The sequence below is a fragment of the Nonomuraea sp. NPDC000554 genome, from assembly GCF_040300065.1.
Classification (GTDB): domain Bacteria; phylum Actinomycetota; class Actinomycetes; order Streptosporangiales; family Streptosporangiaceae; genus Nonomuraea.
In genome coordinates, this window is record NZ_JBEPDC010000007.1 from 1 (window position 1) to 56321 (window position 56321).

Genomic DNA, 56321 nt, shown 5'->3' on the forward strand with positions numbered 1-56321 from the left:
CGGCGGGGTGGCGTCGGCGGCGGCTGCCGCCGCGGCGGCGCGGGCCTGCGCCAGGCCGCTGAACGACCAGGGGACGGCGAGCCAGCCCGCCCACGCCAGCATGACCACGACCGGGACGTCCCCAAGCCGGGCCAGGCGCGACAGCGTGGCGAGCGGCCCGCGCAGGCGGCCGCTCCTGTGCGTGTGCTCGGTCACCATCCTCCAACCAGCCGCTGCTGCTCATCGGCCCGCGGTGCGAGGGTGCGGCGGCTCCGGGCCGCCAGCGGCCCGGAGCCAGGCACGTGTAGCCCTGATCCTAGCCAGTTTCAGACCTTGCGGTTCGAGCCCGGCTCTCCCAGGCCTCAAGAGATGATCTTCCGTGGCGTGATCCGGTGAAACCGGGGAAGGGCGGCTCCTGGCCGGTGAGGGCGTCAGCGGTGCCGCGGATCTCGACGCCCCGGACGGTCCACGGGTTGGTGGACGCCGGCTCGTCCACCGCGAACGCCACCGTGCTGCCCGCCGCGATGTTCCGGAACTTCTCGGACGCGCCGATGTCGATCGTTCCGGCCTCGGCGTCGACGAAGAAGCCGACAGGGCTGCTCTGCGCCTGGCCCTCGGGCGAGATCGTCGCGAGGCAGTCGAGCTCTGCTCGGGTGAAGGTCACGGGGCAGAGCAGGCAACCTCGCGCCCGGTTGAGGTCAACCGGCTCCGCCGGTGAGCCAGCGCAGCGGGTTGTCGTGGGTGATGACGCGGATGGTGTCCTCGTCGACGCCCACCTCCCGCAGGCGCGGCAGCAGCGCGTGGAAGAGCTGGGCGTATCCGGCTCCGCCGTACTTCTGGAGGTGTGCCACCCGGCAGACGCCGGTGCTCAGCAGCAGGCGGTCGGCGTGGCCGTCGTCGATGAGGCCGAGTGCGGTCCTGGCCGCCTGGTCGGGGCCGTGGGTGAGCGCGCCGAGGCTGACGTAGGCGCCCGCTTCGGCGATCTTGCGGGCGATGACGGGGTCGGTGCCGGCGTAGCCGACGGCGACCTTGGAGCCCGGCAGGCCCTGGGTGAGGAGGATCTCCAGCAGGCCGAGCCCGTCCTGGCCGTACGTGGCGACCGGCAGGTGGGTCGCCAGGGAGGCGTGCGCGGCGGCGATCAGGGCGCGCTCCTCGGCGGGGGTGGGCTCGGCGCCCCAGGCTCCGACCTCGCCGATGACGCCGGGGAACACACCGCTGCTGTCGAGGCCGTCGGTGATCTCGCTCATCAGGCGCCGGGTGAGTGTGCTGACGTCCGCGTCGGCCAGGTCGGCGAACGGCTGCGTCGCCAGGCCGGTCGAGGCCACCACGGGGACCCGGCTGCCCGCGGCGACGCGCGCCAGGGTGGCGGCGTCGCGTCCCATCCCCATGCAGGTCAGCTCGACCACGAGGTTGAGCTGGTCGGACTGCCGCAGGTCGAGGAGTTCGGCGGTGACCGTCTGCTCCTCGTCCAGCCAGCGGTGCGGGTCGGAGTCGATGCCGACCGCCCAGCGCATGTCGGTGCGCAGGTGCTCATGGGGGAGAACGGCACCGTTGACGGCGGCCGCGCGGATCGGGCCGGTGACGGTGCGTAGCATGACCTCGGGCATAGTGGACCTTAACCGATGCTTGCCGGATCTCGCCGGTAGAGGCACGAAATTTTACTGTCTGGGTAGTTTCGTCGTTGAGTGCGACAGTCAAGTGTTGCGTGCCGCTTCTCCCGGCCGCCGCCCGTATCCTGGAGGGCACATCTACGTCCGGGGGGAGACGTGCCCATCCAGAACTTCGAAGCCGGCGACGCCGACGCCATGAAGGACGAGGCGGCCGCCCGTTCCGCCATGCCCGCCCGCACCGGCCTGCAGGGCTGGCTCGACGGCATCAGGGCCACCCGCACGGGGGCGCTCACCCTGAAGATCGTGATCGGCGTGATCGGCGCGGTCATGGTGGTCGGCGGGCTGATCATGGTGCCGTTCCCCGGGCCCGGGTGGCTGGTCGTGTTCGCCGGGCTGGCCGTGCTCGCCACCGAGTTCCACTGGGCGCACAAGGTGCTGGAGTTCGGCAAGCGCACACTGCACGCCTGGACCGAGTGGTACAAGCGGCAGGGCTGGACCGTCCGCATCCTGGTGCTGCTCGTGACCGTCGCCGCCGCCGCGGTGATCGTCTACTTCGGTATGCGGACCGTCGGCATCGATCTCCTTGAGTGGGGCCGGAAACTGCTCTGAGACCCGCTCGCTATCGATCGGCGACTGGCGCGGTCCGGCTGTCTATTCTGCGGGCGTGCTCGCCGAACTCGCCCTCGCGCTGTCGTTGACCATGCCGCTCCCCGGAACCGGGGTGACATATCTCGATAAGACCGGCGACCCCGTCCGGGTCGTCGCGTACGGACTCGGCACCAAGAGCGTCTACCTGCGCAACCGCGACGGCACCGCGTTCGCCCAGCAGAAGGGCGTCGAGGAGGTCGCGCTCTCGCCCGACGGCCGCACCGTCGCCGCGGTCCCCGGAAGCTACCGCTCGGGCTACGACGAGCTCCTTCTCACCGACCGGGGCACCGGCGCGGTCCGCCGGATCCGCACGGTCAAGCAGCCGCTCACCGCCTCCTACGCGTCCTGGTCCCGCGACAGTGCCAAGGTCGCCCTCACCGTCGAGCGCAAGGACGGCGGCAAGTGGCGCACCACCGGCTTCGCCGTCGTCGACGCGAAGACCGGCTCCACCAGCACGGTCACCTTGACGGGCGTCGACAGCGGCACCACCTTCTGGTGGAACCCCGACGGCAACCTCGTCGCCAGGTACGGCACCGGCCTGCGCGTCTACCGCCCCAGCGACGGCGCGGTGGTGAGCACCCAGCCGGGCCTCGGCCGGCCGGCCGGGCCGGAGCGGTCGTACTCGCCGTCGGGCAAACGGCTGGCCACGTGGTGCCCGTCGCGGTTCAAGGAGCAGCTCTGCGTGGTCGACCCGGCCACGGGCACGATCGCCAAGCGCGTGGCGACGCAGCCGGTGGCGCTGTTCGGCTGGTGGGACGAGGACCACGTGATCGCCGCCACGGCGTACCGGGGCGCGTACCGGCTGTCGGTGCTGGACCTGAACGGGAAGACGACCCGCGTGCTCGCCGCCGTCACGCGCAGGACGTGGGACGGCGGCTTCTGGGTGGCCTTCGCCAGGAACTAGAGGTACAGCCCGGTGCCGTGGTCGGTCTCCTGGGTGGCCACCGCGTGCAGGTCGCGCTCGCGCATGACCAGGTACACCTGCGCGTGCAGCTCCACCTCGAACTGGTCTTCGGGGTTGAGCAGGACCTTGTCGCCCACCTTGACCGAGCGCACGTTCGACCCGACGCCGCAGACCTCGCCCCAGGCCAGGCGGTTGGCCAGCTTCACGGTCGCCGGGATGACGATCCCGGAACCGCTCCGGCGCTCCTCGGCCTCGTGCTCCAACCGGATCATGACCCGGTCGTGCAGCATCTGGATCTCGAACTTAGGCTCTACCACAACGGGAAGTTTACGTGCCCGCCCGAAAACTCGTACGTCCCCGCCGCGCGCATACGGGCGGAGCCGGGGTGTGGGGCGACGGCGCCTTCCGCCTCAGCACGGTCCTCACCCGCGGGCAAGGGCTTCCCGGTGCGGTTCACCGAGGCGGGCGTCAGGAAAGCCTGAGGACGGCGAACACCGGCCGGTGGTCGGTGCCCGCCAGCGGGTGGACGCCGTAGGAGGTCACCGCCGTCCGGGCGTCCGCCAGCACGTGGTCGATGACCACCCCCGGATACCGGCTGTAGCCGGGCTGCGGCCAGGTCGCCGTGAAGCCCTGCCCTGTCGCGTCGCCCGCGTCCCGGTAGCCCGCCGCCAGCAGGGCGCGTAGCGGCTGGTGGTCGAGGGTGGCGTTGAAGTCGCCGGCCAGCACGCGCGGCTGCCCGCCCCCGCGGGGCAGCGCGTCCAGTCCGGCCCGCCAGCACGTCAGGCTCTCGCGGTGCTTGGGAGGGCACGGGTGGACGGAGACGATCTCCACCCGCACCCCGCCCGGCTCCGTGAGCACCGCCCTGGCCTGCGTGAACCGGATCGTGATCGGCTCGGCCGCGGTCAGCGGGTACCGGGAGTAGACGCCCGACCCGCTCGCCCCCGGACCGGGCAGCTCGACCGCGTGCGGAAGCGCCCTGCGGATCTCGCCCAGCCGCTCGGCGGCCTCGGGGGTGAGCTCCTGCAGGGTCAGCACGTCCGGTCTGAGCCGGGTGACCAGCGCCGCCAGCTCCGCCAGGTCGGCCGAGCCCACCATCAGGTTCGCCGCCAGCACCCGCAGTTCCCGCCCCCGAGGGGGAACCGCGCCATCGGACACGCCTCTGGGCAGCACGGCGGCGGCCAGCGCCACGGCGACGGCCAGCGCGACCGCGCCCGCCGCCCATCTCCTGAGCGCCGCGGCCGCGACCAGGACGAGCAGGGACGCCGCCGCGGCGTACGGCGTGTACGCCGCCACCGGCACCCACGGCCACAGATCCCCGAACCCGCCGACCCTCAGCACCGCCCATGCCGCGAACGGCGTCACCGCGAGCCAGACCAGCCCGCTCACCAGAATGCGCACACGCACCTCCGACCCTGTATCGCCACGAACCCCCACGAAGGTTCATGAGAAGGTGTGCACCATGCGCGACGTGGAAGCCAGGGTGCTGACCGCCATCGACGAGGCCGAGACCGTCAACCTGCTGGCCGAGACCGTCAGGGTGCCCAGCGTCACGGGCACGGACGCCGAGTCTGACCTGCAGCACCGTTTCGCCGGGATGCTCGCCGAGGCGGGCATGGACGTGGACGTCTGGAAGCTCGACCTCGACGACCTCAGGCGGCGCGCGGGCTTCCCCGGCACCGAGGCCCCGAGGACGGAGGGGTACGGCGTGGCGGCCGTCACCGGAGGTGAGGGCGTCCCGGCGCTCGCCCTGCAGGGCCACGTGGACGTCGTCCCGACCGGTGACCTGGCCAAGTGGGAGGGCAGCGACCCGTTCGCCGCCCGCATCGCCGGAGGCGTCCTGCACGGCAGGGGCGCCTGCGACATGAAGGCGGGGCTCGTCGCCAACCTGGCCGTGGTCCGCGCGCTGAAGCGGGCGGGCGTCAGCCTGGGCCGGCCGCTCGCCGTGCACTGCGTGATCAGCGAGGAGGACGGCGGCCTCGGCGCGTTCGCGACCCTGGCCAGGGGCCACACCGCGGAGGCGGCCGTCATCACCGAGCCGACGAGCGGCGCCGTGATCACCGCGAGCGCGGGCGCGCTGACGTTCCGGCTGGAGGTCGCCGGACGGGCCGCGCACGGCGCCACCCGGTACGAGGGGGTCAACGCGGTCGAGGTGTTCTGGCCGGTGTTCGAGGCGATCAGGCGGCTGGAGGCCGAGCGCAACCGCGACCTGCCGGGCGTCTTCGACGGCAACGCGATGCCGTACCCGATCGAGATCGGCACCGTGCGGGCGGGCGACTGGGCGAGCAGCGTCCCCGACCTGCTCGTCGCCGAGGGGCGCCTCGGGGTCCGCCTGGACGAGGACCCCGCCGAGGCGCGGGCCGCGTTCGAGGAGGCCGTGCTGGGCACCGGGCACCCGTGGCTGCGCGCCAACCCGCCCGCGGTGACCTGGCCCGGCGGGCAGTTCGCCAGCGGGCGGCTGCCCGCCGGGCATCCGCTGCTCGACGAGGTGCGCAGGGCCGTCGCCGACACGGCGGGCCGGACGATCGCCGAGTCCGCCGCGCCTTACGGGAGCGACCTGCGGCTGTACGCGGCGGGCGGCGTCCCGTCGCTGCACTTCGGCCCGGGGGACGTGCGGTTCGCGCACGCTCCCAGGGAGCAGGTGGAGCTGAGCGAGCTGCTGGAGGTGACCAGGGCGCTGGCGCTGCTCGCGGTGCGGCGCTGCGGTGCCCACTGACCCGGCGGTGCTCGCGCGCCGCGTTTGCAGCTCCGCGATGAATGGGACTACAGTCCGATTCGTGGAGTCCTTGGAGCTGCTGCGGTCCCGTCCGGTGCGGGAGCGGGCGGACGCGGCGCGCAACAGGGAGAAGGTGCTCGCCGCCGCGGCCAAGCTGTTCGCCGAGAAGGGCGTCGAGGCGGTCTCGATGGACGCGATCGCCGCCGAAGCCGGAGTCGGCAAAGGCACCCTTTTCCGCAGATTTGGCGACAAATCCGGGCTTGCGGTGGCGCTGCTGGACGCACGGGAGCACGAGCTTCAGGAGCGCATCCTCTCGGGCCCGCCCCCACTCGGCCCCGGCGCCGCGGCCCCCGACCGCTTGGTGGCCTTCTTCACCGCCTACCTCGACTACCTGCTCGCCCACCTGGACCTGGTGCGGATGTCCGAGACGGCCAGCCAGGGCGCGCGCTACCGGATCGGCGCCTACCGCTTCTGGCACCGCCACGTCGCCATCCTGCTCGCCGAGGCCGGCCCGGGCCGCGACGCCGACGCGCTCTCGCACACCCTGCTCGCCGCTGTCGCCGCCGAGGTCGTGGAGGTCCTGCGCGACGAGCTCGGCGAGGCGCGCGCGAGAGCGGGCGTCACCGAACTGGCCCGCGCGGTGTGCTCAACGGCGTGACCGCCCGGCGGCGCGACTCCGGCACGATCAGGGGAGTGCCCGACTGCGGGTCCTCGATGATCTCGCACCGCAGGTCGAAGACCCGTTCCACCAGCTCCGGCGTGATGACCTCCGACGGGTCTCCCTCGGCGACGACGCCGCCGTCCCGCATCACGATCAGGTGCGTGGCGTAGCGGCACGCCTGGTTGAGGTCGTGCAGCACCGCCACCAGCGTCCGTCCGGCCTCGTGCAGGTCGGCGCAGAGGTCGAGCACCTCGATCTGGTGGGAGATGTCGAGGAACGTCGTCGGCTCGTCCAGCAGCAGGATCGGCGTCTCCTGCGCCAGCGCCATCGCCAGCCACACCCGCTGCCGCTGCCCGCCGGAGAGCTCGTCCACGATCCTGCCGGACAGCCCGGCCACGTCGGTGGCGCGCATCGCCTCGGCGACCGCGGCCTCGTCCGCCTTCGACCACTGGCGCATCAGCCGCTGGTGCGGGTACCGGCCGCGGGCCACCAGGTCGGCGACGGTGATCCCGTCGGGCACGATCGAGGTCTGCGGCAGCAGGCCGAGCCGCCGCGCCACCTCCTTCGACGGCAGCGCCGTGATCACGCTGCCGTCCAGGTGCACCGCGCCCCGCCGGGGCTTGAGCATCCTGGCCAGCGCGCGCAGGAGCGTGGACTTGCCGCACGCGTTCGGGCCGATGATCACGGTGAACGAGCTGTCGGGGATGGTCACGTCCAGGCCGGTCGCGACGATCCGCTGGTCGTAGGCGAGCGTCAGCCCGCTGCCGGACAGGCGGCTGGCGGGGGAGGGCATCAGCGGTCCTTTCGCAGGAGGAAGGCGAGGTAACCGCCGCCGATCGCGGCGGTGAGCACGCCGACGGGAAGCTGCGTGGGGGCGAGCAGGCGCTGCGCGGCGAGGTCGGCGCCGGTCAGCAGTACGGCTCCCATCAGCGCGGACGCCGTCAACGTCACGCCCGCGGCGCGCGTCAGCCGCCTGGCCAGCTGCGGCGCGGCCAGCGCCACGAAGACGACCGGCCCGGCGGCGGCCGTGGCGACCCCGCACAGCAGCACCCCCGCCGCGATGGCCACCGCGCGCACCGCCTCGACCCTGATCCCCACGGACCTGGCGGCGTCGTCGCCCATCTCGATCATCCGCATCGGCCGGGACACGGCCGCGGCCACGGGCAGCAGCACCGCCAGCGCCACGGCCACCGGGATCGCGTGATCCCAGCCGCGCCCGCTCAGGCTGCCGGTCAGCCACGCGCCCGCCGTCGCCGCGTCGTTGATGTTGGCCCTGGTCAGCAGGTAGGAGTTGACGGCGACGAGCAGCGCGTTGGCGCCGATCCCGACGAGCACCAGCCGGTAGCCGCGCACGCCCCGGCGGAACGCCAGTGCGTAGACGAGCACGGCCGTGACGACGCAGCCCGCCAGCGAGCCGCCCGCGATCTGCAGGGCGGTGCCGCCGGTCACCACGGCGAGGATGCCGCCGGTGGAGGCGCCCGCGGTGAAACCGATGAAGTCGGGGCTGCCGAGCGGGTTGCGGGTGAGGCTCTGGAAGATCGCTCCGCTCACGCCGAACGCCGCCCCCACCAGCAGCCCGGTGACGACGCGGGGCGCGCGCAGCCTGTTCACGATCAGTTCGGCGACCGGGCTGCCCTGGCCGAAGAGCGCGCCGAGCACGTCGGGCACGGGCACGGTGAACTCGCCGACGGAGATCGCCACGACCGTCACGGCGCAGGCGGCCACCACCAGGACGAGCCCGATGAGCAGGGCACGCGGCGCGAGCCGCACGGACCACGGGCCGAGCCGTGCCGAGTCGAGCCGCCTCACAGCGCCGCCAGCCTCTTGCGCCGGGCCATCAGGATGAAGACGGGCGCGCCGATCACCGCGCTCACGATGCCCACCTGCACCTCTCCCGGCCGGGCGACGAGCCGTCCCGCGACGTCGGCGACGAGCAGCAGCACCGGCGCGGCCAGCGCCGAGTACGGCAGCACCCACCGCTGGTCGTGCCCCACGACGCCCCTGACGAGGTGCGGCACGGCCAGCCCGACGAACCAGAGCGGCCCGGCGGCGGCGGTGGCCGACCCGCACAGCAGCGTGACGGCCGCCGCGGTCAGCACCCTGGTCCTGGTCACCGCCACGCCGAGGGCCGTGCCCGCGTCGTCGCCGAGCGACAGCATGTTCATCGGCCTGGCCAGCAGCAGGCCCAGCGCCAGGCCCGCGACCATGAACGGCGCCAGCCGGACGAGCACGTCCGGCCCCTGCCCGGCGAGCGAGCCCGCCAGCCAGAACCGCATCCGGTCGTAGGTCTGCGCGTCGACGCGCAGGATCGCCGAGGCCGCCGCGGTGCACACCATGCCGAGCGCCACCCCCGCCAGCGCCAGCCGCACCGGTCCCGAGCCCGACCGGCCCGACGAGCCCAGCGCGTGCACCGCGACGGACGCCAGCGCGGCGCCCGCGAAGGCGAACCACACGTAGACGGCCGGGTCGGAGAGCCCGAGCAGCCCGAGCGCGACCGTGACGCCCAGCGCCGCCCCCTCGTTGATGCCGAGCAGCCCGGGATCGGCCAGCGGGTTGCGGGTCAGGCCCTGCATGAGCGCCCCCGCCAGGCCGAGCGCCGCGCCGACCCCGATGCCGAGCAGCGTGCGCGGCACCCGTAACTCCAGGACGACCGCGTGGTCGCTGGACCCGTCGGGGGCCACGAGCGCGTCCACCACCGTGGAGAGGGGCACGGACCGCGCGCCCAGTGCCACGCTGGCCATCGCCGCCAGCACGAGCACGCCGCCGATGAGCACCAGCCCCGCCCCGAGCGTGGCGGCTCGCGTCCTCCTCACGGGAGGCGGGGACGTTTCCGTGGCGGAACGCACTGACAGCACCCTTTCGTGACGACCAAATTTAGGTAAGGCTAATCTAATGCCTCATTACGAAGGTAAGCCTAACCTTAGGAGTTGGAGATGTCGGGACCGGTACTGGCTCGCAGGGGCTTCCTCGCGGCCGCCGCGGGGTTCGCGGCGCTGGCACTGACGGCCTGCGGAAGCGGGACGGCGGCCACGCAGGCGTCCCAGGGCCCCGCCGGAGCGGGCTGGTCGTTCACCGACGACCGGGGGGCCAGGCTCGACCTGCCCAAGGCGCCCAGCAGGATCGTCGCCCAGGTCGGCGCGGCGGCGGCGCTGTGGGACTTCGGCGTGCGCCCCATCGCCGTGTTCGGCCCGCACCGCCTCAAGGACGGCGCCAGGGACCCCCAGGCGGGGAACGTCGACATCACCAAGGTCGAGGGCCTGGGCAACGTCTGGGACGAGTTCAACGTCGAGAAGTACATCTCGCTCCAGCCCGACCTCCTGGTGAGCAACATGTACGTCAAAGGGACGCTCTGGTACGTCCCGGAGAAGTCGAAGGCCACGATCGAGCAGGTCGCCCCCACCGCCGGGATCATGCTCACCGGCCGGAGCGCGACCCAGGTGATCGGCAGGTACGAGGAGCTGGCCAGGTCCCTGGGTGCGGACCTGAAGGGGGTCGCCGAGGCCAAGGCCCGCTTCGAGGCGGCCACCCAGCGGCTGAAGCAGTTCAAGGACCTCCGGATCCTCATGATGTCCGGCGGCCCCGACGCGATGTGGGTGGTCAACCCGCCCGAGTACCCCGACATCGTCCACCTCACCCAGAGCGGCCTGAACGTCGTCAAGCCCGGCAAGGTGGACCAGGGCGGCTTCTTTCAGACGCTGAGCTGGGAGAACGCCGACATGTACGACGCCGACGTCATCCTCTACGACACCCGCACCCAGTCGCTCAAACCCGAGGAGATGATGAAGAAGCCCACCTTCGCCAAGCTCCCCGCGGTCAGGGCGGGCCGACTCTACCCGTGGCGCGCCGAGGCGCCCTTCAGCTACCAGGGGTACGCGGCCGTCATGGAGGAGCTCGCGGCCAACCTGGAGAAGGCTAGTAAGCTCCCCTGACCTCGACGATCTCGGCGAGGGGGAACTCCAGGTAGTCGCCGGCCTCCTCGCACCAGGCGTCGAGCACGCCGCCGCGCAGCTCGCCGTGGCTGATCGTGGCGGTCAGGCCGTCGGTCAGCGTGATGCCCGCGCGCACGCCCCGGTCGACGACGAAGCCGAGCAGCGACTGCTGCGCCGTCGCCAGCCTGGTGGCCATCCGGCCGATGACCGCCCAGGTGCGCCCGTTCTGCTCGTTCGCGTTCCTCCCTGCGGCGATCAGGCGGCGGGCGTGCTCGTGCGGGTCGGGCGCGGGCTCGGCGAAGGCCTGGTGCGGAGCCTCGAAGTCGGACAGCTCGGCGACCTGGCCGCCGGGCAGCAGGATCAGCTTGCCGTTGTGCGGCTCCTCGGCCCGGGTGCGGTGGATCGCGATCTCGCCGGTGTCGGAGACGGCCACCGGAGAGTAGCCGTTCTCACGCAGCGCGGCGAGCGTCGGCTCCGGCCCCACCGAGCTCACCAGCACGGTGGGCGCGAGCAGGCGCACGCCGAGCCGGGCCAGCCGCCGGTGTGAGGCGATCTCCGCGAGCAGCGCGGGATCGGACGCCTGCACCACGCAGCCGACCGTGCTGACCGTCACCTCGCCGTGCCTGCGGGCGGTGTCGCGCACCAGGTACTCCAGCGGCTGCGGGATCGTACCGACCCCGGCCAGCTCGTCCAGCAGCTCGTCGGCGTCGAAGCCGCGGTCGAGCGCCCGGCGCACGCTCTCGGTGCTGAAGCGCCACACCGACGCCGCGCCCCGCGACTCGCGTTCGGCGACCCGGTCGAGCAGCGCGGCCAGCTCCGCCGAGGGCGGCCCCGTCACGACGGCGGTCAGGTCGGGCCCGAAAAGGGCGCTTCTGCGGACGCTGGCCAGCGCCCTCGTGGACGCCTCCACCAGCGCCGGATCGTGCTCCACCAGGGGCACCGTGTCGTCGTTCTCGTCGCCCGCGCTCCCGGCCAGCCCCGCCAGCGCCCTGCCGAGGTCGGTGAGCGTGTCGTTGGCGAGCAGGCCGAGCAGCCTGGCCTCGGCCAGCACCGCGGGGGCGCACTCGGTGAGCAGCGCCTGGTCGAGCAGCGGCGCGTTCCAGTGGACGTTGCGCACCAGGCCGCTCTGCCCGGCGAAGGCCGTGCCCGAGGGCAGGGCCGCGAGCGCGGACAGCACGGCCCGCCGCACCCGGGCCACGGCGCTGCCCGACTGGTCGTCGCCCAGCACCGTGCCGTACTTGCCGTCGATCTTCCGCAGGGACGAGCGTTCCATCCGCCACCACGCCGACAGCAGCACCCGCAGCCGGACCGAGCCCTCGTCGAGCCGCCAGCGGTCGTACCGCTCGGTCGGGACCATGCCGGCCGACTGCTCGTCCCAGGCCAGCAGCCGGGCCACCGCGCAGATCTCCAGCAGCAGCCGGGTCTCGTCCTCGTCGCAGCCGGTCTCCTTGGCCACCCTGCGCACCTCGCGCACGCCCACGCCGCCCGTCTTGAGCAGCGGCAGCGGCACCTTGGACGTGTTGTCGAGCAGCGCCGCGCACCGTTCGACCACGTGCGGCGCGGCCAGCGTCATCAGGTGGTCGGCCTCTTCCGGGTCGACCGGGAGGGTGGCGATCTCGGGCGCGTCCGGCGTGAAGGGCGGGTGGTAGGAGGGGCCGCGCAGGCAGAGCGCCACCTCGCGCGGCATCTCGGCCACGTGCCAGCTCGGACGGTAGAGCAGGCCGTGGTCCGCGGCCCACTTCTCGGGCGTGCCCGGCATGACGAACCGGCCGCCCTCGACGTCGCGGACCGGGCCGTCCCAGGCGAAGCCGTCGAGGAGCGGGCGGGTGCCGTCGGGGGCGTCGCGCAGCAGCGCGTCGAGCCGGTCGGGGTCGCCGAGCGTCTCGGCGGCCCTGGCGATCGTGCGGCGCTTGTTGCCGTGGGGCGGCAGGCCGAGGTTGCGGGCGAGCGCGCGCAGCATGTCGTTGCTGATCGTCCAGGAGTTCAGGTAGTGGTCGAGCGGCTCGCCGAGGCCCAGCGGAGCGGTCCACCAGCGCGCGACGCCCTCAGCCAGGTGGACGACGCCGTCGGCGCCCGGCCAGGCGAGCGCGTGGTCGTACAGACGGTCGAGCCAGGGCGTCAGTTCGGCGGCGGGGACGCCGACGAAGGCGGCCAGCCGCTCGGGAGTGGCCTCCCGCAGGGCCAGGCAGGCCTGGGCGAGTTCCAGGCACGGAAGCGGTAACCCACGCATCGCCTCCATCACGGCGAAACCGTTGCCGAGGCGCTGGGCCAGCGTGTCGAGCCGCCGCGGCCACGGCGCCGCGATGGCGTCGGGCCGGTTCGCGAGAATGCGGCCCAGTCGGTCTTCTTCTAGTGTTCGCAGCCAGCCGAGCAGGTGATCATCCATCGGTCAGCACTCTCGTGGGGTCGCGCGCGGGACTCACCGTGAGCCATGAGCATCCACGGTAGTGCAGAAGACCCCCGGTCAGGAGAGGACTGCCCAGACGATCTTCCCGTGTGGCGAGAGTGCCGACCAGCCCCAGCGGTGGCTCAGCGACTCGACGATGTGCAGCCCCAGGCCGCCCGCGTCGAGCGGGCCCGGGTAGCGCAGCACCGGCACCGAGGAGGCGGGGTCGGTGAAGGCGCCGGTGACGAGCGGGCCCCGCCGTACCAGCGACATGTGCACGGGACGCTCGCAGCTCGGCTCCGGCAGGCGCAGGCCGTGCCGTAACGCGTTGGTCGCCAGTTCCGAGACCACCAGTTCCATGTTCTCGATCAGCTCCTTCATCCCCCAGCCCGTCAACGTGCCGGTGGTGAAGCTGCGAGCCGCGTGAATCGAGGAGGCGGTGGGCGGGAGCACGAACGTGGCGCTCGCGGACGGCCCGGCGACCAGCAGGTCGCGCGCCGCCTCTGGCCACCAGCCGACCGGGGGCCACCAGTCGAACGTGGTCCACTGGCCGTGTGCCGTGGGGGATTGCACATTGATCATTCTGCTTGAAACTCTCGTGCAGGTGCAAGAGCGAATGCACGTGCAGACACACCATGCAACCGCTACGGTTGGCCATCAAATGGTCAATGTGGGGGAAAGGGGATCTTGGCCGCGGCCCATGATCTTTCGGCCGTGAAGTGACAGACTGTGTGGCTAGGAGACGACCAAGGAGCAGCACGTGTCCCTCGATCCGCCCGGTTCAGGTTCGACGGTTCGGCGCATCATGCTCGGGGCAAGCCTGAGACGCCTGCGCGAAGCCAGCGAGCTCACTCGTGACCAGGCCGGTTTCCACATCCGTGCGTCCGAGTCCAAGATCAGCCGGATGGAGCTCGGACGGGTCGGATTCAAGACACGTGACGTGGAAGACCTGCTCACCCTGTACGGCGTCGTCGACGATGCCGAACGCCGTGCCCTGCTGGAAATGGTCCGCGAAGCCAACACTCCCGGGTGGTGGCACAAGTATTCGGCCGAGCTGCCGGGGTGGTTCACCACCTATGTGGGGTTGGAGGAGGCCGCGAGCGTGATCCGCACCTATGAGGTGCAGTTCGTGCCCGGCCTGCTGCAGACGGCCAACTACGCACGAGCGGTCTTCCGGCTCGGGAACCCCGATGAGAGCCCGGAGAAGATCGAACGCCGCGTGCATCTGCGCATGCAGCGGCAGGAGCGCTTCACGCAGAAGGACGGCCCGCGGCTGTGGGCGGTCATCGACGAGGCGACTCTCAAGCGGACCATCGGCGGGCGGGAGGTCATGTCCGAGCAGCTTCAGCATCTGCTGGAAGTCGCCGCCCTTCCCAACATCACCATTCAGGTGATGCCCTTCCGGTTCGGCATGCACGCCGCTGAAGGGGGCGCGTTCAGCATCTTGCGGTTTCCCGAGTCCGACTTGTCGGACGTTGTCTACGTCGAGCAGCTCTGGGGTGCCCTGTACCTGGACAAGCGTGAGGACATCGACCCGTATCTCACCGCCATGGAGCAGCTGTGCGTGGAGAGCACCACGCCAGGAGGCACCGTCGAGCTCATCGGCGGTCTTCTCAGAAAGATGTAGATGAAGCAGAACTACAACGGCATGCCCGCGACCGACCTCGCGCAGGTCGCCTGGCGCAAGAGCCGCTACAGCAACTCGCAGGGCAACTGCGTGGAGCTCGCGGAGCTCCCCGACGGCGCGATCGCGGTGCGCAACTCACGCTTCCCCGACGGCCCGGCTCTGATCTACACCCGCGACGAGATCCGGGCCCTGGTGCTCGGTGTGAAGGACGGAGAGTTCGACGGCCTGCTGGTGTAACAGCCTGTTTACCTCCGGCGTGCTCGATTAACGGCGGCGCGCCGGAGGCGTAACCACCCGGTCTCGTCATACCGACAAGCTCGGGACATGCTCGACCAGATGACCCTTTATCCGATCGCCGACGACGTGCTCTTCGCGCCCGGCGGCAAGGTCGTGATCCGCACCTACGGCGTCGCGCCCGTGCCCTCGGGCGGCTCCGTCGCCTACCGCACCTGGGTGACGGGCCTGCGTGACCAGCCGCGTTACTGGCACTGGGGGCACTTCGAGGACGCCGCGTCCGGGCACCGCAGGGTAGTGGAATGGCTGACGGGCAGGGGGCCGCAGCCGTCTCAGGTGCTCGCCTGATCTTCATGCTATCTTGATGCCAAGCAACCGCTTGGTTGAGGAGGCGTGGTGCGGCGCGAGATCTTCCTTCTCGAAGAGGTCGACTTCAGGCCGATGAACTCGCGGCGACCGCTGGAGTACCTGACCTGGCTCACCCGCTACAAGAAAGAGGACGAGACGCGCTCGGTGCCCACGCTGACGTCGGGCATGTCGATCAGGTCGCGCGACATCCACCTCGCGGGGGCGTTCTACGCCGTCGGCATCACCGGCCACCCCCAGTTCAAGGTCGTCACGCTCTGGCAGTGCCGCGGCGGCTGGGACGGCGGCTGGCGGCAGATGATGGAGATCTACCAGGGCGTGGACGAGCGGCTGTTCCTGTCGGACATCGACGACCTGCGCTTCTCCGCGTTCTCCCGGCCGCTCGGAGCCGTGCCCGGCTGCCCGCCCATGGACGAGCTGCCGGCCGAGCCCTTCTACCTCTTCGAGAGCGCCCGGGTACGTCCAGGGGCCGCGCTCGACTACCTCGAAGCCGTCCGCACGGAACGCGCCCCGCTGCTGGCGGAGCACGGCCACCGCCTGGTGGGCCTGTACGAGGTGCTGTTCTGCGACACCGAGGCCGTCACCCTCTGGTCGGTGTCGCTCGACGACCACCTCGCCATGCAACGCGCCCGGGACGCCGCCCTGGGCCTGGACGACGAGGTCGCCCCCGATCCCCGCCTGCTCGACTGGAGCAAGCGGGCTCGGGAGTTCCTGGAAGGTCCATGGAGGGAGACCCTGCTGGCCCGCCCGCAACCTAGGGAACAGCGGACCAGCGGGTGAACCGCCGGAGGACGTACTCGATCGGCCCGTACCGGTGCCCGCGCAGCCACCAGGCGCTCACCGCCAGCAGCGCCGTGTAGATCACCACGGCGACCCCCATCACGGCGACGGGCGGTAGCTTGCCCGCGAGCCCCAGCCCGTACCCGGTGAAGATCAGGCAACACAGCACCGACTGCCCGATGTAGTTGGACGCCGCCACCCGCCCGGCCGGCGACAGCACCCCCACGACGGCGGGAAACCGCTTGAACATCCGCAGCACGGTGACCACGTAGGCGGCGGTCAGCAGCACGGACGTCACGTCGTTCACAGCCAGCGCGACCAGCTGCAACGCGCCCTCGAAGTGCGACATCCAGGCGAAGAAGACCGCGGCGGGCAACCCGACGCCGAAGCCCACCCACTGGATGCGCGGCACCAGATGGGCCCAGCGCTCCGGCTCCTCGAACAGCCGCGCCCTTCCCGCCGCCAGCCCGAACAGGAACAGCGCCATCGCCATCGTCCCCTGCCCGATCCACACGAGCCCGGCCATTGCCGGATAGGTCTCCACCTGGAAGCTCAGGAAGCCCAACGGCCCGTCGGTGACCAGCGCCTCCGCCCGCGCCGCGGCCGCCGGATCCACCGTCGCCGTCGCCGTCGCCGTGCCGGACGGGTCGAGCAGGGACAGCCCGGCCAGCAGCAGCCAGATCACCGACATGGCGCCGATGATGACGCAGCCGGCGACGACCGCCTTCCTGGGCGGGACGTTGCGCACGGCCAGCAGGATCAGCCCGAGCGCGGCGTACAGCGTCAGGATGTCGCCGACCCACAGCAGCAGCCCGTGCAGGACCCCGATCACGAACAGCCCGAGGCAGCGCCGCAGCATCCTGGCCTTCACGTGCGTCCCGTCGCGCGTCTGGAGCGTGAAGGAGTACCCGAAGAGGAAGGAGAAGAGAATGTAGAACTTGGTGAGCACGAGAGTGCTTAAGAGGAACGCGACGGGGCCGTCGGTGATGGGCATCGTGCCCCCTCCCGCCGCGTAACCGGGGTCGGCGAAGAACCCGATGTTCGCTATCAGGATTCCCGCCAGCGCGAACCCTCGCACGGCGTCGATCTCGTGCACGCGCCTGGCGATCGAGCGCCGTGGCGCCTCAGCCTGTGTCATGCCCCCGACGCTAGAGACGCGTCCCGCGCCGGCACATCGGACCTTGGCAGCTGCCGCGGCCGACCAAAGTAGGGGGCGGCCACCGTCTGTCGGACCGGCGAGGCGTGGTCCCGGTCGCGGACCAGCCTCGCCGCGAGTGGTTCAGGCTCAGGTGGCCGGGGCGTTCCACGTGGTCACGACGGGTTCGGCGTGTTCGAAGCCGAGGCGGGAGTAGGTGCCCGTGTCGAGCTTGAACAGGCGTCCGTCCTGCGGTGGCAGGCCCAGCCAGCGGGCGGCGAGCACTCTCAGGATGTGGCCGTGCGCGACCAGCGCCACCCGTCCCTCCGCCTGCCTGGCGCGGGCGATCACGCGGTCGGCGCGGGCGCCCACCTGTTCCACGCTCTCGCCGGGATGGTGCGCGTCACCCGGGATCACGCCGTCGCGCCACAGGTACCAGCCGGGGTGTGACGTGCGGATCTCCGGCGTGGTGACGCCCTCGTAGCCGCCGTAGTCGAACTCCCACAGGTTGGGGTCCACCTCGCAGTCGGTCAGCCCGGCGAGCTCCGCGGTGCGGCGGGCGCGCTGCGCGGGCGAGACGAGCACCAGGTCGAACGTGCACGCCTTGACCACGGAGGCGAGCGCGCGAGCCTGCTCCTCTCCAGCGGACGTCAACGGCACGTCGGTCAGCCCGGTGTGCCTGCCCGTCCTGCTCCATTCGGTTTCACCATGCCTGAGCAGCAACATCTCATCCATGTGCACCATCATCCGGCACGCTTGACCTCAACCTTGCTTCAGGTAGCAGGGTGGGGCGCATGCACGCAATCACGCTCCACTCTTACGGCCCCGCTGAGAACCTGCGCCTGGAGACCGTCCCCGATCCTGAGCCGGGGCCGGGGCAGGTCCGCATCGCCGTGCACGCCGCTGGGCTGCACTTCATCGAGACGCGGCTGCGCAGGGGCATCCCCGTCGGGCCGCACCCGGCGCCGGGCCTGCCCGCGATCCTCGGCAGCGAGGTGGCAGGGCGGGTCGACGCGGTGGGGGACGGGGCCGACCCCGCCCTGCTGGGAAGGCGCGTGGTGACGTCCGATGTGACATCCGGCGGGTACGCCTCGCTGGCCGTCGCGCCCGCGGCGGACGTGACGTCCCTTCCCGATCATCTTGGGTACGGCGCCGCGGTCGCGATGAACACCACCGGCGCCACCACCATGGGACTGCTGGAGCTCGCGCCCGTGACGGCGTCCGACGTGGTGCTGGCGACGGCCGCGGCCGGCGGGATCGGCACGCTGCTGGTGCGGCACGCCCACCGCGTGGGGGCGACGGTCGTGGGCGCGGCGGGCGGCGCCGCGAAGACGGCCCGTGCCCGAGAGCTGGGCGCGGACGTCGCGGTGGACTACACCCGGCCCGGCTGGACGGACCTGGTACGCGAGGCGGTGGGCGAGGTGACCGTGGTGTTCGACGGGGTCGGCGGGCCCCTGGCCCACGCCGCCTTCGGCCTGCTGGCGAGAGGCGGCCGTCACGTGGTGTTCGGCCAGGCCTCGGGGGAGTGGTTCGCGCCGGACGACAGCGAGCTGAAGTCCCGTGAGGTCACCCGCTTCGACGGCATCGGTTACCTGCTCGGGCGCCCGGGCGGCGTGGCCGACCTGCAGGACAAGGCCCTGCGAGCCGCCGCCGACGGCCTCCTGGAACCGGCGGTCCAGTCCTTCCCCCTGGCGGAGGCCGCCGCCGCGCACGCCGCCCTGGAAGCCAGGAACACGATGGGCAAGGTGGTGCTGACCGTGTAGGTGGCGGCTCGGCCACGGTCGCGGGCCGGTGCTCGTGGCCCACCGCCGTCCAGGGCAGGGGAAGGCCGTGTCTGACCGGGACGTGTGCCCGGACACCGGGCCGGCCCGCCTGCCCTACGGCCAGGCCCGCGGTCACCAGGGGATGACGCCGTCGTCCTCAAAGAACGACCCCGTCGGGCCGCCGTCGGGCAGCGTGGCGAGCCGGATCGCCGTGGCCGCGCCCTGCTCAGGAGTGCGGGGTCCATGGAAGCCGGTGAAGTCGGTCGCGACCAGGCCCGGGCAGGCGGCGTTGATCAGGATGTTCGTACCGGCGAACTGCCGGGCGTACTGCACGGTGACGGCGTTGAGGAACGACTTCGACGGCGCGTAGGCCGCCATGATGGGGCCGACCTCGATGTCCGGGTCCGCCTGCCGAGTCAGGGAGGCGATGACACTGGAGAGGTTGACGATGCGTGGCGACGTCGAGCGCTGTAGCAGCGGAAGCATCGCGTTGGTCACCCGGATGACACCGATGACGTTGGTCTCCACGACCGTGCGGACCACGTCGAGGTCGAGCGTGGTCGGGTCCTGCATCCACCCCGGCCCCGTTTCTCCTGAGATGCCGGCGTTGTTGACCAGGACGTCCAGGCGCCCGGCCTGCCGTTCGATCAGTTCCGCGGCCTCGGTGACGCTCTGGTCAACGGTCACGTCCAGGGGCACCCCGAACGCGTCCGTCCCGGCGGCGCGCAGCTTCTCAACGGCGGACTCGCGCCGGGCCTCGTCGCGGGCTCCCACGCCCACGCGGTACCCGAGGGTGCCCAGCCCGGTCGCGATTTCGTACCCGATTCCCTTGTTCGCGCCGGTCACCAGCGCGATCTTCGTTTCGCTCATGCCGTTGATGTTCGCTCGCGGACGAGCGGTGCATCCAACACCGATCCGGTGTCCTGTCATACCCGGCAGGTATCACCGAGATATGCTGCGGCGATGGACACCTTGGAGACCCGCGAGTTGAGATACTTCATGGCCGTCGCCGAGGAACTGCACTTCGGCCGCGCCGCCGAGCGCCTCGGCATGGCCCAGCCACCGCTGTCCCGGGCGATCCAGCAGCTCGAGCGGCGCATCGGCGTCTCCCTGCTGAAACGTAACCGCCGCGGCGTCTCCCTGACCGGCGCCGGAGAGGTGCTGCTGCACGAGGGCCGCGCAGCCCTCGACGCGATCACCGCTGCCGCTCGCCGCGCCCGTCGCGCCGGTGGCGCTGACAGTCCGGATGGCCCCCGCAATCGCCTGGTGCTGGCGTTGAAAGCCGCCGCATCTCACGAGCTGCTGCAGAAACTTCTCGACGCCTACGCGGCCGAGCCCGATGCCGCCGAGATCGAGGTGCTGCCGTGCGGCATGTGTGAGCAGGCAGAGCTGCTGCGCGATGGCCGCGCTGATGTGGCGCTCATGCACACGCCGTTCAACTCCCTCGCCGGGTTCGACAGCGAGACACTGATGACCGAGGGGCAGATCGCCATCCTGCCTGCCGGGCACCCCCTCGCCGCGCGCAGGACCCTGTCCCTGGCCGACGTCAGAGACATCCCCGATCTTCCGCTCGCCCGCTGGCCCCGCCACGGCACGTACGCACCCGGCCCGGGCCCCGAGATCCACGACCAGACGCAGCTGGCCCAGCTGATCGCCCTCGGACGCACCGTGGCCGTCTTCCCCGACTCCGCCCGCGCCTGGCTATGGGCCGAGCACACCGCCGTCCCCGTGACCGACGCACCCCCCGTCGTCACCCACATCGTCTGGCCTGCGCACAGCCGCTCCCATGCCCTCGCCGCGCTGATCCGCACGGCCGCACAGCTATGACCTTCTCGTGCCTTCCATCACCCTGATGACACGCCGCCTGACCACCGGCCCCCACATCCCACCGCCGCCCGCCCACGGCACCGCCGCGACTCCGTGTTCCCCCTGCCGACCTTCGCGCCGGCAGAAGGCGTACCGGGCCGCCAACGGGTCGAGCGGGTCACGCCAGGCAGTAGCACCCGCCGCTCGCGCAGCCACCCCACCGCCGAGTGGGTGCGCGTCGTTGTGCTCTCAGGTGGTGGCGAGTTCCTCGACTACTGGGGTGAACGCTTTCAGGTCGCGTTCGTGGTGGAGCACGAAGTACGAAATGTCGTGGCTATCGCGCCAGTAGCGCAATTTATCCACGATGTCGTGATGGGTGCCTAGGAGGACCTGGGGGGTGTCGTCCAGGGACCTGGTGTCGGCGGCGCTCCACGTCTCCTCGGCCTGGCGGACGCCCACCTGCATCACGCTGGTGCCCAGTTCGAGGCGCTCGTACCGGGCGCCGGCGGCCTCCCTGGCCACCCGGAGCTTCCCCAGGAACGCCGCCGCCCCGCCGTCGCCTCCGTCGGGGCCGGTCCCGTCGGCGCGGACCCGCATCCCGATGTTGACCACGTCGGCCTCGCGGGCGGCGAGCCGCAGCATCCGTGGGCCGCCACCCCCGAGAAGCAACCGTGGATGCGGCCGCTGTACGGGCTTCGGCTGCTGGTCGAGCTTCGAAATCCGGTAGTGCGTCCCTTCGAAATCGAATGCGCCCTCGCTCCACAGCCCCTTGAGCACGGTGACGGCCTCGCGCAGCCGGTCCACCCGCACGCCGGGGGGCTCGAACCCGAGCCCGCTCGCCGCGTAGTCGGACGCCATCCAGCCCGTCCCCAGGCCGACCTCCACCCGCCCCTCGGACAGGACGTCCAGGGTCGCGACCTCCTTGGCGAGGACGGCCGGGTGCCGGAAGTCGTTGGCGAACACCAGCGTCCCCACCCTCAGGCGGCTGGTGGCGCAGGCGGCGGCGGCGAGCGACGCGACGGGCGCGAACCTCGGCCCGACCAGGTGGTCCGGGACGAGCAGCACGTCGAACCCGGACTCTTCCAGCTGACGGGCCTTCGCGGCCCAGGCTTTCCCGGACTCCGCCTGCCTGACCACCGCCCCGAACCTGAACCGCCGCACTCCGCCACTCCTCTCGCGAGACAAGCAAGCGCTTGGCTAGGAGTGTATGCGCTGTCGTCCTCGCCCGCCCCTGGAGTGCGAAGGGTCGAGAGGGCTACCAAGCGCTTGCTACAAGTGTAAGACTGAGGCATGGACATCGCGGTGCGCCAGGCGACCGACGACGAGGCCGGCTTCTTCCAGGAGCACGGGTGGGTGCGGCTGCCCGGCCTGGTCGGCCCCGAGGACGTGGCGGCGTTGCGGGAGCGGGCCCTGGGGCACGTGACGGCGCGGGCCCGTGCCACGGCGGGGCCAGACGCCGCAGCTCGGGAGGCGGCAGGTGCCGGTGCCGAGCGCCGTGGCACGGCAGGGGGCGGTGTCGCGGGGCCGGGGGTGACAGGGGATGGCGACGTGGATTCGGGGGTGACAGGGGATGGCGACGTGGGTTCGGGGGTGACAGGGGCCGGGGCTGTGGGGCGCGGGGCGTTGGTTGATCGGGCGTTCGGGCAGAGCAGGGACATCGGCGAGAGCGACGAGCTGTTCGGGGCGCTCGCGCTCGCCGCGGAGATGGGCCGAAACGCCGTCCGGCTGTTGCACGGCGTGCGGGCCGTCCGCGTGCAGGTGACGAACCTGCTGGTCAAGGAGGTGGGCGAGCACGGCGCCACCGAGTTCCACCAGGACTTCCCGTGGATGCCGATGGACCGCTCGGCCATGCTGACGTTCTGGCTCGCCCTGGTGGACGTCCCCGCGGACATGGGCTCGCTCAGGTTCTACAGCGGCTCCCACCGTCACGGCCTGCTCGGACGGAGCTTCACCCGCGTCGGCGACGACCAGCTCAGTCAGCACCCGTGGCTCAAGGAACTGGAGCTGTCGCCGCCGCTGGACCTGCGGGCGGGCGACGCGACCGTGCACCACGCGCTCACCGTCCACGGCGCCCCGGCCAACCGCCGCGACAGCCCGCGCCTGTCGTTCACCGTCACCTACTTCGACGCCGACGCCCTCTACACGGGCACGCCGTACCGGCAGACGGACGGCCTGGGCCTCGAGGTGAACCGGCCGTTCGAGCATCCGAGGTTCCCGTGCCTGAGACCGTGAGGGGCCCGGTCGCCGAGCTGGGGGCGACGCTGATGCACGAGCACGTGTTCGGCCTGAGCCCGGAGATCCTGTGGAACTGGCCGGACCTCCCGGAGGGCTGGGACCTGGAGGTACGCGCCAGGGAGGCCGCCGCCAAGCTGGACGCGCTCAAGGCCGAGGGCGTCGACACGATCGTGGACCTGACGGTGGTGGGGCTGGGCAGGTACGTCCCGGCGGTGCGGCGGGTGGCCGAGCTGACCGCGGTGAACATCGTGGCCGCCACCGGCCTCTACACCTACGACGCGCTGCCGCCGTACTTCGGCAACCGGGGGCCGGGCTCGCTGTTCGGCGGGCCCGACCGGCTGGCGGAGTTCTTCGTCCGGGACATCGCGCACGGCATCGGCAGGACGGGGGTGAAGGCGGCCGTGCTCAAGTGCGCCTCCGACCACCTCGGCCTGACCAGCGGATGCGAGCGGGTGTTCCGCGCGGTCGCGGAGGCGCACCTGGAGACCGGCGTGCCGATCACCACGCACTCCCACAGCGCCTCCAGGGGCGGGCTGGAGCAGCAGCGCCTGCTCGCCTCGCTCGGCGTCGATCTCGGACGGGTCGTGATCGGCCACGCCGGGGACTCCACCGACCTGGCCTACCTGGAGGAGCTCCTGGCCAACGGCTCGTACCTGGGCATGGACCGCTTCGGCATCGAGACGATCAGCCCCTTCGAGGACCGGGTGTCGATCGTGGCCACGCTGTGCGAGCGCGGGCACGCGGGCCGGATGGTCCTGGGGCACGACTCGTACTGCTTCAACGACCGCTTCGATCCGCAGGTCGTCCGGGAGCGTCACCCGAACTACCACCTCCTGCACATCTCCCGGGACGTCCTGCCCGAGCTGCGCAGGCGGGGCGTCACCGAGGAGCAGATCCGTCAGATGCTCGTCGACAACCCGCGGAGGATCTTCGGATGATCGAGGACTTCGACGTCAGCGCGGACTGGCACGTCGCCGCGCCGTACCCGTTCCTGGCCGGGCTGCGCCGCGAGCGCCCGGTGTTCCGCAGCGAGCACCTCGGCGCGTACGTCCTGACCAGGCACGCGGACGTCCGGGCGGCGTACGGCGATCCGCGGCGGTTCTCCTCGGCCGGCTCGCTGACGATCTCCCGCAGCCTCACCAGGGAGACGCGCGAGAAGCTGGGCGAGCACGGGTCGTTCCTGTCGAGCTTCGTGGCCAACGTCGACCCGCCCGACCACACCCGGCTGCGGCGCTCGGTGTCGAAGGCGTTCACGCCGCGCGCGGTGTCGGCGCTGGAGCACCGGTTCAGGGAGCTCAACGAGGACCTGCTCGACCGCGTCCAGCCGCAGGGGGCGGCCGACTTCGTCCGGGAAATCGGGCACGAGCCGTCGATCAAGCTGACCGCGCGCTTCATCGGGGTCCCCGAGCAGGACGAGGCGTTCGTCCAGGCGCACGTGAAGGACTGGTTCCAGCTCTTCCTGTCGCCGCAGCCGCCCGAGCGGCAGCTGGAGCTGGCCGACAGCTTCCTGACCTACCTGGCGTACGTGGACGGGCTGGTCGCCGACAGGGCCGAGAACCCGCGGGACGACTTCACCTCCCTGATGGCCTCGCTGATCGGGCAGGAGCTGACCCATCGCGAGGTGGTGGAGCTGATCTCCACGATCCTGCTCGGCGGCAACGACACCGTGCCGAACCAGCTGGGCAACAGCGTGCTGCGGCTGCTGCGGGAGAAGGCGTGGCCGGTGCCGCCGGCGTTGGTCCAGAACACGGTCGAGGAGTGCATGCGCATCGACGGCGCCTCGCTGGGCTCGTTCCGGTACGCGACGACCGACATCTCCCTACATGGTGTGACGATCCCGGCGGGGGCGCTCGTCCTGCTGTCCACCGATTCGGCGGCGCACGACGAGACCGTCTTCGCCGAGCCCGAGCGCTTCCTGATCGGCCGTCCCAACGCCGACGCGCACCTGGTGTTCGGCTACGGCATCCACTTCTGCGTCGGTGCGGCCCTCGCCCGCCTGCAGCTGCGGACCGCGATCGAGGTGCTCGGCCGCCGCCTGCCCGCCCTCCGGCTGGCGGACCGGCCGATCTCCTACCGCAGGTCGATCGTGGGTCGCGGGCTGGCCGCTCTCCACGTGGAGTGGTGACGCCCCGGCCCTTCGCGGGCCCCGGTAGCCGCCTGCTCCCACAACGCCTCTCCTCCCTCTCAAGGACCCGCACCCCGCACTCTCCGGAGGTTGGTCCAATAAGGTCTGCTAAAAGCGGAAACGGGAGGTTCGATGGAGCCGGTAGCGGTGGGTCTGATCGGTGCTGGGCCGTGGGCGGAGATGGCGCACGCGCCGATGCTGGCCAAGGGGCCGCACACCCGGCTCGCGGGCGTGTGGGCTCGGCGTCCCGAGGCCGCCGCACGGCTCGGCGCGCCCGTGTTCGAGCGGGTCGAGGAGCTGTTCGACGCGTGCGAGGCCGTCGCCTTCAGCGTCCCGCCCGCCGTGCAGGCCGAGCTGGGTGTGCTGGCCGCGCGGGCCGGCAAGGCGCTGCTGCTGGAGAAGCCGCTGGCCGACTCGCTGGAGAACGCGCGGCGGCTGGCCGACGCGGTCGCCGAGACGGGCGTGCCCACGCAGATGGTGCTCACCATGCGCTACACCCCCCAGACCAGGACGTTCCTCGCCCGCTGCGGCGAGATCGAGCCGTTCGGCGGCCATGCGGCCAACATCTCCGGCGTGCTGACCGGCGGCCACGCGTTCGGCACGCCGTGGCGGCTGGAACGCGGCGCGCTGCTGGACGTGGGCCCGCACGTGGTGGACCTGCTCGACGCGGCGCTCGGCCGGGTGACCGGCGTGCGCGCGCACGGAGACCCGCTCCGCTGGACCGGCCTGCTGCTCGAGCACGAGAGCGGCGCGGTCAGCGAGGCGTCGCTGTGCATGGCCGCCGTCGGCGACCTGCCGCCGTCGACGTTCGCGGTGTACGGACGGACGGGCAACGCGGTCCTCCAGCCCTGGGAAGACGACCCGTTCGACATCATCGCCGAGGAGTTCGCCGCGACCGTCAGGGCGGGCGGCGGCCACCCGCTCGACGCGGCGCACGGCCTCAGGCTTCAGCAGGTCCTCGCGGAGGCGGAGCGTCAGCTCGCCACCCCTTGACTTCGGGCGCATCCGGGGAATTGATAGCGTTTGTCCGACGCGCAGAGCGCAGCGAAGTCCGGTGCGAGTCCGGCGCTGTCCCGCAACTGTCATAGCCAGGTCGCCTGCCTCCGCGCTGACGTCATCAACCCTCGTGGAAAAGGGTGATCCGTCGCTCATCGCGGGTCTCTCGGTTCCGACAGTGTGAAAGGACTTCTCGTGAGGCCCGTACGCACGGCCTTCGCGGGCGCGCTGCTGGGAACGCTCGTTCTCGCCGGATGCGGCCAGAACGGCACGCCCGCCGCCCCCACAGCCGCATCCCCCGCCACCGCCCCGGCCGCCTCCGCCGGTTTCCCCGTCACCGTCGAGGCGGGCAACGGCAAGGTCACCCTCGACAAGAAGCCGGAGCGGATCATCTCCCTCTCGGCCGCCCACACCGAGACCCTCTTCGCCATCGGCGCGGGCCCCCAGGTCGTCGCGGTGGACGACCAGTCGAACTACCCGCCGGAGGCCCCCAAGACGAACCTGTCGGGCTTCAAGCCCAACGTCGAGGCCATCGTCGCCCAGAAGCCCGACCTGGTGATCGTCTCCAACGACATCGACAAGGTCGTCGCCGAGCTCGGCAAGCTGAAGGTGCCCGTCCTGCTCGAACCCGCCGCGACCAAGCTGGACGAGGCGTACGACGAGATCGCCGACCTGGGCGCGGCCACCGGCAACCAGGCCAAGGCCGGCGAGGTCGTGACCACCATGAAGTCGTCGCTGGAGAAGCTGGCCGCCGCCGCGCCCAAGGGCAAGAAGCTCACCTACTACCACGAGCTCGACCAGACGCCGTACGCGGCGACGTCCAGCACCTTCATCGGGCAGATCTACGGCCTGTTCGGGCTCACCAACATCGCCGACAAGGCGCCCGACCCGGCGGGCGGCTACCCCAAGCTGTCGGCCGAGTTCGTCGCCCAGGCCGACCCCGACCTGATCTTCCTCGCCGACACCAAGTGCTGCCAGCAGAGCAAGGAGACGCTGGCCAAGCGTCCCGGCTGGAAGGACCTGTCGGCGATCAAGAACGACCAGGTGGTGCAGCTCGACGACGACATCGCCTCCCGCTGGGGGCCGCGCGTCGTGGACCTCGCCCAGACGATCGGCGACGCCGTCGGCAAGGCCGCGAAGGCCGCGAAGTCGTAGTGCCCGTCCTTCAGGCGTCCAAGGCCAGACCCGTGTGGCTGGTCGGCGGGCTCGGCGTGCTGGCCGTCTGCATGGTCGTAGGGCTGCTCGTCGGGGCCGCGAGCATCTCGCCCTGGCAGGTGGTCCTCCAGGTGGTCGACTGGCTGCCGTTCACGCAGGTGGACTCCGGGCTCGCGCCGGTCGAGCAGACCCTGCTGTTCGAGCTGCGCCTGCCCAGGGTGCTGGTGGCGGCCGTGGTCGGCGGGCTGCTCGCCATGGCGGGCGCGGGCTACCAGGGCGTGTTCAGGAACCCGCTCGCCGACCCGTACCTGCTGGGCGCCGCCGCGGGCGCGGGGCTCACGACGACCGTCGTCATCGTGCTGTTCCCGGCGCCGCTGGGCACGATCCCGGTGGCCGCGTTCGCGGGGGCGGTGGGCGGCGTGCTGCTGGCGTACCTGCTGGGCAACACCGCCGGACGCTCCGGCGGCACCGCGACGCTGGTGCTGGCCGGGGTCGCGGTCACCTCGTTCCTCACCTCGATCCAGACGTTCATCCAGCAGTTCAAGGTGGAGGAGCTGCAACGCATCTACGCGTGGATCCTGGGCGACGTCGGCGGCGGCTGGGACCAGTTCTGGCTGGTCCTGCCGTACGCGGCGGTGTCGTCCGTGCTGCTGCTCCTGCACGGCCGGATGCTCGACGTGCTGTCCGTGGGCGACGAGGAGGCCGTCAGCCTGGGCGTGCGGGCGTCCCGGGTGCGGCTGGCGGTGCTGCTGGCCGCCTCGCTGGCCACCGCCGCGGCCGTCGCGGTGAGCGGGCTGATCGGGTTCGTCGGCATCGTCGTCCCGCACGTGGTGCGGCGGCTGGCGGGCGGCTCGTACCGGATCGTGCTGCCGCTCTCGCTGATCGGCGGCGCGGCCTTCCTGGTGCTGGCCGACCTGATCGCGCGCACCGTCATCGCCCCCGCCGAGCTGCCGATCGGCGTCGTCACCATGTTCGTGGGCGCGCCGTTCTTCGTGGGCGTCCTGCGCATGACCAGGCGGGCCGCCACGTGATCTCGGCCACGTCCCTGTCGGTGCGGCTCGGCGAGCGCCAGGTTCTGGACGAGGTGGACGTCCAGGTGCGGGCAGGCGAGTGGCTGGCGGTCATCGGGCCGAACGGCGCCGGCAAGTCCACCCTGCTCAAGGCCGTCATGGGCCTGGTCGCGCACCGCGGCGAGGTGACCATCGACGGCCGGCCCGCCGACGCGCTCCGGCCCAGGGACCGGGCCAGGCTGGTGGCCTACGCCCCGCAGACGCCCGCGCTGCCGACCGACATGACGGTCTTCGACTACGCGCTGCTCGGGCGTACCCCGTACATCCCCTACCTCGGCAGGGAGGGCCGCCGCGACAGGGACGTGACCGCGTCCGTCCTCGACCGGCTCGACCTGGACGGCTTCGCCACCCGCAGGCTCGGCGAGCTGTCCGGCGGCGAGCGGCAGCGGGTGGTGCTCGCCAGGGCGCTCGCCCAGCAGGCGCCCGTGCTGCTGCTCGACGAGCCCACCACCGCCCTCGACCTCGGGCACCAGCAGCAGGTCCTGGAACTCGTCGACCGGCTCAGGCTCGCCGACGGCCTCACCGTCGTCACCACACTGCACGACCTGACCGTGGCCGGGCAGTACGCCGACACCCTCCTGCTGCTCGCCCGCGGGCACGCCGCCGCCGTCGGCAGGCCCGACCAGGTGCTCACCGAGACGCTGGTGGGCAAGCACTTCGACGCCCGTGTCACGATCGAGCCGGGCCCCGGCGGGCGGCCCGTCGTCCACCTGGTCAGAGGAGGGTCGTGAGACTCACGTATCGGGTCGAAGAGGGCGTGCGGCTGGGGTCTCCGCTGTGGGAGTTCAGTCCGGGCCGGTTGTCTGAAGGCCGTCCTCAGGCGTCCAGGGTGACGCCGTAGTCCTCCAGGGCGCCGCGCGGGGTGACGCGGCCCGCTTCGAGGTCGGCGAGCACCGCGTCGCGATCCCGCTCGGCCGGGGAGCCGATGCCGCCGCCGCCCGTCGTCTCCACGATGAACGCCTCACCGGCAACGAAGCGGACGTTGTTCACCTTGGACGCGAGCCGCTCGACCGTCCCGTCCAGGTGCCGCCGGAAGAAGCCGCCGAGGCGTCCTGGCAGGCCGCCGTCGCGTCCCGGCGGGGCGAGGCGGAGGCGGTCGCCCCGGGTCGTGACGTGGCAGTCGGCCAGGAACCGGTAGACGGTCCGCGAGCCCAGGCCGCCCCGGTGCCTGCCGGGTCCGCCGGAGTCCGGGACCGTCGCGATCGACTCGACCACCACCGGGCAGCGGCTCTCCACCGGCTCGGCCTGCGGCACCGAGTTCCGCCCGATGCCGAAGTGGACGCCCGTCGCGTCCGGACCGTCCAGCCCCTGCCGCGCGCCGACGCCGCCGAAGTCGTACGACAGGTGGATCCAGTACGGCGCGCCCACGGCGGCGATCGAGAACGGCTGCAGGATCCCGCTCGCCGCGATCGCCCGCTCGGGCACCGCGTCGGACAGCGCCTGGAAGATCGCCTCCATGGCCGCGTAGACGGGCACGAACCGCCCCCCGCACGGGAACGGGGAGCGCGCGTTGAGCAGCGACCCCTCGGGCAGCCGCACCTCGATCGCCCGCAGGCAGCCGTCGTTCATCGCGATCGACGGGTCGAGGAAGCACCGCACGGCGAACACGGCCGCGGCCATGGACTGCGACGCCGACGCGTTGATCGCCGCGGGCACCTGCGGCCCCGTCCCGGCGAAGTCGACCACGGCCCGCCGACCGCCGAGGGTGACCGCCACCCGCACGTGGTGGGGGTCGCCGGGGTGCACCCCGTCGTCGTCGATCGGGTAGGACGCCTCGAAGCGGCCCTCGGGCAGGTCGGCCAGGGCCGCGCGGGTGCTCGCCTCGGTGTGGTCGAGGTAGTCCTCGACGCCCGCCTCCAAGCCGTCCTCGCCGTACTCCTCGACCAGGGCCGCCACCCGGGCGGCGGCGACGGCCGTCCCGGCGACCAGGGCCCGGACGTCGCCCATGACCTTGTCGGGGGTGCGGCTGTTGGCCCGCAGGATCGCCTCGACGGCCGGTTCGAGCCCGCCCGCGGTGGCCAGCCTGACGGGCGGCAGCTGCAGCCCTTCGAGGAAGATGTCGGTGGCCAGCGGCGCCATCCCGCCGGCCGACAGCCCGCCGAGGTCCGACACGTGGATCATGGTCGCGGTGAAGTAGCGCGGCGCGTCCCCGACGAAGACGGGCCGGTAGACGAGCAGGTCGTTGGTGTGGACGCCGCCCCGGTAGGCGTCGTTGAGCACGTACACCTCGCCGGGCCGCATCGTGCCGGGCGGCACGTCGCGCAGCAGCTCGGGCAGCGCGACCTTGAGCGCCATGCTGTTCATCAGCGTGGTCGCCGTCGAGTGCGCGATCAGCCGCCCCCGGACGTCCAGGATGGCGGCCGACGCGTCGGAGCCCTCGACGATGAACGTCGAGTACGCCGACCTGACGACCACGATGCTGGCCTCCTCGGCGGCCACCACCAGCGCGTTCCGCAGCACCTCCGCGGTGAGCCCGTCGCTCATCCCGCCTGCCTCAGCAGGTGGACGGCGCGGGCCGGGCCGAGGCGGGCGGTCCAGCCCGGCGGGACGACGATCGTGGACTCGGCGTCCTCCACGATCCCCGGCCCGGCCAGGACGTCCAGCGTGTCGCGGGTGTGCACCGGCACGTCCGCGTAGCCGCCCAGAGCGGCGAAGTACGCGGGCCGCGTGCCCACCGGGCCCGCCGTGCCCACTGTGCCGGGCGCGTCGCTCACCAGCGGCGCGCCGGAGGCCTGAGGGAGGGTGAGGCGGACGCGGTAGCTCACCAGCTCCGTCTCGCCGCGCTGGTCGATCCCGTACACCTCGGCGTACCGGGCGAAGAACCGCGACTCCAGCTCCGGCCGGGACGGCGACCAGGCCACCGTCAGGTCGTGCGACTGGCCCCTGAAGCGGACGTCCACCGAGCGCGACACCCGCACCCCCGCGTCCGTCAGGGCCACGCCGAGGTCGCTGGCCGCCGCCCGCTCCAGCGAGGCGAAGACCTCCTCCGGGTCGCCCGCGTCCAGCCGGGACAGGACCCGGTCCGTGGACGGCGCGCCCGCGAGCAGGCCGGCCGCCGAGGCGACGCCGCAGTGCGCGGGCACCACGACCGTGCCGATGCCGAAGCGCTCGGCGACCCGCGCCGCGTGCATGGGGCCCGCGCCGCCGAAGGCCACCAGCGGGAAGCCGCGCGGGTCGATGCCGCGCTGCACGGTCACCACGTGGACCGCCGCCGCCATCGAGGCGCTGACGATCTCGTGGACGGCGTGCGCCGCCTCCGCCCTGGACACGCCGAGCGGCCCCGCCAGCCGGTCCAGCGCCTTGGCGGCCAGCGACGGAGACAGGGGGATGGAGGCGGAGGAGAGGTAGCCGAGCACGAGGTCGGCGTCCGTGACGGTGGGCTCGGCGCCGCCCAGGCCGTAGCAGGCGGGCCCGGGGGAGGAGCCCGCCGAGCGGGGGCCGACGTGGAGCGCGCCGGCCGCGTCCAGCCAGGCGACGCTGCCTCCGCCCGCGCCGACCTCGGCGAGGTCGATGGCGGGGGTCTTGATGGGCACGCCGGTTCCGGCCCGCCGCCCGCCGAAGCTGCCCTTGCCGCCGACGTGGAACTCGTGCGTGATCTCGGGCCTGCCGTCGCGGACGACACAGGTCTTGGCCGTGGTGCCGCCCATGTCGAACGAGATCACGTCGCGGAAGCCGGCGGAGGCCGCGGCCAGCACGCCCGCGGCGGGGCCGGACTCGATCGTGGCCACCGCCCGCCGCGCGGCGAGCTCGGCGGAGATCACGCCGCCGCCCGACTCCATGACGTGGATCGGCGCGGTGACGCCCAGCTCGGCAAGCCGGGCGCGGAGCCTCGACAGGTACGACGCCATCAAAGGGCCGATATAGGCGGACATGATGGTGGTGGTGGCGCGCTCGTACTCGCGGATCTCCGGCCACACCTCCCACGAGGCCACCACGTTCGGGACCGACGCGCGCAGGATCGTCGCCACCTCCCGCTCGTGCGCGGGGTCGGCGTAGGAGTGCAGCAGGCAGACGGCCGCGGACGTGATGCCGCGCCGGGCGATCTCCGCCGCCACCCGCCGCACCGAGCCGGGATCCAGGGGCGTCAGGACCTCGCCGCGCGCCGAGACCCGCTCGTCCACCTCGAAGCAGTCGCCGGGGGCGACCGGCGGAGGCGGTGGCGTGAAGCGCAGGTCGTACCGGTCCTCCTCGACGCGGGCGTACCGGCCGAGCGGGACGACGGAGCGGAAGCCGCGGGTCGTCACGAAGGCCACCCGCACCCCGGTGCGTTCCAGGATGGCGTTGGTGGCCAGGGTGGTGGCGTGCGCGACCCTGGTGACGAGGGCCGGGTCCAGGTCGGCGAGGACGCGCGTAACGCCGGTGACGATGCCCGCGATGGGGTCGTCGTGGGTGCTCAGACACTTCGCGACGGTCACGTCGCCGGAGGGGCCGCGCAGGACGACGTCGGTGAAGGTGCCGCCGACGTCCACCCCGATCGCGTAGCCCATGCTGGCACGGTAGGTGCTCAAGCAAGCGCTTGTCTATCCATGGGTCTCTTGACTTACGGCAGGCGCTTGGGACCCTGGTTACATCCCCACAGTTGGGAGCGGAGATGGCGCGTCTCACAGCTCTGGCAGGTGGCGTCGCGGTGGCCCTGGTGTCGCTGGTGCCGATCGTGCTGACCGCGGTGCCCGCGATGGCACACGAGCATCCCAGCGGGATCACCGACCTGGTGACACCGGCCGTGGTGCGGGTCGAAGCGACGTCCCATGTGAAGATCACCCTGCTCGACCACATCGGCGAGCTGGTCCACGTGGAGCGCTCCTACGACGTCCCCATCGGCGTCGGGACGGGCACCGTGGTCAACCCCGAGGGCGCGGTGGTCACGCTCACCCGCGTGGTGCGGACCGACCAGGACGTGGCGGTCTACGCCGCCAACAGGATCTTCGCCGAGCACCACAAGGTGAAGATCCCGGCCGACTTCAAACGGCACAAGCTCAAGGACGACCTGCTCAACCACCACCTGAAGGAGTGCTACCCGCCCAAGACGGACACCGCCACCTGCATCATCGACGTGACCACCGAGATCACGGTCTTCCCCAACGTCTCGCCCGTCGACCCGAAGGGGCTCAAGGCCGACCTGGTCTACGCGGGGTCGCAGCCCGACAGCCCGGCCGTGCTCGTCCCGTCGGGGCGGGTCGTCGGCAGTGTCGGCATGCCGACGGCGCCGCTCGCCGACAAGGTTCCCGACCAGCAGGGCTCGCCCACCAACGTGGCGGGCTTCCTCGGCAGGCCGGGCCCGAACGTCCAGCACACCGTGGAGATCGCGCACCTCGGCAAGGGCGGCACCGGCGAGAACGGCAGGCAGTTCGCCGACCCCGAGAACAAGGTGGATGAACCGGTCAAACTCGGCGGCCTCGTGGACCGCGGCATGCGCGGAGCACCGGTGATCGGCGACAAGGACGGGCACGTCATCGGGATGCTCATCGGCGGCGGCAAGGACGCCAGGATGATCGGCGTCAGGGAGATCGCCGCCGCCCTGGCCAAGGCCAAGGTCGCCCCCCGCAGAGGCGCGATCGACTCGACGTTCGAGGCGGCGCTGACCCGCTACCACACCCACTACTACACCGACGCCGCGCCGGGCTTCCAGCGGGTGCTCGAGCTCTACCCGGGCAACGTGGTGGCCGCGGGGCTGCTCAAGACGTCCCTGTCCAAGCGGGGTGGCCCCGAGGACGCGGGCACCAAGCAGGCGGCGGCGCCCGCGGCCAAGTCGACGCCGCTCTGGCCGGTCAGCGTGGCCGCCGCGGTGCTGTTCCTGGCCGCAGGGGCGGGCGCGTTCCTGCTGTGGCGGCGGCGAGGTCCTGACGAGGAACCCGACCTGCCCCCGCCGCTGGTCGCGACCCCGCAGCCGAACGACGACGGCGCCGGCCAGACCGTCATGGTGCGCAGGACGCAGCTGCCGCTGCACGCGATCCCCCAGCAGAAGAAGGTGCTCACCGCCCAGCAGACGGCCACGAAGTACTGCACGGCGTGCGGGATGCGGCTGGGCCACGCGCACCGGTTCTGCGGCTACTGCGGTCACCCCAGCGAGACGTGATGCACTTGAACGAGCGTTCGTTGATCGGCCAGGAAGTGGCCGGTTACTACATCGAGGACATCGTCGGCAAAGGCGGCATGGCCGTCGTCTACCTCGCCCTCGATCCCAGGCTGAGCCGCCGGGTGGCGCTGAAGATCCTCAACCCGCTGCTCAGCGTCGACGACAGGTTCAGGCAGCGCTTCATCCTGGAGTCCAGGACGGTCGCCAGCATCGAGCACCCGAACATCATCCCGATCTACGAGGCCAACGCCGACGCCGACGGCGTGCTGTACATCGCCATGCGCTACGTCGACGGCCTCGACCTGCGCCGGCTCATCTACGACAGGGGAGCGCTGCCGCTCGGCCAGGCGAACCAGATCTTCGCCCAGGTCGCGGCGGCGCTCGACGCCGCGCACGCGCACGACCTCATCCACCGGGACGTCAAACCGGCCAACATCCTGCTCGCCCAGGACCACGTCTACCTGACCGACTTCGGCATCACCAAGCACCGCACCTCGATCTCCGGCCTGACCCAGACGGATCAGTTCATCGGGACACCCCGCTACATGTCCCCCGAGCAGATCAACAAGGAGCACATCGACGGCCGCTGCGACCAGTACGCGCTGGCCTGCGTCGCCTACGAGGCGCTGTCGGGCCGCCTGCCGTTCCAGCGCGACAACGACATCGCGCTGCTCTGGGCCCACCTGGCGGAGGAGCCGCCGCCGCTGTCGCGGATCAGGACCGAACTGCCGCGCGAGGTGGACGACGTGATGGGACGGGCGCTGGCCAAGTCCCCCGACGAGCGCTACCCGAGCTGCGCCGAGTTCGTCAGCGCGCTGCGCGACGCGATGAGCGGCCACCTCGGCGAGCCCGCCGCCCCCATGCCGCCGCGCACATTCCCGCGCCGGCAGCCCGTTTCCCCGGCGGACCCCGCGGACGCTCGTCCGGCCGTTCACCCGGCCGATCCCACGGCCGACCCCACGGCCGACTCCATGGCCGATCCCACGGCCGGTCCTCCGGCCGGGCAGGAGGACGGCCGCCGTCCCGGCCGGCTGCCGGTCATCCTGGTCACGCTGACCGCCGCCGTCGCGGCGCTGGTGATGATCGTGCTCGTCATCATGGGGCAGCGCAGCGACGTGTGGTCGCATTACAAGGTGACCACGGCCGCCCCGGTGGCCTTCGACTACCCGGCGAGCTGGGCCGTCAGGACGCACGGCGACCTGTTCGCGCTCGTCTCGCCGCACGCGGAGGAGTTCGAGACGCTGTTCGTCGCGGGGGTGGGCGCCGACTGGTCCACGGTCGCGCCGATCATCACCGACGACCCCGACGCCGCGTCCGGCTTCTACGTCCAGGTCTCCGACACGCTGGACGCCGCCGCCACGGCCGAGCAGATGAAGGCCACGCTCGAAGGGCTGCTGCCCGGCGAGGTGGACCTCGCCCGGCCCGTCCAGGACCAGGCGGGCACCGCGCCCGCGACCCGCTACGACGGCTCCCTGCACGACCCCAAGGGCGGCGGCTCCAGGCTCGGCTTCGTCAGCTACGTGATCGAGCGCAAGCCCAAGCCGATGCTGCTGCTCTACTTCTGCGCCAAGAACAGCTGCGACGACGCCACCCAGCGCCGCATCAGGCAGAGCATCAGGCCCTCCTGACGTGGGACCGGCCTGACGTGGGACCGGCCTGGCTTGGAACCGGCTTGTGGCCGGCTTGAGCCGGGTGTCCAAGGCGGCGTCCGGCGTCTACCCTCGCGGCTGTGGGCATACGAATCGTCATCGTGGACGACCAGGCGATGGTCCGGGCAGGGCTGCGCATGGTCGTGGACAGCGCGCCGGACATGGAGGTCGTGGGCGAGGCCGCCGACGGCCGCGAGGCCATCGCCGTGGCCAGGCGGACCCGCCCGGACATCGTGCTGATGGACATCACCATGCCGCGCCTCGACGGGCCGTCGGCCACCAGGGAACTGCTGGAGGACCCCGCGCCGCCCAAGGTCATCACCCTGACCACCTTCGACACCGACGAGAACCTCTACACCGCGCTGCGCGCGGGCAGCAGCGGCTTCCTGCTGAAGGTCTCGCCGCCCGAGCAGCTCATCGAGGCGATCCGGGTGGTGCACGCCGGCGACGCGCTGCTCGACCCGGCCGTCACCGGCCGGGTGATCGCCACCTTCGCCGCCGCCCCCGACCCGAGGCCATCGCCCCGGCTGGCCGAGTTGACGCCGCGCGAGCTGGAGGTGCTGCGGATGCTGGCGCGCGGCATCACCAACGCCGAGATCGCGCGGGAGCTGTTCGTCGGCGAGGCCACGGTCAAGACGCACGTGGCCAGGGTGCTGATGAAGCTCGGGCTGCGCGACCGGGCTCAGGCGGTGGTGTTCGCGTACGAGTCGGGCGTCGTCAGGCCGGGAGCGGTCGCGGGGTAGTACGACGCCCACGCCTCGTCGCCCATGCGCAGGATCTTCAGCCCGGTCCAGCCGAGCGCGACGACCGGAACGCTCCAGAACACCGCGGTCAGCGGCCCGTACGGGACGGGGAACGAGGCCACGTAGCCGATCGCGACCAGCAGCGGCACCCACCAGCCGACGAAGCCCGCCCGCCACACGGCGACGGTCAGCACGGGTAGGCCGAGGATGGCGAAGAACATCCACGGCAGCTGGAAGCCGTAGATCACCCCGGGCAGGTTCAGCATCTCGTCCAGGATCCGCTGCGCCTGCTCGGGTGGGTAGTGCCTGCCCAGCCACCACTCGACCGGGTCGGTCAGCAGCAGGCCCGAGGCGCTGACGTAGCCGACCGCCGTCAGCGCGCCCGCGACGTGGCCGAGCCTGGTCGCCCTGCGTCTGGTGAGGTGCACCAGGCCGAACACGGCGACGGCCATGAGGAGCCAGCTCCAGTGGTAGAGCGCCGACTGCGTCTGCGCGAGGGCCGGGTTCTGGCCGAAGCTGACACTCTCGCGGTCGTCGCCCCAGGTGCCCGGGTCGAGGACGACGGCCAGCGCCTGCAGCGACGGCGCGACGATCAGCAGGGTTCCGGCGGCGATCCGGCGGAAGGTCACCTGGTTCTTCAACATGTCCAGGAACGCTAGGCGCGCGGCGGTTCCCGCGTCGTCCGCCTGGAGGCCGATCCGGGGTCACCCTGACGGGGGATCTCAGCATGCGGAAGGGTCTGGCGGAGCATTGCCCAGTTATGTGTATATTTTCCGTTAAAGGACGTCTGTTGCAGGAGATTTTTCATGAAGGCGTTTCCCAGGGTGCTGTTCGACGAGGCCCACAGCGAGTCGTGGACCATCCGCCGCGAGGTGGCCGAGACCATCAACCCCGCGCATCCCGACGACAACGGCTACTCCCGCGCCGCCGGGCTGCTGCGGCACCTGGGACAGACGGTGACGGCCCACACCCAGGGCCCGCTCGACCAGGGAACGCTCCAGGACCAGGACGTCCTGGTCATCGCGCACCCGTCGGGTGAGCGCTGGGAGCGCACCACCGGCCAGGGCAGCCCGGTCTTCACCGCCGCCGAGCTGGACGCCGTCGAGTTCTTCGTCGCCGCCGGCGGCGGGCTGGTCGTGCTGGCCGAGGAAGAGCAGGACAAGTACGGCAACAACCTGAACGAGCTGCTCGCCAGGTTCGGCGTGACGGTGGAGCACACCACCGTGCGCGACCCCCGCCACGCCCACCGCGACGTCGCCACCTGGGTCCTCGCCGACCGCGCCACCGGCGACGGCCTGCTGGCGGGCGTCAAGCAGGCGTGCTTCTACCGCGCGGGCGTGCTGGCCGTCTCCGCGGACGCGGCGCAGGCGACCGTCCTGTTCGCGACCTCGCCGACCGCCGACCCGGCCGGCGCGCCGCTGGCCGTCGCCCTCCGGCACGGCCTGGGACGCGTCGTCGTGTTCGCCGACTCCGACCTGTTCGGCGACGACTCGATCGACGACTACGACCACCAGGTGCTCTGGGGCAACGTGGTCACCTGGGCGGCCCGCGTGCCGTCGGGCGACGAGGCGGCCGACCGCGTGAACCCCGAGGTCGCCCGGCTGTTCGGCGCGCTCAAGGCGGCCGTCGAGGAGCTGCGCCCGCTCCAGGTCAAGGACGGCTCGGTGCCCGAGGCCAAGGACGAGGCCAAGGCGCTGGTCGCCGCCGTCTCCGCCCGGGTCGGCGAGCTCTCCCCGCACTTCCCGCACGACGCCGCGTACCTGCGGGCCGTCCAGGACGACCTGGCCAGGTGGGCCGAGCAGGACCTCGGCGTGCCCGACTTCCTCGACTCGCTCGACCGCTTCCACCCCGACACGCAGCGCGTGGACGGCCTGGAGCACGTCGTGGTGTTCCCGATGTACACCCAGAACGGCAACCCGAACCGCAACCTCGAAGCGGTCTGGATCCGCACGATCTGGCCCGACTGGCTGGCCAGGGTGGAGTCGACCGGGTACGACAACCCGATGTTCGTGCCGATCGCGTTCGAGGACTTCACCTCCGGCTACGACAGCCACTCCGCGGTGCTCTTCCCCGAGACCGTGGCCGTGCGGACCACGCCCGCGCGCTTCACCTGGGGCGGGATCTTCGCCGACCGCGAGGCCGCCCGGTTCAGGCGGGTGTCCAGGGCCGCGACCGAGACGCTCAAGCTCGACCTGCCGCCCGACGCCGACAGGCTGCTGGACTCCCAGCAGCTCGCCCAGGACACGTTCGTGCTGTGGGACCTGATCCACGACCGCACGCACAGCCACGGCGACCTGCCGTTCGACCCGTTCATGATCAAGCAGCGGATGCCGTACTGGCTGTACTCCCTGGAGGAGCTGCGCTGCGACCTGACCGCCTTCGGCGAGGCCGTGGAGCTGGAGCGGCAGGGCGTGCCGCACGCCCGCTACGTCCAGCACGCGATCCTGTTCGACCGGCTGTTCCGGTTCCCGATCACCGGCGAGCGGGTGCGCAACTACGACGGGCTCGGCGGGCAGCTCCTGTTCGCCTACCTGCACCGCAACGACGTCGTCCGCTGGACCGACAACCGGCTCAGCGTCGACTGGGAGCGGGTCGCCGACGGGGTCGCCGACCTGCGGGGCGAGGTGGAGAAGCTGTACCGCGACAGCATCGACAGGTCCAAGCTGGCGCACTGGCTGGCCGCCTACGAGCTGGTGAGCGGCTACGTCGAGCCGCATCCGGCCTCCACCTGGGCGAAGGGCGTCGCGGCGCTGCCCGAGGAGCAGAAGGCCAAGGTGGACGCGGTGCTTCCGGACGAGTTCCCCCTGAGCATGTTCTACGAGGCACTTCGCCGTAAGCTGGGCGAAGTGGTCGAATCAACTAGGGGGATCCGGGCGTGATCATTCTTGTGACAGGGTCAGCGGGGCCCACGGGCGAGGCCGTCACCGGATACTTCACGAAACACGGCCACACCGTGATCGGAGTGGACAAGGACGACGTCGACCTGCTCGACCGCGCCGCCATCCAGGACCTCGCCGAACGGATCGAGAAGGAGCACGGCCACGTCGACGGGGTGGTGCACCTGGTCGGCGGCTGGCGGGGCGCGAAGAGCTTCGCCGAGACCGACCTCGGCGACTGGGACGCCCTGCACGACCTGCTCGTGCGCACGCTCCAGCACGTGTCGCTGGCCTTCGAGCCGCTGCTGCGCAGGAGTGCGAACGGCCGCTTCGTGATCGTCTCCGCCAAGGCCGCCGAGCGCCCCACCGCGGGCGGCGCGGCCTACGCCGCCGCCAAGGCCGCCTCGGAGGCGTGGACGCTCTCCCTGGCCGACGCCCTGCGCGACACCGGCAGCGCGGCCGTCATCCTGGTCGTCAAGGCCCTGGTCAACGACGCCATGCGGGCGGCCAAGCCGGATGCCAGGTTCGCCGGCTTCACCGACGTCAGCGACCTGGCGGAGGCGATCGGCGGGCTCTACGACCGGCCCGCCGCCGACATCAACGGCACCCGATTGGATCTCACCACGTGACCCTCAGGCACGACCCCCAGCTCAAGGGCTTCGCCAGCGACAACTACGCCGGGGTGCACCCGGAGATCCTCCAGGCCATCGCCGTCGCCAACGGCGGCCACCAGATCGCCTACGGTGACGACGTCTACACCGAGGCCCTGCAGGACGTCTTCAGGAAGCACTTCGGCGAGCGGGCCCAGGCGTGGCCGGTGTTCAACGGCACCGCCGCCAACGTGGTCTCGCTGCGCGCCATGACCGCCCACTGGGAGGCGGTCATCTGCGCGGAGACCGCCCACATCCACACCGACGAGGGCGGCGCGCCCGAGGTGGCGGGCGGCATCAAGCTGCTCACCGTCCCCACCCCCGACGGCAAGCTCACCCCCGAGCTGATCGACCGCCAGGCGTGGGGCTTCGGGGACGTGCACCGCGCCCAGCCGCGCGTGGTGTCGATCGCGAACACCACCGAGCTCGGCACCGTCTACACGCCCGACGAGGTGGCGGCCGTCTGCGCGCACGCGCACGAACTCGGCCTGCTCGTCCACCTCGACGGGTCGCGGCTGACGAACGCCGCAGCCGCGCTGGACGTCCCGCTGCGGGCGCTGACCGCCGACGCCGGCGTGGACGTGCTGTCGTTCGGCGGCACCAAGATCGGCATGCTGTACGGGGAGGCGGTCGTGGTGCTGAACCCCGAGGCCGCCACCGGGGTCGACTACATCCGCAAGACGTTCATGCAGCTGTCGTCCAAGATGCGGTTCGTGTCGGCGCAGTTCGAGGCGCTGCTGTCGGGCGACCTGTGGCTGCGCAACGCGCGGCAGGCCAACGCGATGGGCAAGCGGCTGGCGGAGGCGGTCCGCGACATCCCGGGCGTCGAGGTGCCGCGGCCCGTGGAGGCGAACGCCGTCTTCGCGGTACTGCCGAAGGACGTCACCGAGCGGCTGCAGAAGCGCTTCCGCTTCTACACCTGGAACGAGGCGACGGGCGAGGTGCGCTGGATGTGCGCCTTCGACACCACCGAAGCGGACGTCGACGCCTTCGCCGCCGCGGTCGCGGAGGAACTGGGATAGGGCTGTGCCGGTCTTCGGCACAGCCCCAGGACGTCAGTCGCAGTGCTCGAACGGGCTGTCGTAGACGTCCGAGCCGATCGCGCCGCCCCACTTGACGCAGGTGTGGGCGGCCTTGGCGCGGACGGGGCCCGCGTAGTACTGGAAGCTGCCGGAGTCCGTGTCACGAGGCTTGCCCTGAACCTCCAGGTACGCCTTCGCGGACACCTTGCCTTTGGTCCCGTTGCGCACGGTGGTGACGCAGTTCTGGCCGGCGGAGGCCGAGTAGAGCAGGAAGACGCGGCCCTGCTTGCCCAGCGTGGCCGAGTCGACCTGCGCGAAGCCCGCGCCGCACACCTGCTCGGGCGAGTACGGGTTCGACGTGCTGGTGGGGGTGGTGGTGGGCTTGCCCGTCGTGCCGCCGCCGCAGTTGTTCGAGGTCAGCGTCTGGTTCGGGTAGCGGTAGGGGCTGCCGTTGAAGCTCGCGCGGAGGATCTCGCCGGAAGAGCTGCGCTGCTCGTAGTGCAGGTGCGAGATGAGCTTGTACTTGGCCGAGGTGTTGCCGACCGCGCCGATCTGCTGGCCCTGCGCCACGTTCTGGCCGTTGGAGACCGCGCGGGATTTCAGGTGCGCGTAGAGGGTCACGCTGCCGTCGGAGTGACGGATCTTGACCACGTTGCCGAAGCCGTCGGTGGTCCGATATTCCGACATCACCACGGTGCCTGCCGCCGAGGCCACCACGGTCCTGCCGCGGTCCGCGTCGCCGTCGTCGGCGCTGCCGTTGAAGTCGATCTCGTTGCCGGTGTGGGCGTAGCTCTTGCTACTGCCCACCCAGGTCTCCCCGCAGGGGAAGGGAAGCTGGAACGTGGGCCCTGCCGCGCGCGCGGACGCGCTGGTCACGCCCGGTCCGGCGAGAGGCAGAGCGGCGCCGCACAGGCCCGCTAAAAGAATCTTCATCCGCATGCGGCACAGGCTCCCACCCCGATGATCAGGACGTCTAGATCACGCACCAACTGTTCACGCGATGAGTTGATAGGTGTTGATCTCGCAGCCAGGTCGGGACAAATCGTTACTTTCGGCCAGTAGGAGTTGGCCGGGGCCTTCTGAGCGGCGAGGGCGCCGGCCGGTCGAGCTCCACATCCGCGCCTCGACCGGCCCCCTCCCGGGCTGACTAGCCCCGCACGGCGAGACGCGCGGCCTGCCAGCCGCCCATCCCATGGACGGCCGCGCCAGGCGGAGTCGAGGCGGAGCAGAGAAAGACGCCCGGCAGCGGGGTGCGCCACGGCGACGGCGACCAGACCGGGCGCCGGACAAACTGGCCCAGACTGGCCAGCCCGCCGCCGATGTCGCCGCCGACCAGGTTCGAGTCGAACGCCTCCAGATCGGCGGGCCCCATCGCGTGACGGGCCAGCACACGGTCGCGGAAGCCAGGGGCGAACCGCTCGATCTGCGTCTCGATCGCCCCCGTCATGTCCACGGTCGAGCCGTTCGGCACGTGGCAGTAGGCCCACAGCGTGTGCCCGCCCCTGGTCGGGTCGGCCGCGTACGGCTGGACGAGCAGCACGTACGGGCGGGGCGAGTGCCGGCCGCTCGCCATCTCGGCCTCGCTGAGCGCGATCTCCTCCAGCGTGCCGCCCAGGTGGACGGTGCCCGCCGCGGCGACGGCCGGATCCCGCCACGGGACGGGGCCGTCGAGCGCCCAGTCCAGCTTGAACACGCCCGGCCCGTAGCGGAACCGCTCCAGCCGCCGGCGGTAGCGCGGGGGAAGCTCCGCCATGGCGAGGAACTGCCTGGGCGTCACGTCCAGCACGATCGTGGGGGCGTCGAGCTCCTTGAGGCTCCGCACCTGGTGGCCGGTGACGGCCTCGCCGCCCAGCGCCCGGAACCTGGCCACCAGGGCGTCGGCCATGGCCTGCGAGCCGCCCTTGGCCAGCGGCCACCCCACCAGGTGCGCCAGCGCCGCGAGGAGCAGGCCGTACCCGCTGGTGATCGGCGCGCGGAGGTCCAGCATGGAGTGCGCGGCCATGCCCGCGAGCACCGCGCGGCCCTCGACCGTCCTGAAGGCCCGTCGGCCGAGCGTCGTGGCGGGCAGGGCCGCCGCCGTGGCGAACCTGGCCGCCGCCGCGAACGCCCGCGGGTCGGCCGGCCACGGGCCCAGCGGCTTGAGCAGCAGGTCGACCAGCGGGAACCCGGCCCGCGCCGCCGCCCCGACGGTCGCCCGCCACACGGCGGCGTCGCGCCCAAGCCCCTCGGCGGTACGCCCGGCGTCGCGGTGGACGAGCACCGCGGGACGGTCGTCGAGCGGATGCGCGGCGGCGACGGGCGGATGCGCGAACTCCACCTCAGCGAGCCCGCCGAGGCCGTCGCGGAACGCGGGGGAGGCCAGCGCCATGGCCATCACGGTCGCGCCGACGTCGTGAACCCGGCCCGGCAGGGTCAGCTCCTCGGAGCGGAGCCCGCCCCCGAACCGCCCGGCGGCCTCCAGCAGCAGCACCCTGCGCCCCGTCTGGGCCAGCAGCACGGCCGCGACGAGCCCGTTCGGGCCCGACCCCACCACGACCGCGTCGTGCGTCATCTCAGGATCGACGGATACGGCTGCGCGCCGCGCTGCCTGAGCAGTTCGGTCATCAACTTGATCTCCCCGGTCTGACCGTTGACGATCTTCTGCGCCATGCCGACCACCTCGTCGCGGTTCGACAGCTTGAGCAGTCCCTGCGCCATCTCCACCCCACCCTCATGGTGGCGGATCATCAGCTGCAGGAACAGCACCTCGGCCGCCGTGCCCTGCAGTTCCTTCAGCTTGGTCAGCTCCTGCGGCGTCGCCATCCCCGGCATCACGCCCGGCGTCGCGGCCGTGCCGCCGCCGTGCCCGTGACCGCTCATCCAGGCCATCGGCCGATCGCCGCTCACCTGGTCGAGGTTCCACTGCTGCAGCCAGCCCTGGAACATGCCGCGCTGGTTGGACTGCGTGGTGATGATGTCGTAGGCCAGGTTCCTGATGTCCTTCGACTGCGACTTGTCGCGGATGACGAAGGACATCTCGACGGCCTGCGCGTGGTGCGTGGCCATGTCGCGGGCGAACCCGGCCTCGGGCGAGGTGTCGCCGGGCGTGCCGCTCCTGCTGAACAGCAGGAAGGCCGCCGCGACAGCGACGACCAGCACCGCGAGGGCGAACAGAAGTGGTTTTCCGGGGCGCTTTTCCATGGCTCGTCAAGCGTACCCACCCCGTCGCCGAGCCGTGATCGGCGGCTTAGGTCGCTCTTATTCTCCACATACGCCCCAAGGGCATAGGGTGACCCGGAGTTGGTACGCCTATGGAGGGCCGATGACGAAGGAGAAGGCGCAGGCGCGGCGCGAGCATCTGCAGAAGATGCGGGCCGACCAGAAGCGCAAGGAGCGCCGTACCGCGGCGCTCATGTGGGGGGCGGGCGGCCTCGTCATCGTGCTCCTGGTGGGCCTGGTCGGCTTCTACCTGGTCAAGCAGGCCAGAGAGACCTCGCTCGACGCCGTCTCCTCGGCCAAGTACGAAGCCGGCCAGCACGTCTGGAACCAGGTCACCTACAAGGAGACCCCGCCCGTGGGCGGCCAGCACAACAACTACTGGCAGCAGTGCGCCGTCTACGACAAGCCGATCCACAACGAGCACGGCGTGCACTCGCTGGAGCACGGCGCCGTCTGGATCACCTACCGTCCCGACCTGCCCAAGCAGCAGGTCGACGCGCTCAAGGCGGTGGCCACCTCGACGGGCCAGCAGGACTACATGCTGGTCAGCCCGTATCCGAACCTGCCGTCGCCGGTCGTGGCCTCGACCTGGGGGCACCAGCTCAAGCTCGACAGCCCCGACGACCCGCGCCTGCCGGCCTTCATCAAGAAGTTCCAGAACGGCCCCGACACCCCTGAGCCGGGCGCCATCTGCGGCGGTCCCGACGCCATCACCACCACCGCCGACCAGGCGCCGCTCCCGCCGGAGCCGAAGAACCAGTCGCAGGTCCCGATGGAGACCATCTCCCCGTCGCCCACCCAGTCGCCGGCCCAGAAGAAGTAGGTCAGTCCAGCACGGCCTCGACGGCGATCCAGTCGAGGTCGTGCGCCTCCGCCACCGGCTCGCTGGTCAGGCGGCCGTCGTGGGTGCTCAGGCCGAGCGCGAGCGAGCCGTCCTGGCGCAGCGCGTCCTTCCAGCCGAAGTCGGCGATGGCCAGCGCGTACGGGAGCGTGACGTTGGTGAGCGCGAACGTCGAGGTGTGCGGCACCGCGCCCGGCATGTTGGCCACGCAGTAGAAGATCGAGTCGTGCACGCGGTACGTCGGGTCGGCGTGCGTGGTCGGCCGTGAGTCCTCGAAGCAGCCGCCCTGGTCGATGGAGATGTCCACCAGCACCGAGCCCGGCTTCATCCGGCTGACCAGCTCGTTGTTGACCAGCTTGGGGGCCTTCGCGCCCGGCACCAGCACCGCGCCGATCACCAGGTCGGCCTCCAGCACCGCCCGCTCGATCTCCAGCGTGTTCGAGGCGACCGTCTGGCAGTGCCCCTGGTAGATCATGTCCGCCTGGCGGAGCTTGTCGATGTTCCGGTCGAGCAGCAGCACCTCGGCCTGCATGCCCAGCGCGATGACGGCCGCGTTCATGCCGGAGACGCCCGCGCCGATCACCACCACGCGCGCCGCGTGCACACCCGACACACCGCCCATCAGCACGCCTCTGCCGTCCTGCGAACGCATCAGGTGGTACGCGCCGACCTGCGGGGCCAGCCTGCCCGCCACCTCCGACATGGGCGCGAGCAGCGGCAGCGCCCCGTCGGGCGTCTGGACGGTCTCGTAGGCGATCCCGGTGACGCCCGAGTCGAGCATGGCCCTGGTGCAGGGCGGCGAGGCGGCCAGGTGCAGGTAGGTGAACAGGATCTGGCCCTTGCGCATCCGGTGGTACTCCTCGGCCACCGGCTCCTTCACCTTGAGCACCAGGTCGGACTCGGCCCACAGCTCGTCCGCGCTGTCCACGATGAGCGCGCCCGCGGTCTGGAAGTAGCTGTCGGGAATCGCGGAGCCGACACCGGCCCCGCGCTCCACCAGGACCTGGTGACCGTGCTGCGTCAGCTCGAGGGCGCCCGCCGGGGTGAGCGCCACACGGTATTCGTGGTCCTTGAGCTCGCGTGGAACACCGACCTTCATGCCTTCACTCTCGCTTCGACGAGCGCATGGAACCATCGGCAATCTGTAATGGTTCCTCCATGCTTCTTCTCACTGTCCAGAAATGCGAAGATTATTCGGCTGATTACCTCGGTACAGTCCGTCCTCGATAGGCTCGCCGCAGCCCGAACGTCAGGATGGGGTCGCCAACGATGGAGAAGCCGGAAGAGCCGCAACCCGCGGTCCCGGGGGAGCCTCAGGCGAGCAGACTCACCACCATCGTGTTGATCGTCTCGCTCGTCCTCGTCGTGCTGGTCGCAGGCGTGCTCGGCACGGTGGCGGTGCTCATGACGCGGAGCCCCGACGCGCCGCTGCTCGGCGGCGTGCCCCCGCAGCGGCTGGCCGTGCCCATCCACTTCGCCGCCGTCCGGGAGACCAAGAAGGCGCCGTGCCCCGGCGTCGAGGCCGCTCTCGACGACAAGCAGACGACCTGCTACCTGCTGGAGGACGGCGTCACGGTCAACGCCGTGCAGCGGATCGAGCCGGTGCGGGAGAAGGACGGCACGTACTCGGTGCGCGTCGCGGTCGCGCCCGCCTTCAAGGAGCGCCTGGTGGGGCTCATCGACGAGCTGGCGCCCAAGCAGCGGCAGGTGGCCGTGGTGATCGTGCCGCGCACCGTGGTGGCCGCCCCCGTGGTGGTGCAGGGCATGGACGGCGACAGCCTGAGCATCACCGGCTTCACCAAGGAGGACGCCGACGCCTTGGCCGCCCGCCTGCTCGGCGGCGCGCCCGGCTCGGCGGCGCCCTCCACGGGAGCCCCGTCCACCCCCACGACGGGAGACCCCCAGACCGGCCTGCCACAGACGGGCGCACCCCAGACCGGCCTGCCCCAGACGGACGCACCCCAGACGGGCGGCCCGCAGACGGGCCTGCCGCAGACGGGCGGGCCACAGAACGGCACTCCGCAAAACGGCACACCACAGAACGGGTCGCCGCAGGCCGGTGCGCCGACCACCGGCCCCGTCACCCGCAGGGCCACGGGGGCCCTCGACCCCAAGTACGCCAGCTGCAAGGCGGCCAGGGCGGCGGGCGACGGCCCCTACTCCAAGGGCGTCCACCCCGAGTACGACTGGTACCCCGACGTCGACCACAACGGCGTGGCCTGCAACTCAGCCGACATCACCTAGCGACGAACAGCTCCTCCAGCGCGGTGATCCCGAAGTAGGCCAGGAAGATCGCCGAGACCACCCAGAGCAGCCAGGGGATCTCCGCGAACCTCCCGCGCGCCGCCTTGATCAGCGTGTACGAGATCAGCCCCGCGCCCACCCCGTTGGTGATCGAGTACGTGAACGGCATCAGCGCGATCGTCAGGAAGGCCGGTATCGCCAGCTCCAGGTCGACCCACGGCACGTTTCTGCTCTGCGTCATCATCAGCGCCCCCACCAGCACCAGCGCGGGCGCCGCGGCGGCCGCGGGCACCACCGCCGCCAGCGGCGTGAACAGCAACGTCAGCCCGAGCAGCGCCCCCGTCACCACGGACGCCAGCCCGGTCCTGGCCCCCTCGCCGACGCCCGCCGCCGACTCCACGAACACGGTGTTCGCCGACGCGCTCGCCGCGCCGCCCACCATCCCGGCGACGCCGTCCACGGTCAGGATCGCGCCCAGCCGCGGCACCCGTCCCAGGGAGTCGACCATCCCGGCTTCGTCGCTCACGCCGATGATCGTGCCCATCGCGTCGAAGAACCCCGACAGCACCAGCGTGAACAGCACCACGGTCGCCGTCAGCGCCCCGGCCCTGACGAATCCGCCGAACAGGTCGACCTGCCCCACCAGCCCGAAGTCCGGCGCGGAGATCAGCGACCGCGGCATCCGCGGGGTCACCACGCCCCACGCGCCGGGGCGGACCCGGCTGACCGAGTTCACCACCACCGCCAGCACCGTGGTCACGACGATGCTGATCAGGATGGCCGCGGGCGTCCTGCGCACGTACAGGACGATCATCAGCAGCAGTCCGAAGGAGAACACCGTCACCGGCCAGCCCGCCAGGTGCCCGGCCCTGCCGAGCTGCACGGGCGTGCCGGTGCCCGCCGTCACGAACCCGGCGTCCACGAACCCGATCAGCGCGATGAACAGCCCGATCCCGACGCTGATGGCGTGCTTGAGCGCCAGCGGGATCGCGTTCATGATCAGCGTGCGCAGGCCGGTCACGGCCAGCACGATGATCACTGCGCCTTCCAGCACGACCAGGCCCATCGCCTGCGCCCAGGTCATGAAGGGGGCGGCCTGGTAGGCCACCACCGCGTTCAGCCCGAGCCCGGCGGCCAGGCCGAACGGCGCGTTGCCGACGAAGGCCATGAGCAGCGTCGACACGGCCGCCGCCAGCGCCGTGGACGTGGTGAGCTGCCCGATCGTGAGCTTGGCCCCGGTGACGTCGTGCGCTCCGGCCAGGATGATCGGGTTGAGCAGGATGATGTAGGCCATGGCCATGGAAGTGGTGACGCCGCCACGCACCTCACGTCCGACGGTCGTGCCACGCTCCGACAGCTGGAAGAACCTGTCGAGCACCGCCATCCCCCTTCACGATCAGGGGGAATGCCGGTGCCCTACCCGGCGGGCGAGATGATCACGCCTTCTCGTGCCTGCCGCCGCCCACGAGCGCGACGAACTCCTCCAGCCCGATGCGGCCGTCGCCGTCGCCGTCGGCCGCGCTGATGAACTGCTCGATCTCGGCGTCACCGGCGCCGCTGCCGCCCAGGGCCTGGTTGGCCTGCCTGATCTCGTCGGCGGTCAGCAGGCCGTCGCCGTCGGCGTCGAACCGCTCGAACTCCGCCCTGGCCGCGTCACGCGCGTCTGTCATCGGATCCCTCCCCATAGCGGGGCCCGCTGTGAGCCCCCGCAATCAGACCAAGGCGATATCTTCGGGTCTGATCGGAACGCGAGTCAACCGCAGCCCGGTGGCCGCCCGCACCGCCGCCGCGATGGCGGGCGTCGAGGAGAGGGTGGGCGGCTCGCCCGCGCCGCGCAGCCCGTACGGTGCGGCCGGGTCCGGATTTTCCAGGATTTTCATCGCCATGGGTGGCATGTCGAGGATCGTGGGGATCAGGTAGTCGGTGAAGGACGGGTTCAGCACCTGCCCGTCACGGATCTGGATCTCCTCCATCAGCGCCAGCCCGAGCCCCTGCGCCGAGCCGCCGTGGATCTGGCCTTCCAGCGCCTGCGGGTTGAGCACCCGGCCGACGTCCTGCACCGCCGCCAGCTCGACCACCTTGACCAGGCCCAGCTCCACGTCCACGTCCACCACCGCGCGGTGCACGCAGAGCGCGAGCTGCGTGTGCGAGTCGCCCTGCCCGGTCTCCGGATGCATCGGGTACGTGGGCCGGTGCCGGAACTCCCTGGTCTCCTCGATCGGCCCGAGCTTCTCCAGCGCCTCCCTGGCGGGCAGCCCCTCGAAGCGCGCCCGCACGGCCTCGCAGGCCGCCTTCACCGCGCCGCCCGTCACGTACGACTGCCGGGACGCCGACGACGACCCCGCCGACCCCACCGCGGTGTCGGCCGTCGCCACCGTCACGTCGTGGACGCCCAGCTCGGTGCGGGCGATCTGGGCCTGCAACGTCACCAGGCCCTGCCCCACCTCGGCGGCGGCGGTGTGCACGGTGACGTGCGGCTCGCCGCCGATCAGCTCCGCCCGCACCCTGGCCGTCGAGTAGTCGTCGAAGCCCTCGGAGAAGCAGATGTTCTTGATGCCCACCCCGTACCCGACGCCGCGGCGCACCGACTCGCCGTGAGTGGTCTGCGACACGCCCCCCGGCAGCGCCCGCAGGTCCTGCCCGGCGGGAGGCGGCAGCGGGAACGACTCCAGCTCGCGCAGCATGCCGGCGAGCGGCGCGGGCGAGTCGATCACCTGCCCGGTGATCAGGGACGAGCCCTGCGAGACGGCGTTGCGCACCCGGATCTCGACGGGCGACAGGCCGCACGCCTCCGCCAGGCGGTCCATCTGCGACTCGTAGGCGAAGCACGCCTGCACCGCGCCGAAGCCGCGCATCGCGCCGCACGGCGGGTTGTTGGTGTAGACGCCGGTCGCCACCACCTCGACGTTCGGCACCTCGTAGGGGCCGACGCCCAGTGAGGCCGCGTTGCCGACCACGGCGGGGGAGGTGGAGCAGTACGCGCCGCCGTCGAGCAGGATGTCGGCCTTGACGTAGACGAGCCTGCCGTCGCGGGTCGCGCCGTGCTCGTACCGCATCCGGGCCGGATGGCGGTGCACGTGGCCGAAGAACGACTCCTCCCGTCCGTACACGATCTTGACGGGACGGTCCAGGCGCAGCGCCAGCATGCAGGCGTGGACCTGCATCGACAGGTCCTCGCGGGCGCCGAACGCGCCGCCCACGCCCGACAGCGTGAGCCGGACCTTCTCCGGCGGCAGGCCGAGGCAGGGGGCGAGCTGGTCGCGGTCCACGTGCAGCCACTGGGTGGCGATGTACAGGTCCACGCCGCCGTCCTCGGCGGGCACGGCCAGCCCGGACTCGGGGCCGAGGAAGGCCTGGTCCTGCATGCCGACCTCGTACTCGCCGGTCACGACGACGTCGGCGACGAACGTGTCGCCCCGCCGCACCGGCTGACGCCGCACGAAGGTCCGCGACTCACGGGGGTCCGTCACCGCGTCCCGCGGCTCGTACTCCACCACGATCGCGGCGGCGGCCCTGCGCGCCGTCTCCGGATGGTCCGCCGCCACCAGCGCCACCGGCTCGCCCTGGTAACGGACCTGGTCGATGGCGAGCACCGGCTGATCCCTGAGATCCAGACCGTAGAACTTCTCGCCCGGCACGTCCTCGTGCGTGAGCACGGTCAGCACGCCGGGCATCGCGAGCGCGGGCCCCACGTCGATCGACCTGATCCACGCCGACGCGTGCGGGCTGCGCAGCGTCACACCCCACACCATGCCGTCAAGCCACAGATCGGACGCGTACGCGAACTCACCCGTCACCTTCAGGGTGGCGTCGGGCCGCCGCGCGCTCTCGCCGACGCCCTGCCGCGTCACGTTCGCCGTCTCGGTCATCTTCCGAGTAGAGCACCGCAGCCCGGGCGTCTCCTATGCGTGGAAGGTGAAATCACTACCAGGTCTTCACGGCCGGACTTCGTACCTTCCTCCAAGCCTGAAACGCGGTGAATGCTCCGCCTTTACCCGCGACGCGCGCGGCCGGAATCGCGCCCGCTGGGCATCGTTCGTGGCCGCACTCTTGACGCCGCCAGGAAGGCGGCGTACGCACATCGGCGGGGCCCATCGGCGAAATCGGAGGGAACATGGACGAACGGGGAGCGCTGCGAGATGAGAGTCGCCACGACCAGGTTCTGAAGAGCGAGACCCGATGACGGCCCCCCGCCCGGAGACGACCGGCGGTTACCAGCGAATACGCGACCGGCGGCTCATCTCGTGGCTGGCCGGCGAGTTCGTCTCCCATTTCGGGGACCAGTTCTTCTACGTCGCCGTGTCGGTGATGGCGGCCAAGGCCGGCGGGGCGGGCGCGCTGGCGGTCATCATCAGCGTGGGCATGCTGCCGAGGCTCGTCCTCATGCTGCCCGGCGGGGCGCTGGTCGACCGGCTCGACCCGCGTCGCGTCATGATCTGGAGTGACGCCGTCCGCGTCGGGCTCGCGGCCGGCATCGCGCTCTATGCCGCCCTCGGCAGGCCGAGCGTCCCGGTCCTGCTCGGGTTCATGCTCCTGTTCAGCGTCGTCGGCTCGGTGTTCGATCCCGCCTCGAACGCGATACCCGTGTACGCGGTCCGGACCGAGGACCTCTCGCGCCTGCAGGGGATCAGAACCATGCTGCTGCGCATCTCGATCATCGCGGGAGCGCCCGCGGGCGGACTGGTCGTCGGGCTCGGCGGAGCACCTCTGGCGTTCGGCTTCGACGCGGTCAGCTTCGCCTTCGGCGCGGTGGCGGTCGCGGCGCTGAGAACGCGCAAACCGCCTGCCCCGCCCGCGCCGGCCGTGCACGCCGTGGGTGGCGGGGAGGCCGGGAGCATCGAGAACGCCGCGGATGGCGGGGATACCGGGAACATCGGGAACGCCGCGGTTGGGGGTGACGCCGCGAGCGCTGCGGACGGCGTCGGGAAGGCGAAGGCCGGAATCCTGCGCGAGACCGTGGAAGGGCTGCGCTACACCGCCCGCACGCCCTTGCTGCTGGCAGTGGTCCTGGTGCTGGCCGGCGCGGAGTTCGCGGTGACGGGTCCTGTCAGCGTGGGCATCCCCGTGCTGGCGCTGGAACGCGGCTGGGGCCCTCCCGGCTACGGTCTCGTCCTCGGCTGCTTCGGGGCCGGGGCACTGGTGGGGCCGCTGACGATCTCCTTCGTGGGCGGCAGGCTGGGGCGGATCGGCACGCCTGCGCTGGTGGCAACGGCGATCGGCTGCCTGTTCCTCGCCGTCGTGGCCGTCACCCCGGCGCTCGCCGTCGCCTGCGTCGCGGCCGCGTGCATGGGGCTGGCGGTCAACTTCCTGTCCGCTGTGCTCATCCCCATGCTGCAGATCAACGCGGACCCGGCCTACCTGGGGAGGGTCATGAGCACGCTGAGCTTCGGATTCACCGGGCTGGTACCGGTGTCCACGGCTCTCACGGGGGTCCTGATAGCGGCGTGGGGGATCAGCGCGACCATCACCGCCGGGGCCGCGACCGCGGCGCTGGTCGCGCTGGCGGGCCTCACGAGCCGCCAGCTGAGGCACGCCACGATCATCGGCTCCGGCCAGACGAAAGGCGCCCCCGTAGCAGAACGCCTCCCGACGGAACCACAGGAGGGCTGACAGACCCCGCATACCGGCCCAGAAGCGGCCGGACGTGGAGGCCACGACGGGAGGCGTGGCGGATGGCAGGGCGTGCGCGACGGGAGGCGGGGCGGGCGCGGTCAGACGTTGGGCGGAAGCGGGATTGTATATTCCTCCAAGTGCGCATCGTTGACCTGCTGGCCGTCGAGGAGCTGGGTCTGAGGCTGCTCACCGGCGATTCCGAGCGCGAGTTCGGCACCGTCCACATCACCGACCTGCCCGAGCCTGGGCGCTACCTGTCAGGCGGCGAGCTGGTGCTGACGGGTCTCATGTGGCGGCACTCGTCCGCCGACTCGGCCCGCTTCGTGACCGCCCTGGTCGAGGCCGGGGTGGCGGGGGTCGGCGCGGGCCAGGCGTGGCTCGGGCACGTCCCGGACGACCTGGTCGAAGCCTGCCAGGCGGCCGGGCTGCCGCTGCTGGAGGTCCCCACCGAGGTCTCCTTCCGCACGCTCGCGGAGTTCGCGGCGCCGCGCCTGTCCGGTGACGTCCGCGACGCGCTCGGACGTCACCGCAGGCTGGTCGCCGCCGTCGCCGAGGGGACCGACCTGCCCGAGCTGTTCGAGCTGACCGCCGCCGAGCTGGGCGTCAGGGGCGCGGTCGTGTCGGCGTCCGGGCAGATGGTCGTGGGCGCCGTGCCGGATCCGGCGGCGCTGGCGCGGGCGTACCTGACCGCGCCGCGGCTGCCCTGCCTCGTGGGGGAGCACACGATCTTCGGTGTCGGACGCGGCCACCGGGCCGCCGGCTGGGTGCTGGCCTGCGAGGGCGACCTGCTCGGCCGGGCGGACCTCGGCTACGAGCTGGCCGCCTCCGTCGCGCTGGAACGCAGCCGGATGGAGGAGGGGCGGCGCGTCGAGCGGCGGCTGGCCGAGCAGCTCGTCGCGGCCACGCTAGCCGGCTCGGACGCCGCCGACCTCACCGCCAGGCTTCGCACCTGCGGGATCGAGGGCGTGGAGCCGTACGCGATCGTGAACGTCGCCGCGTCCGGCACCGGCGACCAGCGCGCCCCCGACCCGGCGACGCTCGGCGGCCAGATCGTGGAGGAGCTGCTGGGACGCGAGGTGGTCGCGGCGGTGCTCCCGGCCGCTCCCGCCGGCGGTGCCCGGGAGGCCGATCGGCTCAGTGGGGGCGGTGCTGCGGGAGTGGGCGGTGGTGCGGTCGCGGTGGTGCCGCTGCGGGGGCGGAGCGTCGGCGAGCTGGCCGCGCGGCTGCGGGCCGGCGCGGAGACGCTCTCGGCGCTCCCGGACGTCCGTCTCTGCGTCGGGCTCAGCGGCGCGCTGACCGGCGCCGCGGCCCTGAGGGGTGGCGTCGAGGAGGCCGGGCACGCCCGCCGCCTGGCGGAAGCTCGTGGCGGCGCCGTGGTGACCAGCGACGAGATCTACACGCACGCGTTGCTGCTGGCCACGGTCCCCGGCGACATCCGCCGCTCCTTCACCGATCGCCTGCTCACCCCGCTGCTGGACTACGACCGCCGCCACCAGTCCGACCTGGTCCTCACCCTGGGCACCTTCCTGGACTGCGCGGGTTCGTGGAACGCGTGCGCCGAGCGGCTGCACGTGCACGTGAACACCGTCCGGTACCGCATCCGGCGCGTGGAGGAACTCACCGGACGGAACCTGTCGGGAATGGCGGACAGGGTGGATTTCTTCCTGGCCCTCAGAGGCGCCGCCCCTCCACGATGACCAAGTGGCGGCAGCCACCTCTCACGCGGGTGCCGAGCGTATGCCCATGTCGAGAGCTTCTTGCTCGTGCAGAGCCTGCTCGAGCCAGTAGGCGCTGCCCATGCCACTGGCGAGCGAGACAGCCTGGGAAAGGCGCTCCCGCGCCTCGCCCAACCGGCCGAGCAGCCGATGGGCTCGCACCAGAAGCACGAGGCACCCGACCTCCGCGGTCTTCGTCTTGCTGTCGTGGGCAAGCGCCAGGGCACCCTCGAGGAGCGCCCTGGCCCTGTCCAGTTCTCCCAGGTCGAGCAGCACCCTCCCGAGCTTGATGCAGACATGGGCCTCCTGCATGGCGTCACCCGCGCTCCGCGCCATCGCCGCCGCCTCCGCGAGAGCGGCCGCGGCCTCGGTCAGGCGGCCGAGCCCCTCGTACGCGGAACCGAGCATCAGCAGGGCGAACCGTTCGCCGACGCCGGAGGAGATCTCCCGGGCGATCTCGCGCTGTGCGAGCGCGTTGCGCAGCACGTCGTCGAACTGGTTCCACTTGGCGTAGGTGGCAGCCAGGTTGCCATGCGCGCGCTGCACGTTGAACCGGTCGCCCAGGCGCCGGGCCAGGGTCAGGTGCTGCTCGGCGTGGTGCACGGCCTGCGCCAGGCTTCCCTTGAAATACCTGCCGACCCCGATATGGGCGTGGGCGTGCATCCTGATGCCGTCATCGTCGAGACGGTCTCCCACGGACATGACCTGTGCCCCCAAGGAGATCAGATCGGCGACGCGGTAAGCCTTCTGCTGATACCACATCATCGCGAACACGATCTCCGTGCCCAGCCGTGCGACCACTTCATCCGGGTCGGCCATGGCCTGCGAGGCGGCCGCGAGCAGCGTCGGCTCGTTCCGGGTGAGCCAGTCGTAGGCCGCGTCGGGGCTTTCGAAGCGCCGGCCTGGCACCTCGACCCGAAGGCGGAAAGAGTGCACCCGGTGGGGATCGCTGATCTCCACTGCCGCCCGGGCGGAGGCCACGTAATACGAGAGCACGCGGGTCAGCGGGGCGATCCTCTCGCCGGCAGGCGTCAGCTCGCCGGCGAAGAGCCTGACGAGATCGTGGAGGTGGTAGCGCCCCGGCACGCCGCGCTCCAGGAGGTGGGCGTCGCTCAGTCGCTCAAGGGCGCGTTCGGCCTCCGGCACCGAGGAGTCGAACAGCGAGGACGCCGCCTCGGTGGTGACGTCCGGCACGTGCAGGAGCCCGAGCAGCGCCAGCATGCGCGCGGCCAGCCGGTCGGCCGGTCGTGCGCTGCCGTTGAGCGCGTTCCAGCTCGCCGCCAGGCTGGACCGGACGGCGAGTTCCCCCGCCTCCAACTCGTGGAGCCGCCCCCGTTCGTCGCTGAGCCTCCGGACGAGCGCTCCCACGCTCCAGTCCGGACGGCTGGCCAGGCGGGCCCCCGCGATCCGCAGGGCCAGGGGAAGGCCGTCGCACAGCCGGACCAGCCGGGTGGCCTCAGGGAGATCGGCGGAGACGCGGCCCGCACCGGCGAGCCCGGCCAGCATGGCGGTGGCCTCGGCGTCCGGCAGCGGGCCGAGCTGGAGCTGGACGCAGTCGTCGCCCGCGATGAG

53 protein-coding genes (1 of these 53 running past the window's edge) are annotated in these 56321 nt (G+C 71.8%); 28 read left to right on the top strand and 25 right to left on the bottom strand.

The genetic code is table 11. The annotated features are described in order from the left end of the window. The 3 genes from ABT294_RS15390 to ABT294_RS15400 all read right to left on the bottom strand — a co-directional run. Window positions 1-198: hypothetical protein (locus tag ABT294_RS15390; RefSeq protein WP_350806214.1), on the bottom strand; the 198-nt coding region annotated here is incomplete at its 3' end. 97 nt (window positions 199-295) lie between these two features. Beyond that, entirely contained in the window at window positions 296-643 is a 348-nt protein-coding gene (locus ABT294_RS15395; protein WP_350806215.1) for a pyridoxamine 5'-phosphate oxidase family protein, read from the bottom strand. 34 nt (window positions 644-677) lie between these two features. Further along, complete coding sequence (locus ABT294_RS15400) at window positions 678-1586, bottom strand: phosphotriesterase family protein (protein WP_350806216.1); 909 nt, start codon at window positions 1584-1586, stop codon at window positions 678-680. A 159-nt stretch (window positions 1587-1745) separates the two neighbouring features. Between ABT294_RS15400 and ABT294_RS15405 the strand changes: the two genes are divergently transcribed. Further along, entirely contained in the window at window positions 1746-2198 is a 453-nt protein-coding gene (locus ABT294_RS15405) for a TIGR02611 family protein (protein ID WP_350806217.1), read from the top strand. A 55-nt stretch (window positions 2199-2253) separates the two neighbouring features. Then, window positions 2254-3141: a TolB-like translocation protein gene (locus tag ABT294_RS15410; RefSeq protein ID WP_350806218.1), complete on the top strand. Its 888-nt coding sequence runs from the start codon at window positions 2254-2256 to the stop codon at window positions 3139-3141. On the opposite strand, the gene ABT294_RS15415 is transcribed toward ABT294_RS15410, so the two are convergent. Together ABT294_RS15415 and ABT294_RS15420 are read right to left on the bottom strand one after the other, a co-directional pair. Then, complete coding sequence (locus ABT294_RS15415) at window positions 3138-3458, bottom strand: GroES family chaperonin (protein ID WP_350806219.1); 321 nt, start codon at window positions 3456-3458, stop codon at window positions 3138-3140. The two genes, ABT294_RS15410 and ABT294_RS15415, sit on opposite strands and share 4 nt — an antisense overlap. A gap of 151 nt (window positions 3459-3609) precedes the next feature. Beyond that, window positions 3610-4545, bottom strand: a complete 936-nt coding sequence (locus ABT294_RS15420; protein ID WP_350806220.1) for an endonuclease/exonuclease/phosphatase family protein — start codon at window positions 4543-4545, stop codon at window positions 3610-3612. Window positions 4546-4600: 55 nt separating this feature from the next. On the opposite strand from ABT294_RS15420, the gene ABT294_RS15425 reads away from it, so the two are divergent. Together ABT294_RS15425 and ABT294_RS15430 are read left to right on the top strand one after the other, a co-directional pair. Then, window positions 4601-5854: an ArgE/DapE family deacylase gene (locus tag ABT294_RS15425; RefSeq protein WP_350806221.1), complete on the top strand. Its 1254-nt coding sequence runs from the start codon at window positions 4601-4603 to the stop codon at window positions 5852-5854. A gap of 61 nt (window positions 5855-5915) precedes the next feature. Further along, window positions 5916-6512, top strand: a complete 597-nt coding sequence (locus tag ABT294_RS15430; RefSeq protein ID WP_350806222.1) for a TetR/AcrR family transcriptional regulator — start codon at window positions 5916-5918, stop codon at window positions 6510-6512. On the opposite strand, the gene ABT294_RS15435 is transcribed toward ABT294_RS15430, so the two are convergent. From ABT294_RS15435 to ABT294_RS15445, 3 genes are read right to left on the bottom strand one after another with little or no spacing between them, the layout of a single operon-like run. Next, entirely contained in the window at window positions 6475-7308 is an 834-nt protein-coding gene (locus ABT294_RS15435) for an ABC transporter ATP-binding protein (RefSeq protein WP_350806224.1), read from the bottom strand. The two genes, ABT294_RS15430 and ABT294_RS15435, sit on opposite strands and share 38 nt — an antisense overlap. Further along, window positions 7308-8324 carry a FecCD family ABC transporter permease gene (locus ABT294_RS15440; protein ID WP_350806225.1) on the bottom strand — a complete coding sequence of 339 codons (1017 nt, stop codon included), beginning with the start codon at window positions 8322-8324 and terminating at the stop codon, window positions 7308-7310. Before ABT294_RS15440 ends, ABT294_RS15435 begins: the two co-directional genes overlap by 1 nt. Further along, complete coding sequence (locus ABT294_RS15445) at window positions 8321-9328, bottom strand: FecCD family ABC transporter permease (protein ID WP_350806226.1); 1008 nt, start codon at window positions 9326-9328, stop codon at window positions 8321-8323. Before ABT294_RS15445 ends, ABT294_RS15440 begins: the two co-directional genes overlap by 4 nt. A 120-nt stretch (window positions 9329-9448) precedes the next feature. Here ABT294_RS15445 and ABT294_RS15450 point away from each other — a divergent pair, with 120 nt between their 5' ends. Continuing rightward, the gene (locus ABT294_RS15450; RefSeq protein ID WP_350806227.1) at window positions 9449-10444 is read left to right on the top strand and encodes an ABC transporter substrate-binding protein; all 996 of its coding nucleotides are present in this window, start codon (window positions 9449-9451) and stop codon (window positions 10442-10444) included. Here the strand turns inward: ABT294_RS15450 and ABT294_RS15455 are convergent. Together ABT294_RS15455 and ABT294_RS15460 are read right to left on the bottom strand one after the other, a co-directional pair. Continuing rightward, window positions 10428-12830: a helicase-associated domain-containing protein gene (locus ABT294_RS15455; protein WP_350806228.1), complete on the bottom strand. Its 2403-nt coding sequence runs from the start codon at window positions 12828-12830 to the stop codon at window positions 10428-10430. The two genes, ABT294_RS15450 and ABT294_RS15455, sit on opposite strands and share 17 nt — an antisense overlap. A 78-nt stretch (window positions 12831-12908) precedes the next feature. Next, on the bottom strand, window positions 12909-13412 hold the full coding sequence (locus ABT294_RS15460) for an ATP-binding protein (protein ID WP_350806230.1): 504 nt from the start codon (window positions 13410-13412) through the stop codon (window positions 12909-12911). 178 nt (window positions 13413-13590) lie between these two features. Here ABT294_RS15460 and ABT294_RS15465 point away from each other — a divergent pair, with 178 nt between their 5' ends. The 4 genes from ABT294_RS15465 to ABT294_RS15480 all read left to right on the top strand — a co-directional run bounded on the left by ABT294_RS15465 (window position 13591) and on the right by ABT294_RS15480 (window position 15837). Then, window positions 13591-14457: a Sco1979 family transcriptional regulator gene (locus ABT294_RS15465; protein ID WP_502912046.1), complete on the top strand. Its 867-nt coding sequence runs from the start codon at window positions 13591-13593 to the stop codon at window positions 14455-14457. Then, window positions 14458-14694 carry a DUF397 domain-containing protein gene (locus tag ABT294_RS15470; RefSeq protein WP_350806233.1) on the top strand — a complete coding sequence of 79 codons (237 nt, stop codon included), beginning with the start codon at window positions 14458-14460 and terminating at the stop codon, window positions 14692-14694. A gap of 99 nt (window positions 14695-14793) precedes the next feature. Continuing rightward, the gene (locus ABT294_RS15475; RefSeq protein WP_350806234.1) at window positions 14794-15039 is read left to right on the top strand and encodes a hypothetical protein; all 246 of its coding nucleotides are present in this window, start codon (window positions 14794-14796) and stop codon (window positions 15037-15039) included. 48 nt (window positions 15040-15087) lie between these two features. Next, on the top strand, window positions 15088-15837 hold the full coding sequence (locus ABT294_RS15480; protein ID WP_350806235.1) for a hypothetical protein: 750 nt from the start codon (window positions 15088-15090) through the stop codon (window positions 15835-15837). Here the strand turns inward: ABT294_RS15480 and ABT294_RS15485 are convergent. Further along, window positions 15812-16975, bottom strand: a complete 1164-nt coding sequence (locus tag ABT294_RS15485; protein WP_350806236.1) for a DUF418 domain-containing protein — start codon at window positions 16973-16975, stop codon at window positions 15812-15814. The two genes, ABT294_RS15480 and ABT294_RS15485, sit on opposite strands and share 26 nt — an antisense overlap. Window positions 16976-17122: 147 nt before the next feature. After that, a complete protein-coding gene (locus ABT294_RS15490) occupies window positions 17123-17707 on the bottom strand; it encodes a histidine phosphatase family protein (protein ID WP_350806237.1) in 585 nt (194 codons plus the stop codon). Window positions 17708-17766: 59 nt separating this feature from the next. Between ABT294_RS15490 and ABT294_RS15495 the strand changes: the two genes are divergently transcribed. Continuing rightward, the gene (locus ABT294_RS15495; protein WP_350806238.1) at window positions 17767-18735 is read left to right on the top strand and encodes a zinc-binding dehydrogenase; all 969 of its coding nucleotides are present in this window, start codon (window positions 17767-17769) and stop codon (window positions 18733-18735) included. Between the two features lie 132 nt (window positions 18736-18867). On the opposite strand, the gene ABT294_RS15500 is transcribed toward ABT294_RS15495, so the two are convergent. Then, a complete protein-coding gene (locus tag ABT294_RS15500) occupies window positions 18868-19605 on the bottom strand; it encodes an SDR family oxidoreductase (protein ID WP_350806239.1) in 738 nt (245 codons plus the stop codon). Window positions 19606-19698: 93 nt separating this feature from the next. Here ABT294_RS15500 and ABT294_RS15505 point away from each other — a divergent pair, with 93 nt between their 5' ends. Further along, window positions 19699-20562, top strand: coding sequence for a LysR family transcriptional regulator (locus ABT294_RS15505; RefSeq protein ID WP_350806241.1), 864 nt, complete (start codon window positions 19699-19701; stop codon window positions 20560-20562). A gap of 228 nt (window positions 20563-20790) precedes the next feature. Here the strand turns inward: ABT294_RS15505 and ABT294_RS15510 are convergent, their stop codons facing one another. Next, window positions 20791-21702, bottom strand: a complete 912-nt coding sequence (locus ABT294_RS15510) for a TIGR03621 family F420-dependent LLM class oxidoreductase (RefSeq protein ID WP_350806242.1) — start codon at window positions 21700-21702, stop codon at window positions 20791-20793. A 129-nt stretch (window positions 21703-21831) separates the two neighbouring features. On the opposite strand from ABT294_RS15510, the gene ABT294_RS15515 reads away from it, so the two are divergent. From ABT294_RS15515 to ABT294_RS15545, 7 genes are all read left to right on the top strand, one after another. Next, complete coding sequence (locus tag ABT294_RS15515) at window positions 21832-22773, top strand: phytanoyl-CoA dioxygenase family protein (RefSeq protein ID WP_350806244.1); 942 nt, start codon at window positions 21832-21834, stop codon at window positions 22771-22773. Next, window positions 22758-23714, top strand: coding sequence for a phosphotriesterase family protein (locus ABT294_RS15520; protein WP_350806245.1), 957 nt, complete (start codon window positions 22758-22760; stop codon window positions 23712-23714). Before ABT294_RS15515 ends, ABT294_RS15520 begins: the two co-directional genes overlap by 16 nt. Further along, window positions 23711-24901 (top strand): cytochrome P450, encoded by a 1191-nt coding sequence (locus tag ABT294_RS15525; protein ID WP_350806246.1) that lies wholly within the window; start codon window positions 23711-23713, stop codon window positions 24899-24901. Before ABT294_RS15520 ends, ABT294_RS15525 begins: the two co-directional genes overlap by 4 nt. 132 nt (window positions 24902-25033) lie before the next feature. Further along, window positions 25034-25894: a Gfo/Idh/MocA family protein gene (locus tag ABT294_RS15530; protein ID WP_350806248.1), complete on the top strand. Its 861-nt coding sequence runs from the start codon at window positions 25034-25036 to the stop codon at window positions 25892-25894. Between the two features lie 198 nt (window positions 25895-26092). Continuing rightward, a complete protein-coding gene (locus ABT294_RS15535) occupies window positions 26093-27052 on the top strand; it encodes an ABC transporter substrate-binding protein (protein ID WP_350806249.1) in 960 nt (319 codons plus the stop codon). Continuing rightward, a complete protein-coding gene (locus ABT294_RS15540) occupies window positions 27052-28083 on the top strand; it encodes a FecCD family ABC transporter permease (protein ID WP_350806251.1) in 1032 nt (343 codons plus the stop codon). The genes ABT294_RS15535 and ABT294_RS15540 overlap by 1 nt, the downstream gene beginning before the upstream one ends. Further along, complete coding sequence (locus ABT294_RS15545) at window positions 28080-28853, top strand: ABC transporter ATP-binding protein (protein WP_350806252.1); 774 nt, start codon at window positions 28080-28082, stop codon at window positions 28851-28853. Before ABT294_RS15540 ends, ABT294_RS15545 begins: the two co-directional genes overlap by 4 nt. A gap of 85 nt (window positions 28854-28938) precedes the next feature. Here the strand turns inward: ABT294_RS15545 and ABT294_RS15550 are convergent, their stop codons facing one another. Continuing rightward, window positions 28939-30606, bottom strand: a complete 1668-nt coding sequence (locus tag ABT294_RS15550) for a hydantoinase B/oxoprolinase family protein (RefSeq protein ID WP_350806254.1) — start codon at window positions 30604-30606, stop codon at window positions 28939-28941. Further along, window positions 30603-32609 (bottom strand): hydantoinase/oxoprolinase family protein, encoded by a 2007-nt coding sequence (locus ABT294_RS15555; protein ID WP_350806255.1) that lies wholly within the window; start codon window positions 32607-32609, stop codon window positions 30603-30605. Before ABT294_RS15555 ends, ABT294_RS15550 begins: the two co-directional genes overlap by 4 nt. A 104-nt stretch (window positions 32610-32713) precedes the next feature. Here ABT294_RS15555 and ABT294_RS15560 point away from each other — a divergent pair, with 104 nt between their 5' ends. From ABT294_RS15560 to ABT294_RS15570, 3 genes are all read left to right on the top strand, one after another. Further along, window positions 32714-34198: a S1C family serine protease gene (locus ABT294_RS15560; protein ID WP_350806257.1), complete on the top strand. Its 1485-nt coding sequence runs from the start codon at window positions 32714-32716 to the stop codon at window positions 34196-34198. Further along, on the top strand, window positions 34198-35826 hold the full coding sequence (locus ABT294_RS15565) for a serine/threonine protein kinase (protein WP_350806258.1): 1629 nt from the start codon (window positions 34198-34200) through the stop codon (window positions 35824-35826). Before ABT294_RS15560 ends, ABT294_RS15565 begins: the two co-directional genes overlap by 1 nt. 101 nt (window positions 35827-35927) lie before the next feature. Continuing rightward, window positions 35928-36590 (top strand): response regulator, encoded by a 663-nt coding sequence (locus ABT294_RS15570; RefSeq protein ID WP_350806259.1) that lies wholly within the window; start codon window positions 35928-35930, stop codon window positions 36588-36590. Here ABT294_RS15570 and ABT294_RS15575 read toward each other — a convergent pair. After that, on the bottom strand, window positions 36530-37234 hold the full coding sequence (locus tag ABT294_RS15575; protein WP_350806260.1) for a hypothetical protein: 705 nt from the start codon (window positions 37232-37234) through the stop codon (window positions 36530-36532). The two genes, ABT294_RS15570 and ABT294_RS15575, sit on opposite strands and share 61 nt — an antisense overlap. A 162-nt stretch (window positions 37235-37396) precedes the next feature. Here ABT294_RS15575 and ABT294_RS15580 point away from each other — a divergent pair, with 162 nt between their 5' ends. The 3 genes from ABT294_RS15580 to ABT294_RS15590 are packed head-to-tail and all read left to right on the top strand — an operon-like array spanning window position 37397 to window position 41138. Next, complete coding sequence (locus ABT294_RS15580) at window positions 37397-39469, top strand: DUF6421 family protein (protein ID WP_350806261.1); 2073 nt, start codon at window positions 37397-37399, stop codon at window positions 39467-39469. Then, window positions 39466-40095 (top strand): SDR family NAD(P)-dependent oxidoreductase, encoded by a 630-nt coding sequence (locus ABT294_RS15585; protein ID WP_350806262.1) that lies wholly within the window; start codon window positions 39466-39468, stop codon window positions 40093-40095. Before ABT294_RS15580 ends, ABT294_RS15585 begins: the two co-directional genes overlap by 4 nt. Further along, entirely contained in the window at window positions 40092-41138 is a 1047-nt protein-coding gene (locus ABT294_RS15590) for a threonine aldolase family protein (RefSeq protein WP_350806263.1), read from the top strand. The genes ABT294_RS15585 and ABT294_RS15590 overlap by 4 nt, the downstream gene beginning before the upstream one ends. Window positions 41139-41171: 33 nt before the next feature. Here the strand turns inward: ABT294_RS15590 and ABT294_RS15595 are convergent, their stop codons facing one another. The 3 genes from ABT294_RS15595 to ABT294_RS15605 all read right to left on the bottom strand — a co-directional run bounded on the left by ABT294_RS15595 (window position 41172) and on the right by ABT294_RS15605 (window position 44318). Next, window positions 41172-41945 carry a M23 family metallopeptidase gene (locus ABT294_RS15595; RefSeq protein WP_350806264.1) on the bottom strand — a complete coding sequence of 258 codons (774 nt, stop codon included), beginning with the start codon at window positions 41943-41945 and terminating at the stop codon, window positions 41172-41174. A gap of 340 nt (window positions 41946-42285) precedes the next feature. Next, complete coding sequence (locus ABT294_RS15600; protein WP_350806265.1) at window positions 42286-43689, bottom strand: phytoene desaturase family protein; 1404 nt, start codon at window positions 43687-43689, stop codon at window positions 42286-42288. Next, window positions 43686-44318: a DUF305 domain-containing protein gene (locus ABT294_RS15605; protein WP_350806266.1), complete on the bottom strand. Its 633-nt coding sequence runs from the start codon at window positions 44316-44318 to the stop codon at window positions 43686-43688. Before ABT294_RS15605 ends, ABT294_RS15600 begins: the two co-directional genes overlap by 4 nt. 121 nt (window positions 44319-44439) lie before the next feature. On the opposite strand from ABT294_RS15605, the gene ABT294_RS15610 reads away from it, so the two are divergent. After that, window positions 44440-45159, top strand: a complete 720-nt coding sequence (locus tag ABT294_RS15610) for a thioredoxin-like domain-containing protein (protein ID WP_350806267.1) — start codon at window positions 44440-44442, stop codon at window positions 45157-45159. A 1-nt stretch (window position 45160) separates the two neighbouring features. Here the strand turns inward: ABT294_RS15610 and ald are convergent, their stop codons facing one another. Beyond that, a complete protein-coding gene (ald, locus tag ABT294_RS15615; RefSeq protein WP_350806268.1) occupies window positions 45161-46276 on the bottom strand; it encodes an alanine dehydrogenase in 1116 nt (371 codons plus the stop codon). Between the two features lie 170 nt (window positions 46277-46446). Between ald and ABT294_RS15620 the strand changes: the two genes are divergently transcribed. Beyond that, on the top strand, window positions 46447-47421 hold the full coding sequence (locus ABT294_RS15620) for an excalibur calcium-binding domain-containing protein (RefSeq protein WP_350806269.1): 975 nt from the start codon (window positions 46447-46449) through the stop codon (window positions 47419-47421). Here the strand turns inward: ABT294_RS15620 and ABT294_RS15625 are convergent. The 3 genes from ABT294_RS15625 to ABT294_RS15635 are packed head-to-tail and all read right to left on the bottom strand — an operon-like array spanning window position 47414 to window position 51290. Then, entirely contained in the window at window positions 47414-48805 is a 1392-nt protein-coding gene (locus tag ABT294_RS15625; RefSeq protein WP_350806271.1) for an NCS2 family permease, read from the bottom strand. The genes ABT294_RS15620 and ABT294_RS15625 overlap by 8 nt on opposite strands. A 52-nt stretch (window positions 48806-48857) precedes the next feature. Continuing rightward, complete coding sequence (locus ABT294_RS15630) at window positions 48858-49091, bottom strand: EF-hand domain-containing protein (protein WP_350806272.1); 234 nt, start codon at window positions 49089-49091, stop codon at window positions 48858-48860. 42 nt (window positions 49092-49133) lie between these two features. Continuing rightward, a complete protein-coding gene (locus ABT294_RS15635; RefSeq protein ID WP_350806273.1) occupies window positions 49134-51290 on the bottom strand; it encodes a molybdopterin cofactor-binding domain-containing protein in 2157 nt (718 codons plus the stop codon). Window positions 51291-51600: 310 nt separating this feature from the next. On the opposite strand from ABT294_RS15635, the gene ABT294_RS15640 reads away from it, so the two are divergent. Together ABT294_RS15640 and ABT294_RS15645 are read left to right on the top strand one after the other, a co-directional pair. After that, window positions 51601-53031 carry an MFS transporter gene (locus ABT294_RS15640; RefSeq protein WP_350806274.1) on the top strand — a complete coding sequence of 477 codons (1431 nt, stop codon included), beginning with the start codon at window positions 51601-51603 and terminating at the stop codon, window positions 53029-53031. A 140-nt stretch (window positions 53032-53171) separates the two neighbouring features. Continuing rightward, window positions 53172-54731 (top strand): PucR family transcriptional regulator, encoded by a 1560-nt coding sequence (locus ABT294_RS15645; RefSeq protein WP_350806275.1) that lies wholly within the window; start codon window positions 53172-53174, stop codon window positions 54729-54731. A 21-nt stretch (window positions 54732-54752) separates the two neighbouring features. Here ABT294_RS15645 and ABT294_RS15650 read toward each other — a convergent pair whose 3' ends face one another. Then, on the bottom strand, window positions 54753-56321 hold the 3' portion of the coding sequence (locus tag ABT294_RS15650; protein WP_350806277.1) for an AfsR/SARP family transcriptional regulator. 1281 nt of this gene lie beyond the right edge of the window; the window shows 1569 of its 2850 coding nt (coding positions 1282-2850); its start codon lies off the right edge, out of view; it ends in the stop codon at window positions 54753-54755.

Bases quoted from the DNA above. Each gene is read 5' to 3' on its own strand.
- ABT294_RS15400 (WP_350806216.1), bottom strand. From the start codon at position 1,586: ATGCCCGAGGTCATGCTACGCACCGTCACCGGCCCGATCCGCGCGGCC.
- ABT294_RS15425 (WP_350806221.1), top strand. From the start codon at position 4,601: ATGCGCGACGTGGAAGCCAGGGTGCTGACCGCCATCGACGAGGCCGAG.
- ABT294_RS15435 (WP_350806224.1), bottom strand. From the start codon at position 7,308: ATGCCCTCCCCCGCCAGCCGCCTGTCCGGCAGCGGGCTGACGCTCGCC.
- ABT294_RS15450 (WP_350806227.1), top strand. From the start codon at position 9,449: ATGTCGGGACCGGTACTGGCTCGCAGGGGCTTCCTCGCGGCCGCCGCG.
- ABT294_RS15455 (WP_350806228.1), bottom strand. From the start codon at position 12,830: ATGGATGATCACCTGCTCGGCTGGCTGCGAACACTAGAAGAAGACCGA.
- ABT294_RS15460 (WP_350806230.1), bottom strand. From the start codon at position 13,412: ATGATCAATGTGCAATCCCCCACGGCACACGGCCAGTGGACCACGTTC.
- ABT294_RS15470 (WP_350806233.1), top strand. From the start codon at position 14,458: ATGAAGCAGAACTACAACGGCATGCCCGCGACCGACCTCGCGCAGGTC.
- ABT294_RS15475 (WP_350806234.1), top strand. From the start codon at position 14,794: ATGACCCTTTATCCGATCGCCGACGACGTGCTCTTCGCGCCCGGCGGC.
- ABT294_RS15485 (WP_350806236.1), bottom strand. From the start codon at position 16,975: ATGACACAGGCTGAGGCGCCACGGCGCTCGATCGCCAGGCGCGTGCAC.
- ABT294_RS15490 (WP_350806237.1), bottom strand. From the start codon at position 17,707: ATGGATGAGATGTTGCTGCTCAGGCATGGTGAAACCGAATGGAGCAGG.
- ABT294_RS15495 (WP_350806238.1), top strand. From the start codon at position 17,767: ATGCACGCAATCACGCTCCACTCTTACGGCCCCGCTGAGAACCTGCGC.
- ABT294_RS15500 (WP_350806239.1), bottom strand. From the start codon at position 19,605: ATGAGCGAAACGAAGATCGCGCTGGTGACCGGCGCGAACAAGGGAATC.
- ABT294_RS15505 (WP_350806241.1), top strand. From the start codon at position 19,699: ATGGACACCTTGGAGACCCGCGAGTTGAGATACTTCATGGCCGTCGCC.
- ABT294_RS15515 (WP_350806244.1), top strand. From the start codon at position 21,832: ATGGACATCGCGGTGCGCCAGGCGACCGACGACGAGGCCGGCTTCTTC.
- ABT294_RS15525 (WP_350806246.1), top strand. From the start codon at position 23,711: ATGATCGAGGACTTCGACGTCAGCGCGGACTGGCACGTCGCCGCGCCG.
- ABT294_RS15530 (WP_350806248.1), top strand. From the start codon at position 25,034: ATGGAGCCGGTAGCGGTGGGTCTGATCGGTGCTGGGCCGTGGGCGGAG.
- ABT294_RS15550 (WP_350806254.1), bottom strand. From the start codon at position 30,606: ATGAGCGACGGGCTCACCGCGGAGGTGCTGCGGAACGCGCTGGTGGTG.
- ABT294_RS15555 (WP_350806255.1), bottom strand. From the start codon at position 32,609: ATGGGCTACGCGATCGGGGTGGACGTCGGCGGCACCTTCACCGACGTC.
- ABT294_RS15560 (WP_350806257.1), top strand. From the start codon at position 32,714: ATGGCGCGTCTCACAGCTCTGGCAGGTGGCGTCGCGGTGGCCCTGGTG.
- ABT294_RS15565 (WP_350806258.1), top strand. From the start codon at position 34,198: ATGCACTTGAACGAGCGTTCGTTGATCGGCCAGGAAGTGGCCGGTTAC.
- ABT294_RS15575 (WP_350806260.1), bottom strand. From the start codon at position 37,234: ATGTTGAAGAACCAGGTGACCTTCCGCCGGATCGCCGCCGGAACCCTG.
- ABT294_RS15580 (WP_350806261.1), top strand. From the start codon at position 37,397: ATGAAGGCGTTTCCCAGGGTGCTGTTCGACGAGGCCCACAGCGAGTCG.
- ABT294_RS15600 (WP_350806265.1), bottom strand. From the start codon at position 43,689: ATGACGCACGACGCGGTCGTGGTGGGGTCGGGCCCGAACGGGCTCGTC.
- ABT294_RS15605 (WP_350806266.1), bottom strand. From the start codon at position 44,318: ATGGAAAAGCGCCCCGGAAAACCACTTCTGTTCGCCCTCGCGGTGCTG.
- ABT294_RS15610 (WP_350806267.1), top strand. From the start codon at position 44,440: ATGACGAAGGAGAAGGCGCAGGCGCGGCGCGAGCATCTGCAGAAGATG.
- ald (WP_350806268.1), bottom strand. From the start codon at position 46,276: ATGAAGGTCGGTGTTCCACGCGAGCTCAAGGACCACGAATACCGTGTG.
- ABT294_RS15620 (WP_350806269.1), top strand. From the start codon at position 46,447: ATGGAGAAGCCGGAAGAGCCGCAACCCGCGGTCCCGGGGGAGCCTCAG.
- ABT294_RS15625 (WP_350806271.1), bottom strand. From the start codon at position 48,805: ATGGCGGTGCTCGACAGGTTCTTCCAGCTGTCGGAGCGTGGCACGACC.
- ABT294_RS15630 (WP_350806272.1), bottom strand. From the start codon at position 49,091: ATGACAGACGCGCGTGACGCGGCCAGGGCGGAGTTCGAGCGGTTCGAC.
- ABT294_RS15635 (WP_350806273.1), bottom strand. From the start codon at position 51,290: ATGACCGAGACGGCGAACGTGACGCGGCAGGGCGTCGGCGAGAGCGCG.
- ABT294_RS15640 (WP_350806274.1), top strand. From the start codon at position 51,601: ATGACGGCCCCCCGCCCGGAGACGACCGGCGGTTACCAGCGAATACGC.